The sequence below is a fragment of the Streptomyces sp. NPDC059499 genome (assembly GCF_042749285.1).
Lineage (GTDB): Bacteria > Actinomycetota > Actinomycetes > Streptomycetales > Streptomycetaceae > Streptomyces.
Genome location: NZ_JBHYTT010000009.1, coordinates 1 through 54080 on the forward strand (window position 1 = coordinate 1; position 54080 = coordinate 54080).

A 54080-nucleotide genomic window follows, 5' to 3' on the forward strand; every position below is an offset into this window, starting at 1 on the left:
TTTCGTGTCCGATTCCCGGTCGAAGCGGGTTTCGCTTTCCAGTTCTTCGCTTTCGCGTTTTCCCTTTCCAGCGATTCCAACTTTACCAGACTCTTTTCCGTTCCGTTTCCGGTCCGAATTTGATTCCGGTGGCCTGTGGACTGGCCTTTGCCTTTCGGCGTGTTCACTACGCTAGCCGATTTCCGTGGCGACTCATAATCGAGTCGTGGGACAAATTTCGGCATGCCGAAATCGCACCCGTCAGGGCGAATCGTAGGTAGTGGTTGGCCCTCTCACGATGCTCCGACCCGGTCCGATGGACCGTGCCAACAACAACTGCATCCGTTCAAGCGGCTCGGACTACATTAGGCAACGGGCAGGGGCGAGTCAAGTTGCGCAGCGGCGTGGCGCATGGGGTCTGCAGGGGCTCACCCTGGGGTCGCCGTCGATCCGGAAGCGCCACGGCTGATGGGAACCGTCACCGCCCACCCCTGTACGCGGACCGCTTCGCACCTGGTCACGGAGTGGTGGGGTGCCACGCAGCAAGGACGGGGGGCGGCACGGCCCCTCGACGACATCGCTGCCGTTGAGCGTTCGGTCGACTCCGAGGACCGTGGCCAGGCAGCCGGCCCTTTGGCCAGTTCTCTGTCATTGCGGGCCGAGAACCGACGTTTGCGGGCTGTCTCGGCACCCACGCCGATCTCGCCGGCCCGGTGCAGGACACCGCACCCCTCATCAACCCATGCCTGCGATCCCTACTCAGCAAGGCGCACTGCGGCTCAGGCTCCTGCGGACGGTTTGGCTCTCGGGCTCAGTCGGTACGCCGAGACCGTCGGATCACCGGCGAGGTAGAACCGGTGTTGCCAGTCATGGGCCTTGCTCACGCCTACCCGTGGACCGACCTGGATGAGCGCGGCAGGTACCGGCTCGCCCTCGGACAACACGACCGAGGTACCTGCCAGGAGGTCTATGCCGTTGTGCTCCGCCGTGATGCCGAGTGCCTGGCAGAAGTTTCCCGGACCTCGGGCGAGCCGTGGACTCTCGACCCTCTCCCCTCGTCGCTTGCGTGCCAGCTCTTCCCCCTCGATGACCTTGCCTGCCCGGATGAGGACGGCCGAGGCGGTGCCGTCCGTCCCGGTGACGACGTTGGCGCACCAGTGGAGACCGTGGGACCGGTAGACGTACAGGTGTCCTGCGGGTCCGAACATGACGGCGTTACGGGGTGTCCGGCCCCGGTAGGCATGGGAAGCCGGGTCAGCCGTGCCGGAGTACGCCTCGGTCTCCGTGATGGCGAGGCTCACGGTTCCCTCGGGGGTCCTGCAGGTGAGGACGCTCCCGAGCAGCCTCGGGGCGACCTCTTCGGCAGGATGGGCGAGGACGTCGACGTTCATGCCGACCGCCCTGGCACCCCGCTGTTGCGTGGTGTGGGACCGCGGAGGGCGTGGGAGCCGGGATCGATCCCGCCGGCGGGCATCTCCGCCTCGGTCAGCCGCAGCTCGACGGGGCCGTTCTCACCGGCGCGGACGAGCACGCGGGCCAGGAGGTCGGGGGCCACGTCCAAGGCCGGCCGTTCGAAGAAGTCCCGTGTCAGCGGCGTACGGTCCGTGCCTTCGTTCATGGCGTCCGAGGGTACTGGGATCGCGGCTCCGGGAACCGGCTACGGTCGTCACGCGTATCTAGGGGTCAGGACCAAGGAGGAGAATCATGGGCTTCAAGCGACTGCTCGCGAGCATGGGTGCCGGCGGTGCTTCGGTGGAAACCGAGCTGACCGAACTCAACGTCGTCCCCGGCGGGGTTGTTCAGGGCGAGGTGCGGATCCAGGGCGGTTCCGTCGACCAGCAGATCGAGGGACTTTCGGTCGGTCTGCAGGCCCGGGTCGAGGTCGAGGGCGCGGACCAGGAGACCAAGCAGGACATCGAGTTCACCAAGCTGCGTCTCGGCGGTGCCTTCGAGGTCAAGGCGGGCGCCGTCCACGTCGTGCCGTTCGGGCTCGAGATTCCGTGGGAGACCCCGATCACGACGTTCGCCGGGCAGCACCTGCGCGGCATGAACATCGGAGTGACCACGGAGCTGGAGATCGCCCGCGCCCTGGACTCGGGTGACCTGGACCCGATCAACGTGCACCCTCTGCCTGCGCAGCAGGCCATCCTGGACGCCTTCGCGCAGCTCGGCTTCGGGTTCCGCAGCGCGGACATGGAGCGCGGCCACATCCGTGGCACGCGCCAGCGTCTGCCCTTCTACCAGGAGATCGAGTTCGTCCCCCCGCAGCAGTACCGCGGGCTCAACCAGGTCGAGCTGACGTTCGTCGCCGACGACCGCGAGATGGACGTCGTGCTGGAAATGGACAAGAAGCCGGGTCTCTTCAGCGAGGGCAGCGACTCCTACCGCGCGTTCAAGGTCGGCCACAACGACTTCCAGGGCACGGACTGGGCCGCGTACCTCAACCAGTGGCTCGCCCAGGTCGGCGGACAGCGCAACTGGCTCTGACGGGCCCTAGGGTCGGTGGGGAGACTTCACAGCCGATCAGGAGAGGTGCTGACGTGACCGAGCCGAAGAGGGCGCCGTTGCCGCACGACTTCCATCCCGAGGTCCCTGCGTTCACCGTGGTGAGCAAGGACCTCGCGCCGGGAGCCGTGCTGGCGGACGCGCAGGTGTTCGCGGCGGGTAACACCTCGCCGCAGTTGCGGTGGGAGGGCTTCCCCGCGGAGACGAAGAGCTTCGCCGTGACGTGTTTCGACCCGGACGCCCCGACGGGCAGCGGGTTCTGGCACTGGGTGGTCTTCGACATCCCGGCCTCGGTCACGGAACTCCCGGCCGGCGCGGGGAGCGGCGCGTTCGAGGGGCTGCCCGCGGGCGCCGTCCAGGCCCGTAACGACTACGGGTCGAAGGACTTCGGAGGTGCCGCACCGCCGGCGGGCGAGAATCACCGCTATGTCTTCACCGTGTACGCGGTGGACAGCGAGAAGCTCGGGCCGGACAGTGACGCCTCGCCTGCCGCGGTGGGATTCAATCTGCGGTTCCACACCCTGGGACGGGCCCAGCTGATCGGTGAGTACACGTCTCCCGAAAGCTGAGGGTTCGCCTCCCGTTTGCCCTGCCCTGGTCTTGGAGAGATCAGGGCAGGGCATTTTTTATTACGTTGTCCATCACGGCTCGCCCGGCCAGAGTTGATCCGGGCCAGCCAGGAGGCGGCCGGCACACGGGAGGTGGGCAGGATGCGGGACACACTGGTGCTCAACGCGAGCTTCGAGCCGCTGTCGACGGTGACACTCAACCGCGCGGTGGTTCTGATCCTGCAGGACAAGGCTGTCGTCGAGCAGTCGCACCCGGGACTCCGTATGCGTGGTGCGGCCGTCGACATCCCGGTGCCCGTGGTGATCAGGCTCTGCCGGTACGTACGGGTGCCGTTCCGAAGACACGCCCCGTGGTCCAGAAGGGGTGTGCTCATACGGGACCAGCACAGGTGCGCGTACTGCGGACGGCGGGCCAGCACCGTCGACCACGTGGTGCCGCGTGCCCAGGGGGGTCAGGACACCTGGCTGAACACCGTGGCCTCGTGTGCCGAGGACAACCACCGCAAGGCGGCGCGGACGCCGGAGCAGGCGGACATGCCGCTGCTCCGTAAGCCGTTCGTGCCCTCGCCCGCGGACGCGATGCTGCTCGCGCTCGGGGCCGGTGACCGGTCGGTGCTGCCGGAGTGGCTGGCGCGGTCCGCCGCGTAGCCCGCGAGGTTCACGGAAGCCCGTCTCCCCCAGGGAGACGGGCTTTCCCGTCAGCGGAGCAGCAGTTGGACGATGGCCGCGGTGCCGACGACGACGATGAGGGCGCGCAGGAAGCCCGGGCTGAGCTTGCGGCCGACCTTGGCGCCTATCTGGCCGCCGATCGCCGACCCCACGGCGATGAGCACGACGGCCGTCCAGTCGAAGTCCGCGACGAAGAGGAAGAAGAGTGCCGCGACGCTGTTGACGACGGCGGCGAGTACGTTCTTGACGGCGTTGAGGCGCTGCATCGTGTCGTCGAGCAGCATGCCCATCAGGGAGAGATAGATGATGCCCTGGGCCGCCGTGAAGTAGCCGCCGTAGACGCTGGCGAGTGTCAGTCCCGTGAACAGGAGCGGCCCGCCGTCGGGGTGGGCCGGGGCCCCGCTGTGTGCGCGGCGGCGCTGGACGGCCTTGCTGATGCGTGGCTGCAGGATGACCAGTACGAGGGCGAGTGCCACCAGGACGGGGACGATCGTCTCGAACGCCGTGGAGGGCAGGGCCAGCAGGAGTGTGGCGCCGGTGAGGCCGCCGATGAGGGCGCCGATGCTCAGCTTGATGATGCGGCGGCGCTGGCCTGCGAGTTCGGCCCGGTAGCCGATGGCGCCGCTGATCGAGCCCGGGATGAGACCGAGGGCGTTGGAGACGGTGGCGGTGACCGGCGGCAGTCCGGTGGCGAGCAGGACGGGGAAGGTGATCAACGTGCCTGAGCCGACGATCGTGTTGATCGTGCCCGCGCCGACTCCGGCCGCGAAGACCGCGAGAATTTCCCAGATGGACAAGGCCATCCCCTTCGATGGTCAGTGACGCCTCCCCGCCATGAAGGTCGAGGGGCCTCACTGATCATGCACGAAGGTCGTTCGCGGTCAGTCGACCGGGGGCTGCTCGCGGCGCTCCGGTCCCGTGCTGAAGCCGGGGGCGCCGCTGCCGAGGTTGCCGAAGGCGCCGCTGAGGCCCTTGAGCGCGTCGCCGATCTCGCTGGGCACGATCCAGAGCTTGTTGGCGTCGCCCTCGGCGATCTTCGGAAGCATCTGGAGGTACTGGTAGGAGAGCAGCTTCTGGTCGGGGTCCCCGGCGTGGATGGCCTCGAAGACCGTACGAATGGCCTGGGACTCGCCTTCGGCGCGCAGGGCGGATGCCTTGGCCTCGCCTTCGGCGCGCAGGATCGCGGACTGCTTCTCGCCCTCGGCGGTGAGGATGGCGGACTGCCTGATGCCTTCCGCGGTGAGGATCGCGGCGCGCTTGTCGCGGTCGGCGCGCATCTGCTTCTCCATCGAGTCCTGGATGGAGGTGGGCGGTTCGATGGCCTTGAGTTCGACGCGGTTGACGCGGATGCCCCACTTGCCGGTGGCTTCGTCGAGGACTCCGCGCAGGGCCGCGTTGATCTCCTCGCGGGACGTCAGGGTCCGTTCGAGGTCCATGCCGCCGATGATGTTGCGGAGGGTGGTGACGGTGAGCTGCTCGATCGCCTGGATGTAGCTGGCGACCTCGTAGGTCGCGGCGCGGGCGTCGGTCACCTGGTAGTAGATGACGGTGTCGATGTTGACCACCAGGTTGTCCTGGGTGATCACCGGCTGGGGCGGGAAGGGAACGACCTGTTCGCGGAGGTCGATCCGGTTGCGGATCGAGTCGATGAACGGGACGACGATGTTCAGCCCGGCGTTGAGGGTGCGGGTGTATCGGCCGAAGCGCTCCACGATGGCGGCACTGGCCTGTGGGATGACCTGGATCGTCTTGATCAGGGCGATGAAGACGAGCACCACCAGAATGATCAGGACGATGATGATCGGTTGCATCGTGTGCCCCGTGCCCTTCGGTTGCCGACGGATCGCGATGATCGAGGTCGAGTGCTCATGACGGTCGTATTCTCATGATGATCGACTTCGAGTTTGGCAGACTGCGGGCTGCCGCGTGACCGGTTCGCTCACATGACGACGGCCGTTGCACCGTCGATCTCGACGACATCGACCTGTTGTCCGGGTTCGAAGCTCTGATCGCTGTCGAGCGTGCGCGCGGACCAGACCTCACCGGCCAGCTTGATGCGGCCGCCACTGCCGTCCACCCGTTCCAGCACGACGGCTTGACGGCCTCTCAGCGCGTCGATGCCGGAGGCGTGGTGGGTCTGGCCGGCGCGGTGCCTGGCGGCGATCGGGCGTACGACCGCGACCAGCGCCACGGACACCAGGACGAAGACCAGTACTTGGGCGACGATGCCACCGCCGAGTGCGGCGACGACCGCCGCGGCCACGGCTCCCACGGCGAACATTCCGAACTCGGGCATCGCGGTCAGGACAAGGGGGATACCCAGTCCCACGGCGCCGATCAACCACCATACCCACGCGTCGATTTCCACGTGTTCATCGTAGGACCGCAGGTGCCCTCGCGGACAGGGCGCCGGGGGACGGCTGTTGGGCGGATCCTCAGGAGAGCGGGAGCCCCTTGGCGGTGTAGCGGTCGCCGGTGTGCTCGACGACGAGCGGCAGGCCGAAGCAGAGGGAGAGGTTGCGGGAGCTGAGCTCGGTCTCCATCGGGCCTGCGGCGAGCACCTTCCCCTGACGGATCATCAGGACGTGGGTGAAGCCGGGCGCGATCTCCTCGACGTGGTGGGTGACCATGATCATGGAGGGGGCGTACTGGTCACGGGCGAGCCGGCCCAGGCGGCGGACCAGGTCCTCGCGGCCGCCGAGGTCGAGGCCCGCGGCGGGCTCGTCGAGCAGGAGCAGCTCGGGGTCGGTCATCATGGCGCGGGCGATCAGGGTCCGCTTGCGCTCTCCCTCGGAGAGGGTGCCGAACTTGCGGTCGAGGTAGTCGGTCATGCCCAGCCGGTCGAGGAAGGCGCGGGCGCGCTCCTCGTCGACGGCCTCGTAGTTCTCGTGCCAGGTCGCGGTCATGCCGTACGCGGCGGTGAGCACCGTCTGCAGCACGGTCTGGCGCTTGGGGAGCTTCTCGGCCATCGCGACACCGGCGATCCCGATGCGGGGCCGGAGCTCGAAGACGTCGGTGCCGACCCCGCCGAGCTCCTCACCGAGGATCCGGGCCTTGCCGGTGCTCGGGAAGAGGTAGCTGGACGCGATGTTGAGCAGCGTGGTCTTGCCGGCACCGTTCGGTCCGAGGATGACCCAGCGCTCCCCCTCCTTGACCGACCAGGAGACGTCGTCCACCAGAGCGCGTCCGTCGCGGACCACGGATACGTCCACCAGCTCCAGTACATCGCTCATGAGCGCGTTGTCTCCCCATGCAGTCTCGAGATCGTCGCGTGCCTGTGGGCACAGCTCCCAGGGAAAACCTACGCCACCCGAAGAGTGCTCCGGCCCCGAGGGCGGTTGCCTAGGCTGTCCCCATGCTTTCGGAACCACGCTCAGGGCGGCTGGCCGCATGGGGAAACGCACTTTTGGCCGGACTTGTGTCACCGGACGACGCTGCGCTCGCGATTGTCGGGGAGGACGCGGTGCACCGCGTCGAGGGCCTGCCGGGTGAGGCGGGGCCGGTCGGGCTCACGCTGGCGCTCGGCCGGCTGAGGGGGCTCGGGGCGACCGGATTCCGGGTCGCGCTGCCGGTGCCCGGGCATCCGCTGGGGCTCAGCGGGCCGCCGGACTTCAACGCGCGGGCACTGGACGCCGAGGAGGCGGTGGTCACCTCAGGAGCGCCGTACGGACTCGTGCCGGAGGTGAGCGAGGCGGGACCGGAGGGGGACGTGCACGTCGAGGTGGTGTGGCGCTGCCTGCCGGTGCGGGAGGCGCCGCCGGCGGATGTGCCGTCGCTGGGCGAGGCGGAGCGGGAGCTGGCGGAGGCCCTGCGGGATGCGACGGCGGTGCTGTCCCGGCTGGATGTGGCAGGTTCCGGGCCGGTGGCCGAGGCCGCGGTGGACGCGTACCGGGCACGGGCGGAGCGGGGCCGTGAGGTGCTGGCTCCGGGATATCCGGCGCGGGCGGTACGGGTGCTGGAACTGGCCCAGCGGGTGGGTCTGCTGATCTCGGTGGCCCATGAGAACGGGCACGGCGGTGCGGTGAGCTCCTCGGAGATCGCGGCCCGGGGTGAGGCGCTGCGGCCGGTGGAACGGGTTGCCCGACGGGCGCAGGTCGCGGCGTACAACGCGTATGTGGAGGAGCGGGGGCGCTAGGCCGGTCCGCCGCGTGCACGTCCAGGGGCATGGTCGCCCGGATCGCGGACCAGGGCCCCTGGGGCGGGCCCGGCGGCGTACCGGTGAGCCCGGACGACAACCGGCGATCAGCCGGACGACAACCGACGATCAGATGGTCCGTCGCGACGTTCCGGTGCTGTCGCAGGTCGGACCAGTTCGAAGCGGCTCCGGATGACACCGTGTTCCGCAGGCGTCTCCCAGCACGTGTAAGGGCGGCCGGGAAGATCGGCCATGTCGATTCCCAGTAGCTCAGCCAGCATGTCGGCACCGGTCCTGGATGTCCGGGAGGGGTCGTCCACAGCTTGGCAGTGCGCAGTCGCGCCGCGCAGGCCGGTAACCACGTACTTCACGCGTCGGCCCGGACCGACCCCCGATTCCTCGTGGTTCTACTCGTGGGCAGCCGTGGCCTGTCCGCAGAGCTCGCAGCGCGCGTTGTCCGGTGAGGCGTTCACGGCAGGATCGTACGGCTCCCTCGAGCACGCCTCGCCACCAGCCGTCCTCACCCGAAACACCCGGGCATCGGCTCACCGGGCGCCCCACCCCACACGCAACCGCCGGACGGGCTCGGTCGGCCCGTCCGGCGGTTGGGTGCGGCAGCGCGGGTCAGCCGTTCAGGCCGAAGTTGCCGAAGGCCGGGTTGAGCAGGCCGATCACGTTGACCGTGTTGCCGACCACGTTCACGGGGACGTGCACGGGGACCTGGACGACGTTGCCCGAGGCGACGCCCGGGGAGCCCACGGCCGTGCCGTGAGCACCGGCGCCGTTGTGGCCCGTGGCGGAGGCAGCCCCGGCACCGGCGGCGATGAGTCCACCGGCGATCATGGTGACGGCAGCGGCCTTCTTCAGGTTCTTCACTTCAGGATCCTCCTCGCATCGCTGCGGCCGATCGCCGCAGCACGCCATGGAGAACGCCTCGGCGCCGCACAGGTTGCGCCGTTCGAGTGACATACACCCGACAGTATGAATCTCGGACCGGAGTGGAACCGTCCGCTTCGCCTCCCCCGGGCCTCGGGACCGTCAGCCCGCCGCCCCGTTCCGGACCGCCCAGAGTGCGGCCTGCGTCCTGTCCGACACATCGAGCTTCATCAGGATGTTCGACACGTGCGTCTTGACGGTCTTCTCCGACAGGACCAGCGCCCGGGCGATCTCCCGGTTGGAGCGGCCGTCGGCGATCAGCCCGAGCACTTCCCGTTCCCGTTCGGTGAGGGTGCTCCCCCTGCCCGTACCGCTGCCGGCGTCCTCCTGGGCCAGGAGCGCGTCGGCGACCTCCGGCTGGAGCAGGACGTGGCCTGCGTGGACCGAGCGGATGGCGCCCGCCAGCGCGTCCGGGTCGACGTCCTTGTACACGTAACCGGACGCGCCCGCGCGCAGGGCGGGAACGACCGTGCGCTGTTCGGTGAAGCTGGTGACGATCAGTACCTTCGCGGGGTTCTCCAGCTCCCTGAGCTTGCGCAGGGCCTCGATCCCGTCCGTACCGGGCATCTTGATGTCCATCAGGACGACATCGGGCCGGAGCTCCTCGGTCCTGGCGACTCCCTCGGCTCCGTCGGAGGCTTCCCCGACGACCTCTATGTCGTCCTGGATCTCGAGGAACGTGCGCAGCCCCCGGCGGACGACCTGGTGGTCGTCGACCAGCAGCACCCTGATGATCTTGTCAGGCACAGGGGACCTCCATCTCGATCGTGGTGCCCTTGCCGGGCTCCGATGCAACGGTGAGCCTTCCCCCGATGCTGCCCGCCCGGTGGCGCATCGAGACGAGGCCCAGATGGCGGCCCGCGTGCCGGACCGCATGGGCGTCGAAGCCGCGGCCGTCGTCGGTGATCCGCAGCACCGTGGCGGAGGTGTGCCGGCCGAGCGTGACGGCGACCTGTCCGGCGCCGGAGTGACGGAGGGCGTTGTGCAGGGCCTCCTGGGCGACCCGGAGCAGGGCCTCCTCGTGCGCGGAGGGCATCGCCCGCACTCCGGCGCTCTCGAAGGTGACCCGGGCACTGTGCGCGCGGTCCAGCACCTGGATCTGGGTACGCAGCGTGGCGACGAGACCGTCCTCGTCCAGGGCGGCGGGGCGCAGCTCCACGACGGCCGCGCGCAGCTCGTCCACGGCTTCCGCGGCCAGGGCCGCGACCTGCTGGAGCTCGCCCTTGGCGCGGGCGGGGTCGCGGTCGACGAGTGCGGCGGCGGCCTGGGCGGTCAGCCGGAGCGAGAAGAGCTTCTGACTGACCGCGTCGTGCAGCTCATGGGCGAGCCGCGAGCGCTCCTCGGCGATCGTGAGCTCGCGACTGCGTTCGTACAGTCTGGCGTTGACGAGCGCGATCGCCGCGTGCTGGGCGAGGATCGCGAGGAGTTCCTCGTCCTCCTCGGTGAAGCCGCAGCTGCCCTCGGGCTTGGGGCAGCGCTTGTTGGCGAGGAAGAGTGCGCCGATGATCTCGTCGCCGTCCTGGATGGGCAGGCCCAGGAAGTCGGACATGTCCGGGTGGGCGGCGGGCCAGCCTTCGAAGCGGGGGTCCTTGCGGACGTCGGCGAGCCGCTCGGGCTTCGCCTCGTGGAGCATCGCGGCGAGGATGCCGTGCTGCCTGGGCAGCGGTCCGATGGCCTTCCACTGCTCGTCGCTGACCCCGTCCACGACGAACTGGGCGAAGCCCCCGTGGTCGTCGGGGACACCCAGGGCCGCGTACTCGGCGTCGAGCAGTTCGCGCGCCGAGGCGACGATCGTCTTGAGGACGTCCCGCATTTCGAGGTGCCGGCTCATGGCGAGCAGCGCGGCACTCACCGCGGCGAGGCCCGACGGTGGGCGATGACTCATGTCCTCACCGTACCGGCGGGCCCTCGGCCGCCGTATCGGGCTGTGGACGGCCGTCGGATAGGGCTCGGGGACTAGGTCGAAGTGCCTTGCGCGGGTGCGGCTCCTGGACGAGGCGGCGGCGGGGTCCGGGTTCCTACGTTGGTGGGGTCGGAGCTTCACGAGGTTCGAGGGGACGGTTGCCATGCCGATCGCGATGATCACGGGTGCGTCGAAGGGGCTGGGGCGTGCGCTGGCGGCGGCGCTGGCGCAGCGGGGCTGGGATCTGGTCCTGGACGCCCGGACGGCCGGGGTGCTGCGGGAGGCGGCGCGGGAGCTGGGCCGTCTGTACGGGACGCGGGTGGTGGCCGTTGCCGGGGATGTCACGGACGGGGCGCACCGCAAGGCCCTGGTGGCCGCCGCCGGGGAGCTGGGCGGGCTGGACGTGCTGGTGAGCAGTGCGAGCGCCCTGGGTGCCGAACCGCTCGTACGGCTGGAGTCGCTGCCCCTGGCCGGGCTGCGGGAGGCGCTGGAGACGAATGTGGTGGCGGCGCTCGGCCTGGTGCAGGAGGCGCTGCCGCTGCTGAGGGCATCGGCGGCCGGGGCGGTGGTGACGGTGAGCTCGGACGCGGCGGCCGAGCCGTATCCGACGTGGGGCGGGTACGGGGCGTCCAAGGCCGCGCTCGACCAGCTGGCCGCGGTGCTGGGCGAGGAGGAACCGGGTCTGCGGGTGTGGGCCGTGGATCCGGGCGACATGCGGACGGACCTCTATACGGCGGCGGTGCCCGGGGACACGGAGCCGCGGCCGGCTCCGGAGAGCGTGGCGCCCGCGTTCGTCCGGCTGCTGGAGCGTCGGCCGACCGGCGGGCGGTATGCGGCCGCCGCCCTGCTGGAGGAGAAGGACGGGGAGCGGCGATGACGGCGCTGGATGCCCTGCGGGTGCCCGAGGAGCTGTCCGCCCGGGTTCCGGCCGAGCAGCGGGGTGCGGGGCGGGACGACGTGCGGCTGCTGGTGTCGCGGGGTACGGCGGTTTCGCACCGGGCGTTCCGTGACCTGCCCGGGGAGCTGCGGGCCGGGGACGTACTCGTGGTGAACACGTCGACGACGCTGGCGGCCGCCGTGAACGGACGCGTCGGCGGTGAGCGCGTCGTCGTGCACTTCTCGACCCTCGGCGAGGACGGCCGCTGGGCGGTGGAGCTGCGCCGCCCGGACGGGAACGGGACCACGCTGCCGCGCCCCGGCGGCCCGGCAGGAGCCGCTGTGCGGCTGCCGGGCGGGAAGGTGCTGGTGCTGGACGAGCCGCTGGGCCCTCCGGCGGGCGCCAGGCTGTGGTGGGCGCGGGTGCCGCGGGACGTACCCGGGCTGCTGGACCGGTACGGGCGGCCGATCCGGTACGCGTACACGGAGCGGGACCAGCCGCTGTCCGCGTACCGGACGGTGTTCGCCGTGCCCTCGCCCGACGGGGCGGGGTCGGCGGAGATGCCGAGTGCGGCGAGGCCGTTCACCCCGGGGCTGGTGGCGGCGCTGGTGAGCCGTGGGGTGCAGTTCGCCCCGCTCTCCCTTCATACGGGGGTGGCGTCGGCCGAGGCGCACGAGCCGCCCTATCCGGAGCGCTTCGCGGTGCCGCGTACGACGGCGTGGCTGGTCAACGCGGCACGGGCGGGTGGCGGCAGGGTCGTGGCCGTGGGGACGACGGCGGTGCGGGCCCTGGAGTCGGCGGCGGGGGCGGACGGAGCGGTGCGGGCCGCCTCGGGCTGGACGGACCTGGTGGTGACGCCGCAGCGGGGCGTGCGGGTGGTGGACGGGCTGCTGACCGGGCTGCACGAGCCGGAGGCCTCGCACCTGCTGATGCTGGAGGCGATAGCCGGGCGGGCCGCGCTGCGGCGCGGTTACGCCCAGGCGCTGCGCCACCGGTACCTCTGGCACGAGTTCGGGGACGTCCATCTCCTCCTGCCCGGATCCGGAAGCTAACACTCCGCATTACAGCAGCAACGTTTCGTGAGCCGGGAGGGGCCCCCATGTGAGCCCAGGCATAGGGCCCACGTCACTTACGAAGATGAATAGTTGGAGCAAAACGGGCAATACTCCGGGCCCCAAACCGGACAAGGAGGTATGAACGACCCCCGGGTCCACTACTCAGCTTCGTACGTCACACCTTTGCCAGGCCGTTTTGCGGTCGCTAAGAATTGCACTCGTCCCCGACGGAGATGCGCACCGCCGCTTCCGTCTGCGTCCTCGCCGAGGACCCCCTGCAATTCGAAGAGGTACGACTGTATGTCCGTGTCCCGCATCTCCAGCCGTAGCCGTCGCCTGAACAAGGCGCAGAAGCTCTCCGTCGCGGGGGTCTCCACCCTGGCCGCCGCCGCTCTCGCTTTCTCCCTCGTCCCGGACAACGCCGCGGCGTCGACCGAGCCGCAGGCCATATCCGGTGCGCCGGTCGCCTTCGCCGGTGCCGCGCAGACCCAGAGCGTCCAGTCCAGCATCCTCGAGCAGCACTCCACCGCCGCGCAGCTGGTGAAGGCCGCCGACTCCGCCAAGGCCGCCGAGAAGAAGGCAGCCGCCAAGAACGAGGCGAAGGCCAAGGCCGTCGCCGAGGCCAAGAAGGACGCCGCAGCCAAGAAGAAGGCTGTCACCAAGGCCAAGGCCGACGCGAAGAAGCGCGCCGCCAAGAAGGCCAGCCGTGCCGCCGACCGCAAGCCGGTCTACGCCAACAACCTGGACGGCTGGATTCGCGAGGCTCTCGCGATCATGGACAAGAAGGACATCCCCGGCACGTACGAGGGTCTGCACCGCAACATCATCCGCGAGTCCAGCGGTAACCCGCGCGCCATCAACGACTGGGACATCAACGCCATCAACGGCGTCCCGTCGAAGGGCCTGCTGCAGGTCATCAAGCCGACGTTCGACTTCTACCACGTGGCCGGCACCAAGCACGACCAGTACGACCCGGTCGCCAACATCACCGCTGCGGCCAACTACGCCGCGGACAAGTACGGCTCGATCGACAACGTCGACAGCGCGTACTGAGCCACGCACCGAGTCAGGCCTGGCATTTGAGGGCCCGCCGGTCCGCAGCGTCGCGTGACCGGCCGGCACATGCCGAAGGGCGGCACCCCACGGGGTTGCCGCCCTCGGGCGTTTCCGGGCCCGGTCGGGCCGGACGCGTTACTTGCGCATCACCTCGGGCTCGTGGCGCCGCAGCATCCGCGAGACCGCGAAGAAGAGGATGACGCTCATGAAGAGCATCACCGCGATGTTGATCCCCCACTGGCCGGCCGCGTGCTCCCAGAGCGGGTCCAGGTCGGTCGGGTTCTCGGGGTCCCACGGCGGCATGAGATGGGCCAGGTCCAGCGTGGTACCGGCCGCGGCCACGGCCCAGCGCGACGGCATCAGCCAGGCGAACTGCTCCAGGCCCGGGGAACCGTAGACCTGGAAGAGCACTCCGGTGAAGACGACCTGGACGATGGCGAACATGACGAGCAGCGGCATGGTCTTCTCGGCGGTCTTCACCAGCGCGGAGATCATCAGGCCGAACATCATCGACGTGAAGCCGAGCACGATGATCGACACGCAGATCTCCACGGCGGGCGGCATGAACAGGCCCTCGTCCGGAAGCTTCCGGGTGGAGAAGCCGATCCCGCAGATGATCACGCCCTGGAAGGCGGTGATCACACCCAGGACGATCACCTTGGACAGCAGATAGGCGGAACGGGACAGACCGGTGGCCCGCTCCCGCTCGTAGATCACCCGTTCCTTGATCAGCTCTCGTACGGAGTTGGCCGCGGCGGCGAAGCACATGCCGACCGCGAGGATCAGCATGATCGTCCCGGCCTTGCCGTTGAACCGGGAGGGCGGCTCGGGCTCCGCCAGGCCGAACTCCGCGGGGATGACCACGCTCACCACGCCGAGCACCGCCGGCAGGAGCACCATCAGGAGCAGGAAGCCCTTGTCGGACGCGATCACCGAGATGTAGCGGCGCATCAGCGTCCACAGCTGGGCCACCCAGCCGGAGGGCTTGGGGGGCCGGATCGACTGCGGCGGCGGCATGTGCACGGGCTGCGCGGCGACGGCGTCGATGTCCGCCGCGTACATCTGGTAGTGCTGCGAACCGCGCCAGCGGCCCGCCCAGTCGTAGTCGCGGTAGTTCTCGAACGCGGAGAAGACGTCGGCCCAGGTGCTGTAGCCGAAGAAGTTCAGCGCCTCCTCGGGCGGGCCGAAGTAGGCCACGGATCCGCCGGGGGCCATCACCAGGAGCTTGTCGCAGATCGCCAGCTCGGCCACGGAGTGCGTGACGACGAGGACCGTACGGCCGTCGTCGGCGAGCCCGCGCAGCAGCTGCATGACGTCGCGGTCCATGCCCGGGTCGAGGCCCGAGGTCGGCTCGTCGAGGAAGATCAGCGACGGCTTCGTCAGCAGCTCCAGGGCGACCGAGACGCGCTTGCGCTGGCCGCCGGAGAGCGAGGTGATCTTCTTGTCCTTGTGGATGTCGAGCTTGAGCTCGGCGAGGACCTCGTGGATCCGGGCGGTGCGCTCGGCCTCGGTGGTGTCCGCGGGGAAGCGCAGCTTGGCCGCGTACCGCAGGGCCCGGGTGACCGTGAGCTCCTTGTGCAGGATGTCGTCCTGCGGGACCAGTCCGATGCGCTGCCGCAGCTCGGCGAACTGCTTGTACAGGTTCCGGTTGTCGTAGAGGACGTCACCCCGGTTGGCGGGCCGGTAGCCGGTGAGCGCCTTGAGCAGGGTGGACTTACCGGATCCGGACGGGCCGATGACGGCGATCAGGGACTTCTCCGGGACGCCGAACGAGACGTCCTTGAGGATGTCCTTCCCCCCGTCGACCGTCACCGTGAGGTGGCGGGCGGAGAAGGAGACCTCACCGGTGTCGACGAACTCTTCCAGCCGGTCCCCGACCAGCCGGAAGGTCGAGTGACCGACGCCGACGATGTCGTTCGGGCCGATGAGCGCGGAGCCGGACTTGCTGAGCGGCTGGCCGTTGACGTACGTGCCGTTGTGGGATCCGAGGTCGCGGATCTCGAAGCGGCCGTCGGGCGTCGCACGGAATTCGGCGTGGAGGCGCGAGACCTGGAGGTCGGAGACGACCAGCTCGTTCTCCAGCGCACGGCCGATGCGCATGACCCGGCCGAGGTCCAGCTGGTGGAACGTGGTCGGGCTCCGGTCCCCGTACACCGGCGGGGCCCCCGCGACACCGCCGGGCCCGCCCGCCCCGGGACCCTGCTGATGCGGGACCTGCGGCTGCTGGGCCTGCTGCCAGGCCTGCTGCTGTTGCTGTGCGGGGTCGGGCCAGCCGGCCGCACCCTGCGGGGGCTGCTGGGGCTGCACGGGCGCGGGCGCCTGCTGCGCCGCCGCGGCCTGACCGCTGTGGACACCGGCGGCCGCGGCAGCGCCGGTCAGGCTCAGCCGCGGCCCGTCCGTCGCGTTGCCCAGGTGCACCGACGAGCCGGGGCCGATCTCCATCTTCTGGATCCGATGGCCCTGCACATAGGTGCCGTTGGTGCTGCCGTGGTCCTCGATGACCCAGCTGCGACCACCCCAGCTGATCGTGGCATGCCGCCAGGAGACCCTGGCGTCGTCGATCATCAGGTCGCCCTGCGGATCGCGTCCGAGGGTGTACGACCTGGACGGATCGAGCGTCCAGGTCCTTCCATTCAATTCCAGTACGAGTTCCGGCACTCCGCGCCCCACTAGTTGTCCCCCGAGTTACCCCCGTTGCAGGGAGTCTAGGGATGCTGAACATCGTGGGGAACTATTCCAGGAGCAGTCCCCGAACGGAAAGCCGGGCGGGTGAAGACAGCGCGTAGGCCTGTGCGGCACCCGGGCCGACACGGGAGATATCGGACCGGAGGGTGGCAACCGGGGCGTCCGGCGCAGACATGGCAGGTGCGGCCACTCGGGCCAGGGGTGCTGTCCGCCACTCGGGACGGGCTTCGGGGGCCGTGCGCCGGACCTATACGGTGGAACCACCATGAGCGCACCTCAGTCTCCCCGGTCTCCTGAGCCCCCTGAGCCCCTTCGGGGCACAGACGAACCCACTCTTCTCGTCAAGATCTTCGGGAAGGACCGTCCCGGCATCACCGCCGGGCTCTTCGACACCCTGGCCGCCTACTCCGTCGACGTCGTGGACATCGAGCAGGTGGTCACCCGCGGCCGCATCGTCCTGTGCGCGCTGGTCACCTCGCCGGTCTCGGGCGGTACGACCGAGGGCGACCTCCGGGCGACCGTCCACAGCTGGGCGGAGTCGCTGAAGCTGCAGGCCGAGATCATCTCCGGTACGGGTGACAACCGGCCCCGTGGCGACGGCCGTTCCCATGTGACCGTGCTGGGACACCCGCTGACCGCCGAGTCGACGGCGGCCATAGCTGCGCGGATCACGTCGACCGGCGGCAACATCGACCGGATCTTCCGGCTGGCGAAGTACCCGGTCACCGCAGTGGAGTTCGCGGTGTCCGGCACCGGGACGGAGGAGCTGCGGACCGCGCTGGCGATCGAGGCGGCCGGAATCGGCGTCGACATCGCCGTCGTGTCGGCCGGGCTCAGCCGCCGGGCGCAGCGGCTCGTCGTCATGGATGTGGACTCGACGCTCATCCAGGACGAGGTCATCGAGCTCTTCGCGGCCCATGCGGGCTGCGAGGACAAGGTCGCCGAGGTGACCGAGCAGGCGATGCGGGGCGAGCTCGACTTCGAGCAGTCGCTGCACGCACGTGTGGCGCTGCTGGCCGGGCTCGACGAGTCGGTGGTGGACAAGGTGCGGACCGAGGTCCGGCTGACTCCGGGTGCCCGCACCCTGATCCGTACGCTGAAGCGGCTCGGTTACCAAGTCGGCGTGGTCTCGGGCGGATTCACGCAGGTCACGGACGACCTCAAGGAACGCCTCGGGCTCGACTTCGCCTCCGCCAACACGCTGGAGGTCGTCGACGGGAAGCTCACGGGCCGGGTCGTGGGCGACATCGTGGACCGTGCGGGCAAGGCCCGGCTGCTGCGCAGCTTCGCCGAGCAGGCCGGGGTGCCGTTGGCGCAGACGGTCGCGATCGGGGACGGCGCGAACGATCTGGACATGCTGAACACGGCCGGTCTCGGCGTCGCGTTCAACGCCAAGCCGGTCGTGCGCGAGGCGGCGCACACTGCGGTGAACGTCCCGTTCCTGGACACGGTCCTGTATCTGCTCGGTATCACCCGCGAGGAGGTGGAGGCGGCCGACGGTCTCGTCGACTGATCCCTCCGGACGCGTACGTACGAAGGGGCCCCGGCACATCGACAGTGCCGGGGCCCCTTCGTGCGTCCTGCTCAGTCGTTCGGCGTCCAGTACTCGACGAGCTTGCCCACGCCCTGCTCCAGGCCCTTCCAGGATCCGGAGAACTCGACGACGGCGTAAGCGGCCGTCGGGAAGCCGTCTCTGGTCATCCGGGCGAGGGTCTCCCCCTCGGCCTGGCCGGACAGCGCGTCCGCGGCTCCGTGCATGCCGGGATTGTGGCCGATGACGAGCAGATTCCGCACGTCGTCCGGAGTCTCGTTGAACAGGGCAATCAGTTCTCCGAGGGAGGCCTCGTACAGCCTCTCCTCGTACACGGTCCTGGGGCGCTGCGGGAATTCGTGGACCGCGAGCTTCCAGGTCTCGCGCGTCCTGGTGGCGGTCGAACACAGAGCCAGATCGAAGACGGTGCCGGAATCGGCGAGCTTGCGGCCGGCGACGGGGGCGTCTTTCCGTCCCCGTTCGGCCAGGGGCCGCTCATGGTCGGCCGCTTGCGACCATTCCGCTTTTGCGTGCCTGAGAAGGACGATCCTGCGAGGTGTATCGGCGCTCATACACCTCAGCTTCGCACGAAATGCGTGTCCGGGCGCAGGGTGTTGACGTGCTACCCCGTAGAGGGTGAATGACGCCGGGTGACCTGTGCGTGTCCTGTCCGGAAGCGGTCAGGCGGCGAGCAGCTCCAGGATGCGCCCGAGCAGCTGTCCGATCGCGGGATCCCCGGTGGCGGCGTGCGCCTGGCCCGGTCCCACGATCAGCAGGAGGAGGGCGGCGAAGGCGACGGCGGGCAGCGCGACGGCCCACCACGGCAGCCGGACCTCGACGCTGTCCGGGGCCGGGCGGTGGGTCCGGGGGTGCATACGGGCCGACATGTCCGCCTCCGTGGGTCCTCGGCACTGAATACCTAGAACCTACGGATCGCGGGGAGGCGGTCCCATCCGGTGACCCACCCACTCGACCCTGAACCTGGCCCCCTAAGGGATAGGGGGGCTAGCACCACCCTCGCTCGCGCGAGCTGCTCAGGAGGGCGAGGCGATCGTGGCGATGACGCTGATGACGACCCCGATGAGAAGCATCGCCCCGAGGACGAGGAGAAACTTCTTCTGGCCGTTCTGAGGATTCGGATCGAGCACTGGCATGGGTCCAGTCTCGCATCTCAGCATTCGTCCTCGATCGTCCGGTCCCGTCCTGCCAGCACACCCGCCACCATCTGCGGCACCATGAGCCCCGCCATCAGGGCGATCGGCAGGCCCCAGCCGCCGCTGTGCTGGTAGAGCACGCCGACGAGCAGCGGGCCCGGGATCGAGAGCAGGTAGCCGGTGGACTGCGCGAAGGCGGAGAGCCTGACCACGCCCGCACCGGTGCGCGAGCGCATGCCGATCATGGTGAGCGCGAGCGGGAAGGCGCAGTTGGCGATGCCGAGCAGCAGTGCCCAGAGCCAGGCGCCGCCTGCGGGAGCGAGGTAGAGCCCCGCGTAGCCGACGAGGCCGCAGCCACCCAGGACGAGGACGATCGGGCCCTGGTTCTTCAGACGGGCGGCCGCCCGGGGGATCACGAAGGCGAGGGGTACGCCCATGGCCATGGTCACGGCCAGCAGGACACCGGCGGTGCCTGCCGGGATCCCCGCGTCGCGGAAGATCTGCGGCATCCAGCCCATCGTGATGTACGCGGCCGTGGCCTGGAGGCCGAAGAAGCAGGCGAGCGCCCAGGAGGTGCGGCTGCGGGTGATCCTGAGGGCGGGGGCCTGCTGCCCGTGCTTGCCGGCCGGTTCCCCGTGGGCGCTGCCGCGGTCCCGCACGAGGGCCGTCCAGGGCAGGATCGCCGCGGCGGCGAGGGCGGCCCAGACAGCCAGCCCGGTCTTCCAACTGCCGCCCAGCGCGTCGGTCATGGGCACGGTGACGGCTGCCGCGAGCGCGGTGCCGAGGGCGAGGGCCATCGAGTAGAGGCCGGTCATGCTGCCGACGCGGTCCGGGAACCAGCGCTTGACGATGACGGGCATCAGGACGTTGCTGACGGCGATGCCCATCAGTGCGAGGGCACTGGCGGCGAGGAACCCCGCGGTGCTGCCGACGAAGGGGCGGATCAGCAGGCCCGCCGTGATGGCGACCATGCCCGCGCAGACGACGGCGCCAGGCCCGAACCGGCGGGCGAGCCGCGGCGCCATGAAGCCGAAGAGCGCGAAGCAGAGCGGCGGTACGGAGGTGAGGACCCCGGCGACGCTGCCGCTCATGTGCAGCCCGTCCCGCACTTCTTCCAGGAGCGGGCCGAGGCTGGTGATGGCGGGCCGCAGATTGAGCGCGGCGAGGATGAGGCCGACGACGACGAGGCGCAGCAGCCACGGGGCGGGGCCCGGTGCCGAGCCCGGTTCCGGTGCCGAGCCCGGTCCGGGTCCCCGACCGGGGATGGCGGCCCGGGAGGCGGGGGCGCTCGTGATGGTTGCGCTCCGGTTGGCGGTGGGGCTCAGGGGCCGGGTTTCGTCGTCGGGCATGAGGCCCATCATAGAATCATGGGATGATTGGTTGTCCACTCCGGGCCTCTCCCTCCTGAGAGAATTCCGGCACCCGCCCCACAGGCACGACCAGACCCCGTTCCAAGGACCCCGAGCAAGGAGCACCATGGCGCTGACGTCTCCGCGGCGTTCGGCTCTCGCCGACCAGGTGATTGCCCAGCTGAGAAATCAGATCACTTCGGGTGAGTGGCCCGTGGGCTCACGGATTCCCACCGAGACCGAGCTGGTCGAGCAGCTGGGGGTCGCCCGCAACACCGTGCGCGAAGCGGTGCGCGCGCTGGCGCACAACGGCCTCCTGGACATCCGGCAGGGGTCGGGGACCTACGTCGTCGCCACCAGCGAGCTCGCCGGCGTGATGCACCGCCGCTTCGCCGACGCGGACCCGCGCCACGTCGCCGAGCTGCGCTCCACGCTGGAGTCCTCGGCGGCCCGGCTGGCCGCCGCACGGCGCACGGAGCGGGATCTGCGCCAGCTGGACGCGCTGATGGCGCGGCGCGAGGCGACCTGGGCCGCCGGGGACGCGGAGGCCTTCGTCGCCGCCGACGCGACGCTGCACCTGGCCGTGGTCGCCGCCTCGCACAACGACGTACTGACCGAGCTCTACGCCGACCTGAACGGCCTGCTCCGCGACTATCTGCGCGACGACGTGGGCTCGGAGCTGCGCCCCGAGGAGCACATGGACCACGCACGGCTGGTCGAGGCGATCCGGGCGGGAGACGCGGAGACGGCCGCCGCCGAGGCCGCCAGTCATGCGCTGAACTGCCTGAGGGACCGGGTCTGAGGTTCCGGGGCACTCCGGCCGTCGGGCTCCGCAGGCCCAAGGCTCCGGGACTCCGGGACTCCGGGACTCCGGGACTCCGGGACTCTCAGGGCCTGTGACTGACCCAGGCCGAGCCGACCTCTTTCCAGCACCGGTCCTCGAGGCGCACGGTACGTCCCGGCTGGACCACGACAGCCTCTCCGTCCACATCGACGTCCCACCAGCGGCTGCACTCGGTGTGGAGCTGGACGTGGTCGGTGATGGAGTCCGGGTTGTGGCAGTAGGCGACGACCCGGGAGCCGTCGACCGACGTTCGGCATTCGGCGCCCGAGGGTTCCGGGGCCGGTGCGAGGGGTGCGGCGGCCCGGGACCCGGCCCGGTTCGCCGCGTTCACGGCGACCGGCGCCAGAAGACCGGCGACGGCAGCCGCCGCGGCTATGAGGGCCCAGGTTCGGCGACGTGTGGAGCGCAGCACAGCGATCTCCTCCCCACAGCCTGACCAAAAGTCCGGTTCCTCCACATTCTGCGGTGGATCGACCATCTTTTCGACCTGAGACGCACGACGGCCGCGTACCGCCCCTCGCGAGGGGCGGTACGCGGCCGTGAGCGGTCTGCGGGACTCAGGCGCCCATCATGTGCACGCCACCGTCGACGTGGATGATCTCGCCCGTCGTCTTCGGGAAGAAGTCCGAGAGCAGCGCGACGACACCGCGGCCGGCCGGCTCGGGGTCGGCCATGTCCCACGCCAGCGGGGAGCGGTGGTTCCAGACGTCCGCGAGCTCGGTGAAGCCCGGGATGGACTTGGCCGCCATGGAAGCGAGCGGTCCCGCCGAGATCAGGTTGCAGCGGATGCTGTCCGTGCCCAGATCACGGGCGAGGTAGCGGGAGGTGGCCTCCAGCGCGGCCTTGGCCGGGCCCATCCAGTCGTACTGGGGCCAGGCGAACTGCGCGTCGAAGGTGAGGCCGACGATCGAGCCGCCGTCGCTCATCAGGGGCTTGCAGGCCATGGCGAGGGACTTCAGCGAGAACGCCGAGACGTGCATCGCGGTGGCGACCGACTCGAACGGGGTGTTCAGGAAGTTGCCGCCGAGCGCGTCCTGCGGCGCGAAGCCGATGGAGTGGACGACGCCGTCCAGCGAACCGAGCTCCTCCTTGACCAGGCCCGCGAGCCGGTCCAGGTGCTCGACGTTGGTCACGTCCAGCTCGATGACCTTGGCCGGCTTGGGCAGCTTCTTGGCGATGCGCTCGGTCAGTGTCGGCCGGGGGAACGCCGTCAGGATGACCTCGGCGCCCTGCTCCTGTGCCACCTTCGCGGTGTGGAACGCGATGGACGACTCCATCAGCACACCCGTGATGAGGATGCGCTTGCCGTCGAGAATTCCGCTCATGGTGATCAGTGACCCATGCCCAATCCGCCGTCAACGGGAATGACGGCTCCAGTGATGTACGACGCGTCGTCGGACGCGAGGAAGCGCACCGCGGCGGCGATCTCAGCGGGCTGCGCGTAGCGGCCGAGCGGCACCTGGGACACGATGCCCTTGCGCTGCTCATCGGTGAGCGCCTGCGTCATGTCGGTGTCGACAAACCCGGGTGCGACGACGTTGAACGTGATGTTCCGCGAGCCGAGCTCACGGGCCAGCGACCGGGCGAAGCCGACCAGGCCCGCCTTGGACGCCGCGTAGTTGGCCTGTCCGGCCGAGCCGAGGAGGCCGACGACGGAGGAGATGAGGACGACGCGGCCCTTCTTCGCGCGCAGCATCGCGCGGTTGGCCCGCTTGACGACCCGGAAGGTGCCGGTGAGATTGGTGTCGAGTACCGACGTGAAGTCGTCCTCGGACATCCGCATCAGCAACTGGTCCTTGGTGATACCGGCGTTGGCGACCAGTACCTCCACGGGACCGTGCTTCTCCTCGATCTCCTTGTAGGCCTGCTCCACCTGCTCGGTGTCGGTGATGTCGCACCGGACCGCCAGGCAGCCCGCGTCGGTGAGCGCCTGGGGCGGCTCGCCGGAGCGGTAGGTGATCGCGACCTTGTCGCCGTTGTCGGCGAAGGCGCGGGCGATGGCGAGGCCGATGCCCCGGTTTCCTCCGGTGACGAGAACCGAGCGGCTCAACGGATCACCCTTTCCTTGGCGGTCTGGTACATCGAAAACCTATCGGTACCGTGCCGGATAACGGGAATCGTCCTGTGACAGCGCCGCAGTGCCGCGACTGTTGGATCCCTACAGAACGGACCTCCGGGGAGCCGGACACGTAAAAACCGGCGCACCAGGGCCCCGGGACCCCCCATGATTCACTGCGGAGAGATTTTCCAGAGGTGGAGAAGGGGAGGCCCGCGTGGCCCACGAGGTAGATCAGTCGTTCCTGGCCCTGCCACTGCGTGCGCTCGCCGACGCGGCGCTCGCCCGCGCGCGTGCGCTCGGCGCGGTCCACGCCGACTTCCGGTTCGAGCGGGTACGGGGCGCCACCTGGCGGCTGCGGGACGCCCGGCCCTCCGGGACCTCGGACACCACCGACCTCGGGTACGCGGTGCGGGTGGTGCACGGCGGTGCGTGGGGGTTCGCGTCCGGGGTGGACCTGACGATGGACGCCGCGGCGAAGGTGGCCTCGCAGGCCGTCGCCATGGCGAAGCTGTCGGCGAAGGTGATCGCGTCGGCCGGGTCCGACGAGCGTGTCGAGCTGGCGGACGAGCCGGTGCACGGTGAGCGGAGCTGGGTCTCGGCGTACGAGATCGACCCCTTCTCCGTACCGGACGAGGAGAAGGCCGCGCTGCTCGCGGAGTGGAGCTCGCGGCTGCTGGCGGCGGACGGGGTCGCGCATGTGGACGCCTCCCTGATGACCGTCCACGAGAACAAGTTCTACGCGGACACGGCGGGGACCGTCACCACGCAGCAGCGCGTGCGCGTGCATCCCCAGCTGACCGCGGTGGCCGTGGACTCCACGACCGGCGAGTTCGACTCGATGCGGACCATCGCACCACCGGCGGGCCGGGGTTGGGAGTACCTCACCGGCACCGGCTGGGACTGGGACGCCGAACTGGAGCGGATCCCGGGGCTGCTGGCCGAGAAGATGCGGGCGCCGAGCGTCGAGGCGGGGACGTACGACCTGGTCGTCGACCCGTCCAACCTGTGGCTGACCATCCACGAGTCGATCGGCCACGCCACCGAGCTGGACCGGGCGCTGGGCTACGAGGCGGCGTACGCCGGTACGTCGTTCGCCACGTTCGACCAGCTGGGGAAGCTGACGTACGGCTCCCCCGTGATGAACGTGACGGGCGACCGCACCGCCGAGCACGGGCTCGCCACGATCGGGTACGACGACGAGGGCGTCGAGGCGCAGTCGTGGGACCTGGTCAAGGACGGGACGCTGGTGGGCTACCAGACGGACCGGCGGATCGCGAAGCTGACCGGTCTCGGCCGGTCCAACGGGTGTGCGTACGCGGACTCGCCGGGCCACGTCCCCGTACAGCGCATGGCGAACGTGTCGCTGCGGCCGGATCCGGGCGGGCTCTCCACGGAGGACCTGATCGGCGGGGTCGAGCGCGGGATCTACGTGGTCGGCGACCGGTCCTGGTCGATCGACATGCAGCGCTACAACTTCCAGTTCACCGGGCAGCGGTTCTTCCGCATCGAGAACGGCAGGCTGGCCGGTCAGCTGCGGGACGTGGCGTACCAGGCGACGACCACGGACTTCTGGGGCTCGATGGAGAAGGTCGGCGGACCGCAGACCTACGTCCTGGGCGGCGCGTTCAACTGCGGCAAGGCCCAGCCGGGCCAGGTCGCGGCCGTCTCGCACGGCTGCCCCTCCGCCCTCTTCCGAGGCGTGAACATCCTCAACACGACGCAGGAGGCCGGGCGATGAGCCGCGTCAGCAAGCCGTACGAGATCGTCGAGCGCGCTCTCGAGCTGTCCACCACCGATGGCTGCGTGGTCATCGCGGACGAGAACTCCTCCGCCAACCTGCGCTGGGCGGGCAACGCGCTCACCACGAACGGGGTGACGCGCGGCCGGACCCTGACCGTGATCGCGACCGTGGACGGCGCCCGGGGGACGGCGTCCGGCGTGGTGTCGCGCTCCGCCGTCACCGCCGACGACCTGGAACCGCTCGTACGGGCAGCCGAGGCCGCCGCGCGCGGGGCCGGGCCCGCGGAGGACGCGCAGCCGCTCGTCTCCGGGGTGCCGGTGTCCGCCTCCTTCACGGACGCCCCCGCCGAGACGGGCTCCGACGTCTTCGCCGCCTTCGCCCCGGCGCTCGGTGACGCCTTCGCCCGCGCCCGCTCCGGCGGCCGTGAGCTGTACGGCTTCGCCAACCACGAGATGACCTCGACCTACCTGGGTTCGTCGACGGGGCTGCGGCTGCGCCACGACCAGCCGAACGGGACGCTGGAGCTGAACGCCAAGTCGCCCGACCGGACCCGGTCCGCCTGGGCGGGACGGGCGACCCGGGACTTCACGGACGTCGACCCGGCGGTCCTGGACGCGGAGCTCGCGCAGCGGCTGGGCTGGGCCGAGCGCCGGATCGAGCTGCCGGCCGGCCGGTACGAGACGCTGCTGCCGCCGACCGCGGTGGCCGACCTGCTGATCTACCAGTTCTGGTCGTCGAGCGCCCGGGACGCCGCGGAGGGCCGGACGGTCTTCTCCAGGCCGGGAGGCGGTACGCGGCTCGGCGAGAAGCTCTCCGCCCTGCCGCTGACCCTGCGCAGCGACCCGCACGAGCCGGGCCTGGAGTCCGCACCGTTCGTGATCGCCCACGCGTCCGGCGACGACGCCTCCGTCTTCGACAACGGCCTGCCGCTGGCGCCCACGGACTGGGTCAGGGAGGGCAAGCTGGAGCGGCTGACCACGACGCGGCACTCCGCGGGGCTCACGGACCTGCCGCTGGCCCCGGCCGTGGACAACCTGGTGCTGGACGGCGGCGGGAAGCGTTCGCTGGAGGAGATGGTGGCCGCCACGACCGGCCGGGCCCTGCTGCTGACCTGCATGTGGTACATCCGGGAGGTGGATCCGGCGACGCTGCTGCTGACCGGCCTGACCCGTGACGGGGTCTATCTGGTGGAGGACGGGGAGGTCCTCGGCGAGGTGAACAACTTCCGGTTCAACGAGTCGCCGGTCGATCTGCTGTCCCGGGCGTCGGAGGCGGGCCGCACGGAGAAGACGCTGCCGCGCGAGTGGGGCGACTACTTCACCCGGGCCGCCATGCCCGCGCTGCGGATCCCCGATTTCCACATGAGCTCGGTCAGCCGGGGCGTCTGACCGTCCTAGACTGAACCGCGTATTCCATCGACCCATCTCGACCCTTCGAGGAGCGAAAAGACCGTGACGGACATCGTCGACGAGCTGAAGTGGCGTGGGCTGTTCGCCCAGTCCACTGACGAGGACGCACTGCGCAAGGCTCTCGCGGACGGCCCGGTCACGTTCTATTGCGGGTTCGACCCCACCGCGGCGAGTCTGCACGTCGGTCACCTGGTGCAGGTGCTCACCATGCGCCGGCTCCAGCAGGCCGGGCTGAAGCCGCTCGCCCTGGTCGGCGGGGCCACCGGCCAGATCGGTGACCCGCGGCCGACCGCGGAGCGCACGCTGAACGACCCGGAGACCATTGCCGCGTGGGTCCAGCGGCTGCGCGGGCAGATCGAGCCCTTCCTCGCCTTCGAGGGTCCGAACGCCGCGACGATGGTGAACAACCTGGACTGGACCGCGGGCATGTCCGCGATCGAGTTCCTGCGGGACATCGGCAAGCACTTCCGGGTCAACAAGATGCTCACCAAGGACTCGGTCGCCCGTCGGCTGGAGTCCCAGGAGGGCATCAGCTACACGGAGTTCAGCTACCAGCTGCTGCAGGGCATGGACTTCCTGGAGCTGTACCGGCGCTACGGCTGCACCCTCCAGCAGGGCGGCAGCGACCAGTGGGGCAACCTCACGGCGGGGATCGACCTGATCCACCGCGTGGAGCCGGCCGCCTCCGTGCACGCATTGGCGACCCCGCTGATGGTGAAGGCGGACGGCACCAAGTTCGGCAAGTCCGAGAGCGGGGCCGTCTGGCTCGACCCGGAGATGACGACGCCGTACGCCTTCTACCAGTTCTGGCTGAATGTGGACGACCGGGACATCTCCACGTACATGCGCATCCTCAGCTTCAAGAGCCGTGAGGAGCTCGAGGAGCTGGAGCAGCTCACCGAGGAGCGCCCGCAGGCCCGTTCGGCCCAGCGTGCGCTGGCCGAGGAGCTGACGACGCTGGTGCACGGCGGCGCGCAGTGCGCGGCCGTCATCGCGGCTTCGAAGGCGCTGTTCGGCCAGGGCGATCTCGGCGAGCTGGACGGGGCGACGCTGGGCGCCGCCCTGTCCGAGGTGCCGCACGCCGAGGTCACCGAGCTCGGTCCGGTGGTGGATCTCCTGGTCGAGGTCGGTCTGGCGCCGAGCAAGTCGGCCGCCCGCCGCACGGTCAAGGAGGGCGGTGCCTACGTGAACAACGTGAAGGTCACCGACGGCGAGGCCGCCCCGGCCCGCGAGGAGCTGCTGCACGGGCGCTGGCTGGTGCTGCGCCGCGGCAAGAAGAACCTGGCGGCCGTCGAGGTCACGGCCGGCTGATCCGGCCGACGGCACTCACGGCACAGCACTGCGGCCGGTCACGCGTGACGCGTGGCCGGCCGCAGTGCTGCGGTGCTTGGTCAGGTCCGCTGTTTGCCGCGGCTGCTCCTGATCGACTGCCAGAGCATGTCGCCGACTCCGACGACGGCCACGGCACCGATCAGCTGCAGCAGGTGGCGCATCCAGTCGATGCCCTTGGTCTCGTTGACACCGATCCAGGTCGCGACGGCGTTGCCCAGGATGCTTCCGAGGATGCCGAACACGGTCGTCAGCCAGAGGGGGATGTCCTGTTTGCCCGGCAGGATCGCCCGGGCGATCAGGCCCAGTACCAGACCCACGATGATTGCCCACAACCAGCTCATATCGCCTCCTCGTGCGGCGCGGTGTGCGCACGTTCGGCCAGTCTCGGCCCGTCGGACGTACGCCGCATGCCGGACGGGTCCGTACGTGGTGCGGCGGTACGGATCAGGACGGACTGGACATGCCCCGGTCTCGAACCCGGCGGATGCCGGGCGTACCGTAGGAGCGGCCCGGTCCGGGACGGCCCGGCACAGCGATCTGGTGGTGGAACATGGCGCGGAAGCGGAGCGGCACGGAGGTCTTCCGGATCACCGGAGCCCGCCAGGGGCTTGCCGACGACGTACGTGGCAGGCAGCGGCGCTACATCATCTCGATGTCCGTGCGGACCGTCTCGGTGGTGCTCGCGGCAACACTGTGGAACGTCGAGAGGCATGTGGCCGTGGTGGCCCTCGCCCTGGGCGTCCTGCTCCCCTATGTCGCGGTGGTCATCGCCAACGCCGGTCGTGAGAACGCCCCTTCACTTCCCTCGACGTTCGTGCCCGCACCCGTGCGTCCCGCTCTCGGCACCGCCCCTGCGGCGGGTCCTCCGGAGCCGGCCCCGGAGGCCGGGCAGGCGGGCAGCACCGGAAACGCGCGCGAGAACGAGTGAGCCGGCGGGCCGGGAAAGCTCAATAAAAGCTCAGATCAATCATGAAGTTCCGGTGCACCACACCCTGGTCCCCGTGACATACTTCGTACGCGCTCCGCATCCCCCGTCGGAGCGACGGACCGACGCCGGGCAGCTCCCCCCGTGGCTGCTCGGCGTCGCCATTTCTCCGGCGGGGATGCGTCGATGTAGCCCATGGCCTCGATCTTTCGCGTGAGCCCGTCAGCCTGCTGACGGGCTCTTCTTCGTCTACTGCGGCGGGTGGCGATCCGGACGATCTCCAGCGAGATCGCCGATCACCGCAGGTCAGGACAGCCTGAGAAAGCTCAGGAAAAGCTCAGATCAATCATGAAGTTCCGGTGCACCCCACCCGTTTGGCCATGAGACAGTTGCGGCCCGGTTGGCGCCAACCCCTGAACGCCACAGCGAAGAAGGGGTCAACTCACATGACACACGGACCGCGTAGGCATCCGCTCGACGGGCTCACGGATCGCCGGAACTGGTTGATCATCGTCATCGTCGTCGTCGCAGCCGCACCATGGATCGGTGAGCAGACTGCCGCTGCCGCGCTCGGCCTGCTTGCGGCGGCGCTCCCCGCGACCACTCGGACCCGGGGTGGGCGCACCGCCTGACCAGCGTTGACGGCAAGTGCTCGGCCGGAAGTGCGGGCCGAGCACTTCGCACGTCAGCCGTGGCCCCACGGGCCGTCTCGACCATGAAGCCGCGAGGCTAGGGTTGAGGTCGTGAACCTCCCCGAGACTTCCGCCGAGAGCGCCACCGGTGCGCCTGTCTGTTCCGCCAAGGGCTGCCGCGCCGATGCCGTGTGGGTGCTCGCCTGGAACAACCCGAAGCTGCACACCCCGGAGCGGCGCAAGACCTGGCTGGCCTGTGACGAGCACCGGGAGCACCTCTCCTCCTTCCTCGGGGTACGAGGATTCCTGAAGGATGTCGTGCCCCTCGCGGAGTGGGAGTCCTCAGCCGCCGATCGCTGACATCGGCCGGTCGGGCTGCAGGAAGGCCGGGTCGTCGAGTCCGGAGCCCGCCTTCTTGCCCCACATCGCAAGCTTCCAGATCCTCGCGATCTCCTCGTCCGGGGCGTCCGAGCGCAGGGCGCCGCGCAGGTCCGTCTCCTCGCGGGCGAACAGGCAGGTGCGGACCTGGCCGTCGGCGGTGAGCCTGGTGCGGTCGCAGGCCCGGCAGAACGGCCTGGTCACGGAGGCGATGACACCGACGCTGTGCGGGCCGCCGTCCACGGTCCAGCGCTCGGCGGGGGCGGATCCGCGCGCGTCCTCACCCTCGGCGGTGAGGGTGAAGCGGGTGCGCAGCGACTCCAGGATGTCACCGGCCGTGATCATTCCGTCGCGCTTCCAGCCGTGCTGGGCATCGAGGGGCATCTGCTCGATGAAGCGGAGCTCGTAGTCGTGCTCGACGGCCCAGGCAAGGAGCTCGGGGGCCTCGTCGTCGTTGAGTCCGGGCATCAGGACCGTGTTGACCTTGACCGGGGTGAGTCCGGCGTCGCGCGCGGACTCGAGTCCGTCCAGCACGTCCCGGTGCCGGTCACGGCGGGTGAGGGTCTTGAAGACGTCGGGGCGCAGGGTGTCCAGGGAGACGTTGACCCGGTCCAGGCCGGCGGCCTTCAGGGCCGCGGCGGTGCGCTTGAGTCCGATGCCGTTGGTCGTGAGCGACATCCTGGGGCGGGGTTCCAGGGCGGCGCACTGTTCGACGATGGAGACGAGTCCGGGGCGCAGCAGCGGCTCGCCGCCGGTGAAGCGGACCTCTCGGATGCCGAGGTCGGTGACGGCGATGCGGATGAGCCTGACGATCTCGTCGTCGCTCAGCAGCTCCTGCTTGGCCAACCACTGCAGGCCTTCCTCGGGCATGCAGTAGGTGCAGCGCAGGTTGCACTTGTCGGTCAGCGATACACGCAGGTCCGTGGCGACCCTGCCGTAGGTGTCGATGAGCACTGTGGGCCCCCTCCCCCGGTGATGTCCGCAGTTGCGGCCTGACTCCTCCGAGACTACGCGAGACCTGTGACATCGCGGGTGCCCGATTGACACGAGCTGCGGCGGGGCCCCGTCGTAGGTCTCTACGACGGGGCCCCGCCGGGGTGCGGCGTGTGTCAGTGAGCGCCGACGCCAGTGAGGGACTTGACCTCGAGTTCGGCGTACTTGCCCGCGTCCGGCTCCTCCTTGGAGAGGAGCGAGCCGATCCAGCCGAGCAGGAAGCCCAGCGGGATGGAGACGAGGCCCGGGTTCTCCAGGGGGAACCAGGCGAAGTCGACCTCCGGGAACATCGAGGTGGCCTTCCCGGAGACGACCGGGGAGAACAGCACCAGGAAGACGGAGGAGAAGAGTCCGCCGTAGATGGACCACAGCGCGCCCTGGGTCGTGAACCGCTTCCAGAAGAGGCTGTAGAGGATGGTCGGCAGGTTGGCCGACGCGGCGACGGCGAAGGCCAGGGCGACGAGCCCCGCCACGTTCAGGTCGCGGGCCATCGCGCCGAGCGCGATGGAGACGACGCCGATGGCGACGGTGGCCCACTTCGCGGCGCGCATCTCCTCCTTCTCCGTGGCCTTCCCCTTGCGGATGACGTTGGCGTAGATGTCGTGGGCGAAGGAGGACGAGGACGCGAGGGTGAGGCCCGCGACGACGGCGAGGATCGTGGCGAAGGCGACGGCCGAGATCACGGCGAGCATGATCGCGCCGCCCGTGGTGCCGACCCCGCCGAGGTATTCGGCGAGCTGGGGTGCCGCCGCGTTGCCCGCCGGGTTCTTCGCCTTGATCTCCTCCGGTCCGATCAGTGCCGCGGCACCGAAGCCGAGGGCGATCGTCATCAGGTAGAAGGAGCCGATGATGCCGATGGCCCAGTTGACGGACTTCCGGGCGGCCTTGGAGGTCGGCACCGTGTAGAAGCGGATCAGGATGTGCGGCAGGCCCGCGGTGCCCAGGACCAGCGCGATGCCGAGGGAGATGAAGTCCAGCTTGGTGATCGCGTCCGCGCCGTACTTGAGGCCGGGCTCGAGGAACGCCTTCGCGTCGCCCTGCTGTCCGGCGAGACTCTTCTCGGCCGCGGTGCCCAGCAGGTCGGAGATGTTGAAGTTGAACTTCCACAGCACCATGAACGTCATCAGCAGGGCGCCCGCGATGAGCAGCACGGCCTTGACCATCTGCACCCAGGTGGTGCCCTTCATGCCGCCGATGGTGACGTAGAGGATCATGAGCACGCCGACCAGCGCCACGATGACGATCTTGCCCGTGTCACTGGTGATGCCGAGCAGCAGCGAGACGAGGACGCCCGCGCCCGCCATCTGCGCCAGCAGGTAGAAGATCGACACGACGATGGTGGAGGCGCCCGCGGCCGTACGGACCGGCCGCTGCCGCATCCGGTACGCGAGGACGTCGCCCATGGTGTAGCGGCCGGAGTTGCGCAGCGGTTCCGCGACGAGCAGCAGGGCCACGAGCCAGGCGACGAGGAAGCCGATGGAGTAGAGGAAGCCGTCGTACCCGAAGAGCGCGATGGCACCGGCGATGCCGAGGAAGGACGCCGCGGACATGTAGTCGCCGGAGACGGCGAGGCCGTTCTGGAAGGCCGTGAACTGGCGTCCGCCCGCGTAGAAGTCGGAGGCGCTCTTGGTCTGCCGGCCCGCCCAGACGGTGATGGCCAGGGTCGCGGCGACGAAGACCGCGAAGAGGCTGATGATCAGCGGCCGGTGCTCGGTCGTGGACGAGGCGGCGAGCTGGATCGCGGACTGCGAGTGGTATACGGCGCTCATGCGTCGGCCTCCATACGGGACTTGATGGCCTCCGCCTTGGGGTCGAGCTTCGCCGAGGCGTGGCGCGAGTAGAGCCAGGCGATGAGGAACGTGGTGGCGAACTGGGCGAGGCCGAAGACGAAGGCCACGTTGAAGTTGGCGACGACGACGGTTCCCATGAAGTCGCCGGCGTAGCTGGACAGCAGCACGTACAGCAGGTACCAGGCGATGAAGCCGACGGTCAGCGGAAAGGCGAAGGAGCGCTGTGAGCGGCGCAGTTCGGCGAACTCCGCGCTCTTCTGCACCTCGAGGAATGCCTCGGTCGTGGGCTGGGCGGGACTGGTGTCCTTCGTGCCCGGGGGCGGCGGTGCATCGGTAGCCACGGATTCTCCTCGCGACGCGGGTGCGGTGGTCTGGGCAGTGGTTTTCACAGGGAGTCCTCTGTGTGGTGGGGGTTGGCGTGCGACTCCCTGACAACGGCACGGAGAGCACGGCGAAGCGGTTCACCGCAGATTCGCCGTTCTCGGACCCACCTCCGCGGATGCGCCTCCCCGAGATCACACCTCGAACTCACTTGCCCTTATTCATTGATGCGGCGGCATGATCGGCGATAACTTCACTCGTTATGTACCCGGCCGGACACGCCGTGTGTCCGGCCGCAGGCACGGATGATGTGGAGAACCCATGGCTCATCTGGCATCCAGACGGACACGCGCACTCACGCTGCCCGTCGGACTGGCCCTCACGGCCTCGCTCGGTTTCCTCCCGGGAACCGCGACGGCCGCTCCGGCCCAGGAGCCGACCGCGGCGGTGTCGACCGACGGCCCGAAGCTGTCGTACGTCGTGAACACGCGGGCCGGTCACGGCACCGTCAAGCAGGTGAAGAAGGCGATAGCCAAGGCCGGCGGCACAGTCGTGGCGTCGTACGACAGGATCGGCGTCATCGTCGTCCACTCGCAGAACCCGGACTTCGGCCCGACGATCCGCAAGGCCAAGGGCGTTCAGTCGGCGGGGTCCACGCGCACCAGCCCGATCGTCCCGCAGGCCACCAAGGACATCGGGGTCGAGCAGCCGCTCACGGCCGGACAGACCGCGGCAGCCGCGGCGGACGCCAAGGCCGGTCAGGACCCGCTGGAGCCCCTGCAGTGGTCCCTGCCCGCCATCAAGGCGGACAAGGCGCAGGAGAAGTCGCTCGGCAGCAAGAGGGTAACGGTCGCCGTCATCGACACGGGTGTGGACGACACGCACCCGGACCTGGCGCCCAACTTCGACCGCGCCGCATCGGTGAACTGTGTGTCCGGCGCGCCGGACACGACGGACGGCGCCTGGCGGCCCGCCGCCGGTGAGAGCCCCCACGGCACGCACGTCGCGGGCACCATAGCCGCGGCGAAGAACGGTGCCGGTGTCACCGGCGTGGCGCCCGGTGTGAAGGTCTCCGGCATCAAGGTGTCCACGCCGGCCGGCTTCTTCTACACGGAGGCCGTCGTCTGCGGCTTCATGTGGGCCGCCGACCACGGTGTCGACGTGACGAACAACAGCTATTACACCGACCCGTGGATGTTCAACTGCACGAACGATCCGGACCAGGGCGCCCTGGTCGACGCGATCACCCGGGCGACCCGCTACGCGGAGAGCAAGGGCACCGTCAACGTCGCGGCCTCGGGCAACTCCCGGTTCGACCTGGCGTCCGACGCGATCGAGGACGCGAGCAGCCCGAACGACACCGAGCCGGTCACCCGGACCATCGACCCGAGCCTCTGCCCCGACATCCCGACGCAGCTCCCGGGCGTCGTGACGGTCTCGGCAACCGGTGCCAAGGGCCTCAAGTCCTCTTACTCCAACTACGGTCTCGGCGTCATCGACGTGGCTGCACCGGGCGGCGACTCGACGGTCTACCAGACGCCCGACGCCCCTGCCACCAGCGGCCTGATCCTGTCCACGCTGCCCGGCGGCGGGTTCGGCTACATGGCCGGTACGTCCATGGCGTCCCCGCATGTCGCGGGCGTCGCGGCCCTGATCAAGTCGACCCACCCGTACGCCTCGGCGCGCACGGTGAAGGCACTGCTGACGCACCAGGCGGACGCCACGGCCTGTGGCGCCCCGTACGACATCAACGGTGACGGAACGATCGACGCGGTCTGCGAGGGCGGCACGAACTACAACGGCTTCTACGGAGCCGGTGTCGTGGACGCGCTCGACGCGGTCCGCAGGTAACACCTGCGGCAGGGCGTGAGGAGGGGCCGGGGACGCTGTCCCCGGCCCCTTCCGCCGCTTCGGGAGGCGGTTACGGCTTGATGAGCACCTTGAGGGCGGTGCGCTCGTCCATCGCCTTGTAGCCGCCGGGGACCCCCTCCAGTCCGACGCTCACGTCGAAGACGGGAGAGGGGTCGATCGTGCCGTCCAGCACGTCGGGGAGCAGTTCCGGGATGTACGTGCGCACGGGGGCCACGCCGCCGCGCAGCGCGATGTTCCGGTCGAACATGACACCGAGGTCGAGTCCGGTGCCGCTGCCGTGCGGGACGCCGACGTACCCGATGGAGCCGCCGTCGCGGACGATGCCGATGGCCGTGCGCATCGACTGCTCGGTGCCGACCGCCTCGATCACCCCGTGGGTGCCCTCGCCGCGGGTCAGTTCACGCACGGCGGCGACGGCGGCCTCGCCGCGCTCGGCGACGACGTCCGTGGCGCCGAAGGCGCGGGCGATGTCGGTACGGGCCTCGTGGCGGCCCAGCGCGATGATCCGCTCGGCCCCGAGCCGCTTGGCGGCCATGACGCCGCACAGGCCGACCGCACCGTCACCGACGACCGCGACGGTGCTGCCGGGCTTCACCGCCGCGCCGATCGCGGCGTGGTGCCCGGTGCCGAGGACGTCGGAGAGTGCCAGGAGCGCGGTGAGCAGCCGGTCGTCGGAGGCGGCTGCCGCCGGGAGCTTGACGAGGGTTCCGTCGGCGAACGGGACCCGCACGGCCTCGCCCTGGCCGCCGTCGGACCCGACCGATCCCCAGAATCCGCCCTGGGCGCAGGACGTGGTGAGGCCCTCCGCGCAGTAGGCGCACGTGCCGTCGGACCAGACGAACGGGGCGACGACGAGGTCGCCGACGGCGAAGCCGTTGACCGCGGAGCCCGCTGCCTCGACGATGCCGAGGAACTCGTGGCCGATGCGCTGGCCGGGCTGCCGGGCCGATTCGCCGCGGTAGGCCCACAGGTCGCTGCCGCAGATGCAGGCCCGCAGGACCCGCAGGACCACGTCGGTCGGCTGCTGGACCGTCGGGTCGGGCACCTCCTCGACGCGGATGTCGTGGGGGGCATGGATCACGGTGGCGCGCATGCGTGGGGGTCCTCGCTGGTCTCAGATGCTGATACTCCCCTCACGGTACGCCCCACGGGCCGGGCCGGTGGAATCACCTCGGCCGGCGAGCGCTCCCGTGGTGAGCAGGTACTGCGCGGCCAGATAGGTCAGCATGATCCAGAAGTCGTGGACGGGCAGCTGCGGCCAGTCGGCGATGCCGGTCGCGATGAGTGCGTCGGAGAACAGGAAGAGCGCGCCGCCGAGTGCCGCGTACCGGCCGAGGATGCCGGCCCGCCAGGCCATGGTGGTGAGGAGCAGGCTGTAGCCGGTCAGCGGGATCCGCAGGTCCGCGGGCAGGCCGGGCCAGAGCAGGACGAGAAAGGTCACGAGGACGGCGGCGTACACGAGACCGGCCGGCCTGGAGGCCCCGGCGCGCCCGAAGAGCCACAGGTAGCAGAGGTGGCCCGCGGCGAAGGAGCCCATTCCGGCGAGGAAGGCCGCCTCCGCGTCGGGCATCAGCAGCACGTCCCCGCCCCAGCCGAGGAGCAGCGCGGCGATGAGCAGCCGGGGGCCTCCCCGGGCGGCGGCGTAGGCGGCGAGCAGGGGCATCAGCAGCGGCTTGGTGACCAGGTGGACGGTGTCGATGCCGGCGAGGAGCCCGGCCAGGTGGAGGGCGGCGGCGGCGAGGAAGGCCGCGAGCAGCGGGCGGACGAGGCGGGGTGCGCCGGTGCGCGGGCTCATCCGGTGCGCTCCGCGGAGGTGCGCGGCTGTACGGGGGCCGCTGCGGGCGCCCTGCCCGCGGGCTGCCAGCCCGGGCCGCGGAAGACCCGGCCCGCCCGCTCGCTCCAGGTGTCCGCCGCCCGTACGTCACGGGCTATGGCCGCGTACTCATGGGTCGCGACGCGGAGCGGGTTGTTGGTGGCGATGTTCTTGGTAAGGCCGAAGACGGGACGTTCGGTCTCCGCGGTGAAGGAGCCGAAGAGCCGGTCCCAGATGATCAGGATCCCGCCGAAGTTCCGGTCGAGGTAGCCGCCCTGGGAGGCGTGGTGCACCCGGTGGTGCGAGGGCGTGTTGAGTACGTACTCGAAGGGGCGGGGCAGTCTGTCGATCCGTTCGGTGTGCACCCAGAACTGGTAGACGAGATTCGCCGAGGAGCAGAAGGCGAGTGCCGCCGGGTGGACGCCGCAGGCGATGAGCGGGACGTAGAACGGCCAGACGGTCAGCGAGGTCCAGGGCTGGCGCAGCGCGGTGGTGAGGTTGAACTTCCGGCTGGAGTGGTGGACCACGTGGCAGGCCCAGAGGATCCGTATGACGTGGTGGCCGCGGTGGGACCAGTAGTAGAAGAAGTCCTGCGCGAGCAGCATCAGCAGGATCGTCCACCACAGGACGGGAACGCGCAGCGGGGTCAGTTCGTACACCGCGGCGTAGATCGCGACGATGGGGATCTTCCACAGCAGGTCGAAGGCCAGGCTGCCGAGGCCCATGGTGACGCTGGTGGCGGCGTCCTTGGCGTCGTACCCGGCGGCGTCCTCGTCCGGGTGAACCCGGTGGATCACCATTTCGAGGACGGTGAGCAGGACGAAGGCCGGGATCGACCACAGCACGACATCGGGCAGGTTCGGCTCCATGCGAGCACCGTAGAGCGGCCGGACGGCCGGGGGCTAGACGTTGTTACCCACAAGTATGCGAGACCGGATGTCAGCAGCTGTTGGCAGGTTCCACCAAGGGCCGCCCCGCCTCACACCCCCGCGGCCCCCAGCAACGCCCCCGCGCCGTAGGTCACCGCCATCGCCACCGCTCCCCCGCCCATGTTCCGCAGCACCGCACGCCCCACCGCCGCGTCACCGAGCCGCGCGCTCCACCAGCCGGTGAGCGCCAGGGCCGCGAGTACCGACACCACCGTGACCGCGAGCCGCACCGAGGGAGGCGGCAGCACGATCGCCAGCAGGGGCAGCAGCGCACCCACCGTGAACGCCAGGAAACTCGCGCCCGCCGCGTGCCACGGGTTGGTCAGCTCGTCCGGGTCGATGCCCAGCTCGACCTCCGCGTGGGCGCGCAGCGCATCGCGCTCCGTGAGCTGGACGGCCGCCTCGCGGGCCACCTCCGCGCTCAGTCCCTTCTCCTCCAACAGGCCGGTCAGTTCGACGAGTTCGGCCTCCGGGGTCTCCTCCAGCTCGCGCTTCTCCGTCGCCAGCGCCGCCTTCTCGGAATCGCGCTGGGTGGACACCGATACGTACTCGCCGGCCGCCATCGACATGGACCCGGCGAGCAGCCCGGCCAGACCCGCCGTCAGCAGGGCGGCCCTGTCGTCCGTCGCCCCGGCGACGCCGACGACGAGGCCCGCGGTGGAGACCACACCGTCGTTGGCGCCGAGGACCGCGGCCCGGAGCCAGTTGAGTCGGGCACCAAGTCCGTTTTGATGGGGTTCGTCGTGTGTCTGCGTCTGTGTGTCCGTCACCTCGGGAGGGTCTCACCGCAGGGTCGCCCGCCGCACCCCGACCCGCCCGCCCGCCGGCTCGGCCAACTGCTCGGCACCCGCTCCGGGTTCGCGGTCCGCGGGCGCCCGAATAGGGCACTGTCGGTCGCGGCCCGTATTCTCTGTGACCATGCTCGACGACCGCCAGACCGCAACGCCGTGGCCGACCGCCTACCCCCAGGGGTACGCGGTCGTCGACGTGGAGACCACGGGACTCGCCCGTGACGACCGGATAGTGTCCGCGGCCGTCTACCGCCTGAACGCCCTGGGCGACGTCGAGGACCACTGGTACACGCTGGTGAACCCCCAGAGGGATCCCGGGCCCGTCTGGATCCATGGCCTGACCAGCGCCGTCCTGGAGGGCGCACCGCTCTTCCCCGAGGTGGCCGCGCAGCTGTCCGAGCGCCTCGCCGGCCGGGTGCTCGTCGCGCACAACGCGGCGTTCGACTGGTCGATGCTCGCCCGGGAGTACGCGCGCGCGGCGGTCGTCGCGCCCGTCGAGCAGCGGCTGTGCACCATCGCGCTCTCCAAGGAGCTCCGGCTTCCCCTCCCCAACCACAAGCTGGAGTCGCTCGCCGCGCACTTCGGCGTGGTGCAGCAGCGGGCGCACCACGCGCTGGACGATGCCCGGGTGCTGGCCGAGGCCTTCCGGCCGAGTCTGCACGCGGCCGCCCGGGACGGGATGCGGCTGCCCCTGCTGGAGTGCCGGCCGCTGACCGAGTGGTCCGACTCCCCGGTCACCCCGCGCATCGGCTACCAGGCGTCGCACGGCCAGGGCAGCTGGCGGCCCTCACGCAAGCGCCCCGCGTGCCCGTACCCGAATCCAGGGCGGTACGAGTCGGACAAACCCCTCATGCAGGGGATGCGGGTGGCGTTCTCCGGAGACACCTCGATCGACCGCGAGCTGCTGGAGGACCGCGCCGTGGAAGCGGGCCTGCACGTGGCGACCAGCGTCTCCCGGCTCACCAGTCTGCTCGTCAGCAACGATCCGGACGCGGCGACGTCGAAGACGGTGAAGGCGAAGTCGTTCGGCACGCCGATCCTGGAGGAGAGCGCCTTCACCCATCTGCTGCGGGACGTGGCACCGGCGCGGTCGCGGGTCGTGCCGCCGCCGTCATCGGAGTGAACCGGGCGCGACTCGCCCGCCGCCCGCTCGCCCGCCGCCGCCCTCTCGTCCGACCCTGTGGCGCATGGCACGTTGCGAGGTTTGCGGAAACGACTACGGGATGTCCTTCGAGGTGCACGCGCAGGGCGCGGTGCATGTCTTCGACTGCTTCTCCTGCGCCATCCACCGCATGGCGCCCATCTGTGAGCACTGCCGGGTCCAGGTGATCGGCCAGGGCGTCGAGGTCGACGGCCACTGGTACTGCGGCGGACACTGCGCCCGGGCCGAGGGAAGGGCGGGCATCGTGGACAAAGTGTGACGCTCCGCCCCGGCGCCCCGGGGACCCCTGCGTGCTGCACCCCATGACCCCGGTTGTACGGTCATGGGGTGTACCGCTTCCTGTTGACCCGGCAGTGGGTGATTCTCACCCTCCTCGTCCTCGTCCTGATTCCCACGATGGTCGAGCTCGGTTTCTGGCAGCTGCACCGGCATCAGCACCGCGTCGCGCAGAATGCGCTGATCTCACAGAACCTCGAGGCGAAGCCGGTCCCGGTCTCCCGCCTCACCTCCCCGGGACACACCGTTCCCCGTTCCGACTACTGGCGCGCGGTGACCGCCACCGGCACGTTCGACACCGCGCACGAGGTGGTCGTACGGCGCCGTACCTCGAAGGACGAGCGCATCGGTGTCCACGTCCTGACCCCGCTGGACCTCAAGGGCGGCGGCACCGTGCTGGTCAACCGCGGGTGGGTTCCCTCCGCCGACACCCAGCAGGCCTTCCCCGAGGTCCCGGCCCCGCCCCGGGGCGAGGTCACCGTCACCGGCAGGCTGAAGGCCGACGAGACGACGGGCGCCAGTGGCATCAAGGACCTGGCAGGTCTGCCCGACCGCCAGGTGATGCTCATCAACAGCGCCCAGCAGTCGCAGCTCCTCGGCAGGCCCGTCCTGGGCGGATATCTCGAACTGACCGCCCCCGAAACGGCTGACGGCACCCCCGAGATGATCCCCGCCCCCGACGACGGCTCCATCGGCTCGCACATGGCCTATGCCGTCCAGTGGTGGCTCTTCGCCGCCGGCCTGCCCGTCGGCTGGGTGATTCTCGTACGGCGCGAGAAGCACGACCGCGAACAGGCGGCGCGGGAGAGCGAGACGGCCGGGGAGCCCGCACCCGTCTCCGTGTAGCCCGTGCCGGTCTTCGTGCAGCCCGTGCGTGTGTCCGTGTACCGCCTCGCGCCGGTGTGTTGGGCCCGGCCGGGCTGCTTAACGGGGCCCAGGTTCGGGAAGACGCCAGAGCGTGACCCCACGTATCGAGGACTACGCACTCATCGGCGATCTGCAGACCGCCGCCCTGGTCGGCAGGAACGGTTCTGTCGACTGGCTGTGCCTGCCCCGCTTCGACTCGGGTGCCTGCTTCGCCGCCCTTCTCGGCGACGAGGACAACGGCCACTGGCGCATCGCCCCCCAGGGCACGAACGGCGCGGACACCTGCACCCGGCGCGCGTACGTGGCCGACTCCCTGGTGCTGGAGACGTTCTGGGAGACCAGAACCGGCACGGTGAAGGTCATCGACTTCATGCCGCAGCGCGACAAGGCGCCCGACGTCATGCGCATCGTCGAGGGGGTCAGCGGCAGTGTCGACATGAGCTCCGTCCTGAGACTGCGCTTCGACTTCGGCTCCGTGGTGCCGTGGATGCGCCGCTCGCACGGCCACCGGGTGGCCGTCGCGGGGCCCGACTCCGTCTGGCTGCGCAGCGAGCCGCCGGTCAAGACCTGGGGCCAGCAGTTCAGCACCTGCTCCTCGTTCACCGTCGCCGAGGGGGAGAAGGTGGCGTTCGTCCTCACCTGGCATCCCTCGCACGCCCCGCGTCCGAAGCTGATCGATCCGTACAAGGCGCTGAAGCACACCCTCACCGACTGGGCGAAGTGGTCGGCGCGCTGTACGTACCAGGGCAGGCACCGGGAAGCCGTGCTCCGCTCCCTGATCACCCTGAAGGCGCTCACCTACGCGCCCACCGGCGGAATCGTCGCGGCCCTCACGACGTCGCTGCCGGAGGAGATCGGCGGCGTACGGAACTGGGACTACCGCTACTGCTGGCTGCGGGACTCCACCCTCACGCTGGCCGCCATGGTCGCGGCCGGCTACCTGGAGGAGGCCGCCGCCTGGCGGGACTGGCTGCTGCGGGCCGTCGCCGGCGACCCGGCGGACCTGCAGATCATGTACGGCCTCGCGGGCGAGCGCAGACTCCCCGAGACCGAGCTGCCGTGGCTGAGCGGCTACGAGCATTCCCGGCCGGTCCGGACGGGCAACGCGGCGGTCCGGCAGCGGCAGCTCGATGTGTACGGCGAGGTCATCGACTCGCTCAGGGTGGCCCACGAGGCCGGACTCGACAGCAAGCCGCACGCCTGGAACCTGCAGCTCAGTCTGCTCGGCTTCCTGGAATCCACCTGGCGCGAACCGGACGAGGGCCTGTGGGAGGTCCGGGGGCAGCGCCGCCACTTCGTGCACTCCAAGGTGATGGCCTGGGTGGCCGCCGACCGGGCGGTGCGCACGCTGGAGGAGGACCCCGGGCTGCCGGGCGACGCGGACCGCTGGCGGGCGATGCGGGACGCCGTGCACGCGGAGGTCTGCGAGAAGGGCTACGACCCCGTACGCAATACGTTCACGCAGTACTACGGCTCGCAGGAGCTCGACGCCTCCACGCTGCTCATCGTCCGGACCGGTTTCCTGCCGCCCGACGACCCCCGGGTCATCGGCACGGTCGATGCCGTACGGGCCGGGCTCGCCCGGGACGGTCTGATCCGCCGCTACAGCACCGACGGCGTTTCCGTGGACGGTCTGCCCGGCGACGAAGGGGCTTTCATCGCCTGCTCGTTCTGGCTGGTGGACGCGTTGCTGCGGATCGGCAGGAAGGACGACGCCGAGGAACTGTTCGGACGGCTGCTGGAGCTGCGCAACGACGTGGGGCTGCTGGCCGAGGAGTACGACACGGTGGCCGGGCGCCAGCTCGGCAACTACCCGCAGGCGTTCAGCCATATCGGGCTGGTGAACAGCGCGGTCGACCTCGCCCGGCAGGACACGGCAGGATAGGGCCATGGATCTTGGACTGAAGGACCGCGTCTACATCGTCACCGGTGCGACCCGGGGGCTGGGCCGTGCGACCGCGCACGAACTGGTCGCCGACGGGGCGAAGGTGATCATCTCCGGCCGGGACGAGAAGGGGGTCGCGGCGGCCGCCGAGGACCTGGGGTCCGGCGCCCTCGGCGTCGTCGCCGACAACGCCGACCCGACGGCCGCGCAGCGCCTGGTGGACGCCGCGAAGGAACGCTTCGGCAGGCTGGACGGCATCCTCATCAGCGTCGGCGGACCCGCACCGGGCTTCGCCGCCGACAACACGGACGATCAGTGGCAGACCGCGTTCGAGTCGGTCTTCCTCGGTGCCGTACGGCTGGCCCGTACGGCGGCTGCCGCACTGGGCGAGGGCGGTGTCATCGGCTTCGTACTGTCCGCGTCGGTGCACGAGCCGATCGCCGGGCTCACCATCTCCAACGGCCTGCGCCCCGGCCTCGCCGGCTTCGCCAAGTCCCTCGCGAACGAGCTGGGCCCGCAGGGGATCCGGGTCGTCGGGGTGCTGCCGTCCCGCATCGAAACGGACCGGGTGCGCGAGCTGGACGCCCTGTCGGGTGACGCGGAGGCGGCCCGCAGGGCACACGAGGCGCGCATCCCGCTGCGCCGCTACGGCACGCCGGAGGAGTTCGGGAAGACCTCGGCCTTCCTGCTCTCCCCTGCCGCCTCGTATCTGACGGGCATCATGGTGCCCGTCGACGGCGGCGCCCGGCACGGCTTCTGACGGACCGAGCGGACAGCGCCGTCAGCTCACCCGCTCCGCACGGTGCTTGACGGCCTTGAGCCGTACCTCGGCGGGCAGCTCGTCCAGGCCCGCCGAGGTGCGCGCGTGGGCCAGCGCCTCGTCGGCGAGACCTCGCAGTGCCTGATCCGGGGCGGCGTGCGGCTCCAGCAGCAACCGCACGCGGGCCTGCGGAGCGGTGCGCCGGCCGGTCAGCACGACCTTGGCGTCGGAGACGCCGTCCAGGGTGCGTGCCTCGTTGCCGAGCACGCCCTCCAGGGCCCTGCCCCGCAGGAGCGCGCCCTGGCCGTCGCCGCTGTCGACGAGTACCTCGGCGAGACGGCCGCGGCGGAGCTGGGCGAGCAGCCACCACAGGGCGAGGACCACCAGGACGGCCAGGCCCGCGATGACGGCGGGCCACCACCAGCCCTCGTCCCGCCAGCGGTACCGGTCGTCCCGGCTGAGCAGCACATCGTCCTTGCCGTCGAAGGGCCACCAGGACGGCACGGACACACCGAGCCCCGTCGCCAGGACCGCCCCGCCCACGACGAGGAGGACCAGCCCGGCCAGAGCGAGCAGCACCCGGTTGACGGTTCCGATCACTCGGTTCACCCCTTCCTCGCCGCCCTGCGGACGTGAACGGACAGGCGCGGCGGTTTGGCCAGGCCCAGTTCCTTGATTCCCGCGCCCAGCGCGGTGTCCAGGTCGTTGCGGACGTCGTCGAGTTCACGGAAGTGCGACACGGCGCGGACGGCCACCTTGCCGCGTCCCGTCCTGACCCGTACGGACTGCACACCGGACACCTCCACGGCACGGTCGCGCAGGACCAGGCCGGCGGCCTTCCGGTCGAGTGCGGCCCGGACTCCGGGGTGGTCGCGGCGCATCGGCAGCAGCGCGCGCAGTCCGGGTGTGACGGCCAGCCAGAGCAGCCACAGGCCGATGGCCGCTGCCGCCGCGGAACCCGCCAGCACCCAGACGTCGTCGAGGTGACGGGTCGCCAGTTCGTCGGCGAGCGAGCGCCGCCACCGCATGGCCGGATGACCGGTCCGTACCGCCGCGATGTCGTAGAGCAGGAGCCCCGCGCCGCCGAGGACCACCAGACCGACGAGCGTAGCGGGGATCCGGCGCTCGGACCGGAACCGGCCGGTATGGCCGCCGGGCCGGTCGGGAACGGGATCGTAGGAGGAGCCGGACGCGGACTGGTCCATGTCGAGTACGCCCGTGGGTGCCGCGGACTCCGCGGTGGGCAGGCGCTGTGTGCTGTTCTCCGGGTCCTGGGGTTCGCTCATCGGATGCTCCCCTCCGGCATCGCGCCCGCTCCCGCGGGATGCAGCCGCTCGACCTGCACGGCGACTTCGGGCACTTCCATGCCCGCCAGTGCTTCTACCCGCTCGGTGACACGGCGACGCACCGCACCGCACTGGCGGCCGATGTCACTGGGGTATCCGAGCTCGAGGCTGACCCGGACCCGGGCGGTGTCCCGGAGCACGGTGACCGTGGCGCTCGGAGGCGCGCCGTCCTTGGGGGGCGCGCCGATTGCCTCCTTCGCCGCCTGCGCGGCGATCTTCGCGACGACCCGGTCGGCGATCCGGGTCTCCCCACGCTCCGCGGCGGCGACCCGGTCCGTCACCGCCGTCACCGTCGCCGGTCGCCGCGATCGCGACTACGGAAGAAGTCGCCGGGTTCAAGGTCGCCGTCCAGGAACCGACCGGCGATGAAGCCGACCGCACCCAGGGCGGCCACCAGCAGAAAGGCCCCGAACCCACCGAAGTATCCGGCGAAACCGAGCGCCATGCCGGCCAACAGGCCGGCCACAGCCATGCTCATCGTGCGCTCCTCAACTGCCTCATGGGGAAGGGAGGTCTACTGCAGACGTGGCTCGGGCTCGGGCTCGTCCTCCTCGTCGGGCAGTTTGACATCACTGACCGCGATGTTGACCTCGACCACTTCGAGACCGGTCATCCGCTCGACGGCGGCGACGACGTTCTCACGCACATCGCGGGCCACGTCGGCGATCGACACCCCGTAGTCGACGACGATCTCCAGGTCGAGAGCGGTCTGGGACTCGCCGACCTCCGCCTTGACGCCGCGGGTCACGGACTTGCCTCCGCCCGGCACCCGGTCGCGTACCGCTCCGAAGGTCCGGGAGAAGCCGCTGCCCATCGCGTGGACGCCCACGACATCGCGCGCGGCCATCCCGGCGATCTTCTCGACCACACCGTCGGCGATCGTCGTGCGACCGCGGGTGGCGGGGGCTCCCCCACCGCGCTTGGTGAGCGGATTCTTCCTGCCGTCGTCCCCGCCGGACACACCGCCGGGGTTGTCGGGCCGGTTCCGCTGTGGGGTCTCGGTCATCGCCGCTCTTCCCTTCGGGGCAGGATTGGACTTCGTCGCCCACATTAAGTGCGCTTGCCCCGTCCCGCGCCGTGGATGCGGCAGGCTGGGGCGATGACAACGGCTGACAGCCCGCACCGGGCCGACGGATGGACCGCTGCGGTACGGCAACGGCTGGACCTCGGCCGGTTACTCCCTCTGGGCGGCCCCGCCGACGGGACCTGGATCGCGGAACGGGCGGCGGCGGCCGTGCTGCGGGAGGCCGCGAACGGCTCGGGGGCGGTGCTGGGGCGGCTCAGGATCGACGGGTCGGACGCGGACAGCACGGCGGACAGCGCGCCGGAGCCGGTGGTCCCCCCTCCGCCCGGTGCGCTGCCGCCGGGACCGCTGCGGATCGAGGCGGACTTCGCCACGACGGCGCAGCGGCCGCTGCACGTCACCGCGGACGCGCTGCGTTCCGCGCTGCTCACTGCGGCGTCCGCACGGCTGGGTCTGGACGTCGCCGAGGTGGACCTTCGGGTGACCGGGCTGCTGGACGAGGAGCCCGGGCCCGCCGCGGTTCCGCGGGCCGAGGTGCACGGGACCGAGGCGGACGGGGTGGCGGGGATCGCGGCCGCCGGGGTACCCGGCGTCTTCTCGCTGACGCGGGTGCTGGGCAGCGCGGTGCACACGGGTGCGGGTCATGTCCGGGTGGAGCTGGCGACGGCCGGGGACCATCGTGCGCTCGATGTGGCGCGGGCCGTGCGCGAGGCGGTGGCCTATGCCGTGGAGGACCGGCCGTCCGTCGCCGTGCTGGTCACGGCCGTGGTGGAGCACGGCTGACCCCGCCCCGAACGGGGACGGGGTCAGGGTGGGAGCGTTCAGTCGGTGACGCCGGCGAGGTCGCGCAGCCGGCGGCCCTGTGCGGCACGCTCGGCGGTGCGCTGCTCCTCGTACGTACGGGAGACCGCGCCGCTCAGCAGGGCCTTGGTCTCGACAACCGCGTCGCGCGGGGCGGCGAGCAGTGCGGCGGCCAGGTCGCGGGCTGCCGCGTCCAGCTGGTCGGCGGGGACCACGAGGTTGGCGAGGCCGGTGCGCTCGGCCTCCTCGGCGTGCACGAAGCGGCCGGTGGCGCAGATCTCGAGCGCGCGGGCGTACCCCACGAGGTTCACCAGGGGGTGGGTGCCCGTGAGGTCGGGAACGAGACCGAGGCCGGTCTCGCGCATGGCGAACTGCACGTCCTCGGCGGCGATCCGGAGGTCGCAGGCGAGGGCGAGCTGGAAGCCGGCGCCGATCGCATGGCCCTGGACGGCCGCGATCGACACGATGTCGTTGCGGCGCCACCAGGTGAACCCCTCCTGGTACTCGGCGATGGTCGCGTCGAGGTCGGCCTCGGAGCCACGCGCCATGTCGAGGAAGGACGGCTCACCGTCGAACCCCTCGGGGGTGAACGCCTGCCGGTCGAGTCCCGCGGAGAAGGACTTGCCCTCGCCACGCAGCACGACGACCCGCACGTTGCCGGGCAGTACCCGTCCGGCCTCTGCCAACGCCCGCCACAGAGCGGGAGACTGAGCGTTGCGCTTGGCCGGGTTGGTGAGCGTCACCGTGGCAACCGCGTCATCGACGGTGAGCCGTACGCCGTCCTTGTCGAGCACAGAGTCGAGCGAGGTCATGGGGCGCCTCCGGATCGGGTGCAGTCAGCACTTACTGGCAAGTACTGAACAGTAACCACCCGGACGACCTGACGATCGGCCGGGTGGCCACCCGGTGTTCCGGCGAGCCCCGGGGGCCGGCACATGCCGTCCCCGGACCGCTGCCCGCCGTCAGGCCGTAGCGGCCTTCTTGCCTCGTGTCGCTCCGCCGCGTCCCCGCAGCGTCACTCCGGACTCGCTGAGCATCCGGTGGACGAACCCGTAGGAGCGGCCGGTTTCCTCGGCCAGCGCCCGGATGCTCGCACCGGAGTCGTACTTCTTCTTCAGGTCTGCCGCGAGCTTGTCGCGCGCGGCGCCGGTTACCCGGCTGCCCTTCTTCAGAGTCTCGGCCACCCGTGCCTCCTCAAGGAAGTGCGCTCTGGACTCTCATGATCACCCCTCCTGGGCTTCCTGGCCACCCATTCGGCAAGGTCCGTCCGACCGGTTTCCGGGTCCTGAAGCGGGGAGACACAAGTGGAATCAAGCATTCCGAGGGGTTACGGAGGCCTACGGGGCGGCTGTTCGAAAGAACGGCCAGGTCAGGGCCGTACGGGGTGAGTCGCCCCAAATGGGTGCCCCTGCCAGGCATCTGCCGGGCGCCGCGCCGGGGTACGAGACCCGCTCACCCAGATGATGGATCACACGTAGGCCGAATGATCCAGACGCGGTGGATCGCCGGAATCGCGGCGGGACCGGGCCGGGACGACCGGCCCCCCGGGGTCAGGCCAGGGCGACCAGGTCCCGGTAGTCCGCACCCCAGAGGTCCTCGACCCCGTCGGGCAGCAGGATGATCCGCTCCGGCTGGAGCGCCTCGACGGCGCCCTCGTCGTGGGTGACGAGCACGACCGCGCCCTTGTACGTGCGCAGCGCGCCGAGGATCTCCTCGCGGCTGGCCGGGTCGAGGTTGTTCGTCGGCTCGTCGAGGAGCAGCACGTTGGCGGACGAGACGACCAGGGTCGCCAGGGCGAGCCGGGTCTTCTCACCGCCGGAGAGAACTCCCGCGGGCTTGTCGACGTCGTCGCCGGAGAAGAGGAAGGAGCCGAGCGTCTTGCGGACCGCGACGAGGTCGAGGTCGGGCGCCGCGGAGCGCATGTTCTCCAGGACGGTCCGGTCCGGGTCGAGGGTCTCGTGCTCCTGGGCGTAGTACCCGAGCTTGAGCCCGTGGCCCTCGATGATGTCGCCGGTGTCAGGCTTCTCGGCACCGCCGAGGAGGCGCAGCAGCGTGGTCTTGCCCGCACCGTTGAGGCCGAGGATGACGACGCGGGAGCCCTTGTCGATGGCGAGGTCGACGTCCGTGAAGATCTCGAGCGACCCGTACGACTTGGAGAGGCCCTCCGCCATCAGCGGGGTCTTGCCGCAGGGCGAGGGGTCGGGGAAGCGCAGCTTGGCGACCTTGTCGGAGACCCGGACGGCCTCCAGGCCCGAGAGCAGCCGGTCGGCTCGCTTGGCCATGTTCTGCGCGGCGACGGTCTTGGTGGCCTTGGCGCGCATCTTGTCGGCCTGCGCGTTGAGGGTCGCGGCCTTCTTCTCGGCGTTCTGGCGCTCGCGCTTGCGGCGCTTCTCGTCCGCCTCGCGCTGCTGCTGGTAGAGCTTCCAGCCCATGTTGTAGACGTCGATCTGCGCGCGGTTGGCGTCGAGGTAGAAGACCTTGTTGACCACCGTCTCGACGAGATCGACATCGTGGGAGATCACGATGAAGCCGCCGCGGTAGGTCTTGAGGTAGTCGCGCAGCCAGACGATCGAGTCCGCGTCCAGGTGGTTGGTGGGCTCGTCGAGGAGCAGGGTGTCGGCGTCCGAGAACAGGATGCGGGCGAGCTCGACTCGGCGGCGCTGACCACCGGAGAGCGTGTGCAGGGGCTGACCGAGCACCCGGTCGGGCAGGCTGAGCGCGGCGGCGATGGTGGCGGCCTCGGCCTCGGCGGCGTATCCGCCCTTGGTGAGGAACTCCGTCTCCAGGCGCTCGTACTTCTTCATCGCCTTTTCGCGGGTGGCGCCCTGGCCGGTCGACATCCGCTGCTCGTTCTCCCGCATCTTGCGCAGGATCTCGTCGAGTCCGCGGGCGGAGAGGATACGGTCGCGGGCCAGGACCTCGAGGTCGCCGGTGCGCGGGTCCTGCGGCAGGTAGCCGACCTCACCGGAGCGCGTGATGGTGCCGCCGGCCGGGGTTCCTTCACCGGCGAGGCACTTGGTGAGGGTGGTCTTGCCCGCTCCGTTACGGCCGACCAGGCCGATGCGGTCGCCCTTGGCGATACGGAAGGAGGCGGACTCGATGAGGATGCGGGCGCCGGCGCGCAGCTCGATGCCGGAAGCGGTGATCACGGAAAAACTCCAGGGCGGTATGGACGGCGGAGGGACGGTAACGGACTCACGACTCGACGCCGTCTAATGCACAAGGAGAATTGCCATGGAGCTCATTCTACTGGCGGTGTCCACCTGCTTTTCCGCGTGCTTCCGGCCTGCCACCCCGTGACCACGGCGTGTCACATAAAGGGGCATCCCTTACCGAACTGTCCGATACTCGGCGCAGGGCTGTAAGGGTGCCGTGCCGCAGCCGGAGCAGAGGGTGGTGCGCCCCATGCAGTTCGACGACGACGCCGACCTGGACACATCCGAGGTCCAGGATGTGCGCGGCAGCCGGATCCCGGGCGGCAGGGCCACCATGGGCGGCGGCATCATCGGCATCATCGCGCTGGTCCTGGGGCTCTTCTTCGGCGTCGGCCCGGACCAGCTCGGACTCTCCTCGGGCGACCCCGACACGACCGCGACCGCGTCGTCCGCCGCCCAGGTCCAGCAGAGCTGCCTGACGGGCGAGGACGCGAACACCAAGGACGACTGCCGGACCGTGGCGGTGGTCAACAGCGTGCAGGACTACTGGCGCCAGGAATTCGCCCGGAGCGGCGAGACGTACACGCCTGCGCGGACCGTCCTGTTCAGCGACCGGATCGGCACCGCGTGCGGGTCGGCCACCTCGGCGGTCGGGCCGTTCTACTGCCCGGGTGACCGGCAGGTCTATCTGGACCTGGGATTCTTCGACGAGCTGCGCACGACGTTCGGATCGAGCGGCGGGCCGTTCGCCGAGGCGTATGTCGTCGCCCACGAGTACGGCCACCACGTGCAGAACCAGCTGGGCACGCTGAGCAGGGCGCAGGACGGGCGGCAGGGCGCCGACAGCAATTCCGTGAAGGTGGAGCTGCAGGCGGACTGCTACGCCGGGGTGTGGGCGAACCACGCGACCACCACCCCCGCCGAGTCGGGGCGCCCTTTGATCACCGAGCTGACGGAGGCGGACATCCGGGACGGCCTGGACGCCGCGGCGGCGGTCGGTGACGACCGGATCCAGGAGAGGTTCCAGGGGAGCGTGAATCCGGAGTCGTGGACGCACGGCTCGTCGGAGCAGCGCCGGCAGTGGTTCACGACGGGATTCCGTACCGGGGACCCGAGCCGCTGCGACACGTTCCGCTGAACCGCCGCACTGTCGGTGCCGGGTGGAACACTGAGACGCAGATCACAGCAAACCGGTGGGAACAGCTTGGGAGAAGGTGAGCTCGATGGCAGGCGCGGGCGGTGTACCGACGATCTATCCGACGGTTCTGTACGACGACGCGAAGGCCGCGATCAGGACGCTGACCCAGGCCCTGGGCTTCACGGAGGAAGCGGTGTACGAGGGGAAGGACGGCAGCGTCCTGCATGCCGAGCTGTCCTGCGGCAACGGCAGGGTGATGCTCGGCTCCAAGGGGGGCGAAGGCGTGTTCGCCAAGGCGATGGCGGGGGCGGGACCCGCGGGGGTGTACGTCGTCGTGGACGAGGTGGACGAGCACCACGCGCGGGCCGTGGAGCACGGCGTGGAGATCCTGATGCCGCCCACCGACCAGGACTACGGCTCGCGTGACTACATGGCGCGGGACGCGGAGGGCAACGTCTGGAGCTTCGGGACGTACGCCCCGGGTTCGGCGGGCTGACCGCCTCCCCCGGGACTTCGCGTTCCGCGCTCAGGCGCCGCCGGTGTGCACCTGGAAGGCCGCCCGGCGTACGGCCTTGGCGAGTGCCGGGTCGGGGTGGGCGGCGGCCAGGGCGACCAGTACCTGCACGGTGCGCGGGTGTCCGACCGCGCGGACCTCGTCGAGCAGGGCCGGGACCGTGCCCTGGACGGCGGAGTCGAGATGGCGGACCAGGAGTCCGGTCTCGCCGTGGTCCGCGACCGCCGCGGCGGTGTCGATCCAGAGCCAGGTGGCTTCCTCGCGGCTGAGGACGTCCTGGGCGTCGTCCGGGTCGGCACCCTCGTACTCGGCGAGCCAGAGCAGGGCGTACGGACGCAGTGGCGGTTCGCTGACGACGGTGCGCACCACGGGCTCCGCGGGAGCGCCGACGACGCGCAGCGCCTCGAAGGCGAGGCCGCGCAGCAGTGCGTCCTCGCCGCGGGCGACGGCGAGCAGTTCGGTCACCGCGCTGCCGACGGTCCGGGCGGCGAGCCAGGCCCGGTATTCGACGCGGGCGGGCCCGGGGGTGAGCCGGGCGCAGCCGAGCAGCATGTCGGCGGCGGACTGCTCGATGTTCCCGGCCGGGCTCTGGGCGGCGACGCAGATCTGTTCGAGCTTGACCCAGACCGCCCAGTTGCCGAGGGGGGTGAGTGTGGCCTGTCCGGCGCCGAGCGTCAGCGCGCCGACGGCGGCGAGGCCTTCGAGGGCCCAGTCGAGCAGGAGCGCGTTCAGGTCCTCGGGCTGCCCGGTCGCGGTGCTGCCGGGGGTGGGCTGCTGCGGCGGCCCGTACGGCACCTCGCACCGCTCCTCGTGGAGTTCCGCGACGCGCTGGCCGAGGAGGTCGAGGAGGGCGGGCACGGTGACGGGGCCGGCGGAGAGCTGCAGGAGCGAGAGCACCTGGGGCACCGCCTCGACGGCTTCGGCGACGGCGGTCGCCTCGATTCCTTCGGGTGCGGCGTGGACGAGCGACCAGGCGTCGAAGAGCGCCACCCAGCCGCGGAGCACGGCAGAGTCGTCCCGGTCCCAGGCGCGCAGCCTCCAGCCGGGGCGGGCGGTGTCGCCGTGGAGTTCGATCAGTCCGGCCAGCCTGGCCCGGTCCCAGCCGGTCTGTATCTGGGCGGGGGACAGTTCCAGCGCCGCCGCGGCCCGTTCCAGGGCCTGGGTGGCGAGCGGAGCGGCCCCCGGGCCCGCCGCGTCGGCGGCCCAGTGGGCGATCCGGACGGCGTGGGCGAGCACGGCCCTGGCCTGGCGTGCCAGTTCCGCAGGGGGCGGTGTGCCCTCGGGTGGGCGGGGGGCCGGCCTGGTGCGCCGGGTGGTCACGGCCTTGCGGGCGGTGGCAAGGGGTCGCGGGCGGACAAGTCGCAGCCTGGAGTCGCGCGGGGTACGGGACGTCACGGGAGCAGTCTTGCCTCTGACGGCCCGAAAGCCCAAACGGAAGCCGGATCCCATGGGTACGGGAAGGATTCGGGCCCGGTCACCAACCGGGCCGTTCCATCCCATCAGCTCACATCAGGGGCGTGAGGAAGCGTCTGAGGGCCTCTTCGTAACGTGCCGGACCGGCATTCCACATCGCCGCATGCGGAGCCTGCGCCACGGAGTGCAGGGTGACCAGGTCGGGACGCAGTGCGGCCAGTCGCCGGGACGGCTGCCAGGGCGCCAGGGTGTCGTCGGGGCCGTGGAAGATCAGCGTGGGGGCGTGCAGGGCGGTCGGTACGGAGGTCTCCAGGAGCGGGGCGCCGCGCAGTCCGGTCTGGCCCTGGGCGGCCCGGACGGCGAGGGGCAGGAGTGCGGCGGGGATGCCGTGGGCGACGGCCAGGGCGCGGAGTGTGACCTTCCAGTCCAGCACCGGGGAGTCCAGGACGAGACCGCTGATGCGGTCGCGGAGTGCGGAGTTGACGGCGGTGTGCAGGGCCATCGTGGCGCCGGTGGACCAGCCGTGGACGACGACGCGTTCGGCCCCGTAGCGCACGGCGTACCGGATGGCCGCGTCCAGGTCGCGCCACTCGGACTCGCCGAGGTGGCCGAGCCCGTCCGGGGAGCGGGGTGCGCCGGTGTCACCCCGGTAGGCGAGGTCGAGCACCGGGAACTGCTGCTCCTGCAGGAATCCCGTCACGTTCAGGGGGTGTTCGCGGGTGGTCCCGAGACCGTGCACGGTGATCACCCAGGTGTCGCGGGCGCCGGGGAGGAACCACGCGGGCAGGGCGCCCAGCTCGCCGGGGATCTCCACCTCCTTGTACGCGAGGCCGAGTGCGCCGAGCGGGTCGCCGCTGTGGAGCTCGGGGGTGAGGCGGACCTTGGCACCCGGTTCCAGGCTGCCGCTGGTGACGCGTTCCAGCCTGCGTACGACGGTGTCGGCGGAGTCGTGCAACGCCTGCTCGACGACCGGGCCGACGATCGCCCGGACGTCGCGGCCCACCAGCCCGTACGTGCCGGGGCGCAGCGCGGCGAAGGAGCGGGTCAGGGTGACCTGCCCGGGCGCCGTGTCGTGCACGGTGAGTCTGCGGTCCCCGGGGAAGGGGCGTGGTGACGGGGCCCCGAGGGCGGCGTCGCTGGCGTACCGGCCGGCCGCGACCGCTGCCGCTCCGACGCCGAGGATCGTGGAGACGGCTGCTGCCGTCGCTGTTGCCGGGCGCACGGCTCCAGTGTCCTGGGCCGCGCCGCGGTCGGCCAGCGGGACGGGGCCGTCCGGTGCCGGGCCCGGGCTCAGCCGGGCTGGCCGTACCCCTTCAGGGCGTCCTGGACGTCACGCAACTGGGCGCGGGAGAGCAGGGACGGGTGGTGGCCGGGCACGGAGCTCGCGGTGAGCCAGAGCCTGCACATCCATTCGAGCTGGGCGGTGCGGTCGTAGGCCTCGTCGAGGGTGTCCCCGTAGGTGACCGTTCCGTGGTTCTGCAGCAGGCAGCCGGTGCGGTCGCGCAGG

The 54080-nt window shown here is 70.5% G+C and carries 59 protein-coding genes and 2 pseudogenes (1 of these 61 running past the window's edge); 24 read left to right on the forward strand and 37 right to left on the reverse strand.

Annotated elements, in window-relative coordinates:
• Positions 1-366 precede the first annotated feature (366 nt).
• From ACFW9O_RS21130 to ACFW9O_RS21140, 3 genes and pseudogenes are all read right to left on the reverse strand, one after another.
• Positions 367-704: pseudogene (locus ACFW9O_RS21130) on the reverse strand (DNA-3-methyladenine glycosylase); the annotation flags it as partial.
• Between the two features lie 54 nt (positions 705-758).
• Entirely contained in the window at positions 759-1370 is a 612-nt protein-coding gene (locus ACFW9O_RS21135; RefSeq protein ID WP_384611302.1) for a DNA-3-methyladenine glycosylase, read from the reverse strand.
• A gap of 20 nt (positions 1371-1390) precedes the next feature.
• Positions 1391-1597, reverse strand: a pseudogene (locus ACFW9O_RS21140) (DNA-3-methyladenine glycosylase); the annotation flags it as partial.
• Positions 1598-1683: 86 nt separating this feature from the next.
• Between ACFW9O_RS21140 and ACFW9O_RS21145 the strand changes: the two are divergent.
• The 3 genes from ACFW9O_RS21145 to ACFW9O_RS21155 all read left to right on the forward strand — a co-directional run bounded on the left by ACFW9O_RS21145 (position 1684) and on the right by ACFW9O_RS21155 (position 3701).
• Positions 1684-2466 (forward strand): sporulation protein, encoded by a 783-nt coding sequence (locus ACFW9O_RS21145; RefSeq protein WP_329212542.1) that lies wholly within the window; start codon positions 1684-1686, stop codon positions 2464-2466.
• Positions 2467-2519: 53 nt separating this feature from the next.
• Positions 2520-3053: a YbhB/YbcL family Raf kinase inhibitor-like protein gene (locus ACFW9O_RS21150; RefSeq protein ID WP_384611304.1), complete on the forward strand. Its 534-nt coding sequence runs from the start codon at positions 2520-2522 to the stop codon at positions 3051-3053.
• Between the two features lie 141 nt (positions 3054-3194).
• Positions 3195-3701 carry an HNH endonuclease gene (locus ACFW9O_RS21155; RefSeq protein ID WP_329212538.1) on the forward strand — a complete coding sequence of 169 codons (507 nt, stop codon included), beginning with the start codon at positions 3195-3197 and terminating at the stop codon, positions 3699-3701.
• A 50-nt stretch (positions 3702-3751) separates the two neighbouring features.
• Here ACFW9O_RS21155 and ACFW9O_RS21160 read toward each other — a convergent pair whose 3' ends face one another.
• From ACFW9O_RS21160 to ACFW9O_RS21175, 4 genes are all read right to left on the reverse strand, one after another.
• Positions 3752-4519: a sulfite exporter TauE/SafE family protein gene (locus ACFW9O_RS21160; RefSeq protein WP_351177476.1), complete on the reverse strand. Its 768-nt coding sequence runs from the start codon at positions 4517-4519 to the stop codon at positions 3752-3754.
• Positions 4520-4603: 84 nt separating this feature from the next.
• Positions 4604-5533, reverse strand: a complete 930-nt coding sequence (locus ACFW9O_RS21165) for an SPFH domain-containing protein (protein WP_329212534.1) — start codon at positions 5531-5533, stop codon at positions 4604-4606.
• A 128-nt stretch (positions 5534-5661) separates the two neighbouring features.
• The gene (locus ACFW9O_RS21170) at positions 5662-6090 is read right to left on the reverse strand and encodes an NfeD family protein (protein ID WP_351177480.1); all 429 of its coding nucleotides are present in this window, start codon (positions 6088-6090) and stop codon (positions 5662-5664) included.
• Between the two features lie 67 nt (positions 6091-6157).
• Positions 6158-6955, reverse strand: a complete 798-nt coding sequence (locus ACFW9O_RS21175; RefSeq protein ID WP_351177483.1) for an ABC transporter ATP-binding protein — start codon at positions 6953-6955, stop codon at positions 6158-6160.
• A 122-nt stretch (positions 6956-7077) separates the two neighbouring features.
• Between ACFW9O_RS21175 and ACFW9O_RS21180 the strand changes: the two genes are divergently transcribed.
• Positions 7078-7857 (forward strand): hypothetical protein, encoded by a 780-nt coding sequence (locus ACFW9O_RS21180; protein ID WP_384611306.1) that lies wholly within the window; start codon positions 7078-7080, stop codon positions 7855-7857.
• A gap of 624 nt (positions 7858-8481) precedes the next feature.
• Here ACFW9O_RS21180 and ACFW9O_RS21185 read toward each other — a convergent pair.
• The 3 genes from ACFW9O_RS21185 to ACFW9O_RS21195 form a co-directional block, all read right to left on the reverse strand.
• Positions 8482-8733 (reverse strand): chaplin family protein, encoded by a 252-nt coding sequence (locus ACFW9O_RS21185; RefSeq protein WP_384611642.1) that lies wholly within the window; start codon positions 8731-8733, stop codon positions 8482-8484.
• 162 nt (positions 8734-8895) lie between these two features.
• Entirely contained in the window at positions 8896-9540 is a 645-nt protein-coding gene (locus ACFW9O_RS21190) for a response regulator (protein ID WP_384611307.1), read from the reverse strand.
• Positions 9533-10678, reverse strand: coding sequence for a GAF domain-containing sensor histidine kinase (locus ACFW9O_RS21195; protein ID WP_384611309.1), 1146 nt, complete (start codon positions 10676-10678; stop codon positions 9533-9535). Before ACFW9O_RS21195 ends, ACFW9O_RS21190 begins: the two co-directional genes overlap by 8 nt.
• Positions 10679-10859: 181 nt before the next feature.
• Here ACFW9O_RS21195 and ACFW9O_RS21200 point away from each other — a divergent pair, with 181 nt between their 5' ends.
• The 3 genes from ACFW9O_RS21200 to ACFW9O_RS21210 all read left to right on the forward strand — a co-directional run bounded on the left by ACFW9O_RS21200 (position 10860) and on the right by ACFW9O_RS21210 (position 13681).
• On the forward strand, positions 10860-11573 hold the full coding sequence (locus ACFW9O_RS21200) for an SDR family NAD(P)-dependent oxidoreductase (protein ID WP_384611311.1): 714 nt from the start codon (positions 10860-10862) through the stop codon (positions 11571-11573).
• Complete coding sequence (locus tag ACFW9O_RS21205) at positions 11570-12625, forward strand: S-adenosylmethionine:tRNA ribosyltransferase-isomerase (protein ID WP_384611313.1); 1056 nt, start codon at positions 11570-11572, stop codon at positions 12623-12625. The genes ACFW9O_RS21200 and ACFW9O_RS21205 overlap by 4 nt, the downstream gene beginning before the upstream one ends.
• 303 nt (positions 12626-12928) lie before the next feature.
• Entirely contained in the window at positions 12929-13681 is a 753-nt protein-coding gene (locus ACFW9O_RS21210) for a transglycosylase SLT domain-containing protein (RefSeq protein ID WP_384611314.1), read from the forward strand.
• A gap of 138 nt (positions 13682-13819) precedes the next feature.
• Here ACFW9O_RS21210 and ACFW9O_RS21215 read toward each other — a convergent pair whose 3' ends face one another.
• Entirely contained in the window at positions 13820-16354 is a 2535-nt protein-coding gene (locus ACFW9O_RS21215; RefSeq protein ID WP_384611315.1) for an FHA domain-containing protein, read from the reverse strand.
• A gap of 280 nt (positions 16355-16634) precedes the next feature.
• Here ACFW9O_RS21215 and serB point away from each other — a divergent pair, with 280 nt between their 5' ends.
• Positions 16635-17882 carry a phosphoserine phosphatase SerB gene (gene serB, locus ACFW9O_RS21220; RefSeq protein ID WP_384611317.1) on the forward strand — a complete coding sequence of 416 codons (1248 nt, stop codon included), beginning with the start codon at positions 16635-16637 and terminating at the stop codon, positions 17880-17882.
• Positions 17883-17953: 71 nt separating this feature from the next.
• Here the strand turns inward: serB and ACFW9O_RS21225 are convergent, their stop codons facing one another.
• From ACFW9O_RS21225 to ACFW9O_RS21240, 4 genes are all read right to left on the reverse strand, one after another.
• A complete protein-coding gene (locus tag ACFW9O_RS21225) occupies positions 17954-18472 on the reverse strand; it encodes a SixA phosphatase family protein (protein ID WP_384611318.1) in 519 nt (172 codons plus the stop codon).
• A gap of 108 nt (positions 18473-18580) precedes the next feature.
• On the reverse strand, positions 18581-18787 hold the full coding sequence (locus ACFW9O_RS21230) for a hypothetical protein (RefSeq protein ID WP_384611320.1): 207 nt from the start codon (positions 18785-18787) through the stop codon (positions 18581-18583).
• 147 nt (positions 18788-18934) lie between these two features.
• The gene (locus ACFW9O_RS21235; protein WP_329212505.1) at positions 18935-19054 is read right to left on the reverse strand and encodes an SGM_5486 family transporter-associated protein; all 120 of its coding nucleotides are present in this window, start codon (positions 19052-19054) and stop codon (positions 18935-18937) included.
• Between the two features lie 17 nt (positions 19055-19071).
• A complete protein-coding gene (locus ACFW9O_RS21240) occupies positions 19072-20403 on the reverse strand; it encodes a CynX/NimT family MFS transporter (RefSeq protein WP_384611322.1) in 1332 nt (443 codons plus the stop codon).
• A gap of 127 nt (positions 20404-20530) precedes the next feature.
• Here ACFW9O_RS21240 and ACFW9O_RS21245 point away from each other — a divergent pair, with 127 nt between their 5' ends.
• Complete coding sequence (locus ACFW9O_RS21245) at positions 20531-21205, forward strand: FadR/GntR family transcriptional regulator (RefSeq protein WP_384611324.1); 675 nt, start codon at positions 20531-20533, stop codon at positions 21203-21205.
• A gap of 85 nt (positions 21206-21290) precedes the next feature.
• On the opposite strand, the gene ACFW9O_RS21250 is transcribed toward ACFW9O_RS21245, so the two are convergent.
• From ACFW9O_RS21250 to fabG, 3 genes are all read right to left on the reverse strand, one after another.
• Positions 21291-21656, reverse strand: a complete 366-nt coding sequence (locus tag ACFW9O_RS21250; RefSeq protein WP_384611644.1) for a hypothetical protein — start codon at positions 21654-21656, stop codon at positions 21291-21293.
• 148 nt (positions 21657-21804) lie between these two features.
• Positions 21805-22572: an enoyl-ACP reductase FabI gene (fabI, locus tag ACFW9O_RS21255; RefSeq protein ID WP_351181239.1), complete on the reverse strand. Its 768-nt coding sequence runs from the start codon at positions 22570-22572 to the stop codon at positions 21805-21807.
• A gap of 5 nt (positions 22573-22577) precedes the next feature.
• Positions 22578-23297 (reverse strand): 3-oxoacyl-[acyl-carrier-protein] reductase, encoded by a 720-nt coding sequence (gene fabG / locus ACFW9O_RS21260; RefSeq protein WP_329212497.1) that lies wholly within the window; start codon positions 23295-23297, stop codon positions 22578-22580.
• A 223-nt stretch (positions 23298-23520) separates the two neighbouring features.
• Between fabG and ACFW9O_RS21265 the strand changes: the two genes are divergently transcribed.
• The 3 genes from ACFW9O_RS21265 to tyrS all read left to right on the forward strand — a co-directional run bounded on the left by ACFW9O_RS21265 (position 23521) and on the right by tyrS (position 27767).
• The gene (locus ACFW9O_RS21265; RefSeq protein WP_384611327.1) at positions 23521-25044 is read left to right on the forward strand and encodes a TldD/PmbA family protein; all 1524 of its coding nucleotides are present in this window, start codon (positions 23521-23523) and stop codon (positions 25042-25044) included.
• Positions 25041-26435: a metallopeptidase TldD-related protein gene (locus ACFW9O_RS21270; protein ID WP_351181233.1), complete on the forward strand. Its 1395-nt coding sequence runs from the start codon at positions 25041-25043 to the stop codon at positions 26433-26435. Before ACFW9O_RS21265 ends, ACFW9O_RS21270 begins: the two co-directional genes overlap by 4 nt.
• A gap of 63 nt (positions 26436-26498) precedes the next feature.
• Positions 26499-27767, forward strand: a complete 1269-nt coding sequence (gene tyrS / locus ACFW9O_RS21275; protein WP_384611329.1) for a tyrosine--tRNA ligase — start codon at positions 26499-26501, stop codon at positions 27765-27767.
• Positions 27768-27847: 80 nt separating this feature from the next.
• Here the strand turns inward: tyrS and ACFW9O_RS21280 are convergent, their stop codons facing one another.
• Complete coding sequence (locus ACFW9O_RS21280) at positions 27848-28129, reverse strand: GlsB/YeaQ/YmgE family stress response membrane protein (RefSeq protein ID WP_351181227.1); 282 nt, start codon at positions 28127-28129, stop codon at positions 27848-27850.
• A gap of 209 nt (positions 28130-28338) precedes the next feature.
• Between ACFW9O_RS21280 and ACFW9O_RS21285 the strand changes: the two genes are divergently transcribed.
• The 3 genes from ACFW9O_RS21285 (at position 28339) to ACFW9O_RS21295 (ending at position 29705) form a co-directional block, all read left to right on the forward strand.
• Positions 28339-28716, forward strand: a complete 378-nt coding sequence (locus tag ACFW9O_RS21285) for a DUF3099 domain-containing protein (protein WP_351181224.1) — start codon at positions 28339-28341, stop codon at positions 28714-28716.
• A gap of 443 nt (positions 28717-29159) precedes the next feature.
• The gene (locus tag ACFW9O_RS21290) at positions 29160-29345 is read left to right on the forward strand and encodes a hypothetical protein (RefSeq protein WP_384611331.1); all 186 of its coding nucleotides are present in this window, start codon (positions 29160-29162) and stop codon (positions 29343-29345) included.
• A 111-nt stretch (positions 29346-29456) separates the two neighbouring features.
• Positions 29457-29705, forward strand: a complete 249-nt coding sequence (locus ACFW9O_RS21295; RefSeq protein ID WP_351181222.1) for a hypothetical protein — start codon at positions 29457-29459, stop codon at positions 29703-29705.
• Here ACFW9O_RS21295 and moaA read toward each other — a convergent pair.
• The 3 genes from moaA to ACFW9O_RS21310 form a co-directional block, all read right to left on the reverse strand.
• The gene (gene moaA, locus ACFW9O_RS21300) at positions 29688-30677 is read right to left on the reverse strand and encodes a GTP 3',8-cyclase MoaA (protein ID WP_384611333.1); all 990 of its coding nucleotides are present in this window, start codon (positions 30675-30677) and stop codon (positions 29688-29690) included. The genes ACFW9O_RS21295 and moaA overlap by 18 nt on opposite strands.
• A gap of 155 nt (positions 30678-30832) precedes the next feature.
• The gene (locus ACFW9O_RS21305) at positions 30833-32485 is read right to left on the reverse strand and encodes a cation acetate symporter (protein ID WP_384611335.1); all 1653 of its coding nucleotides are present in this window, start codon (positions 32483-32485) and stop codon (positions 30833-30835) included.
• Positions 32482-32847 (reverse strand): DUF485 domain-containing protein, encoded by a 366-nt coding sequence (locus tag ACFW9O_RS21310; RefSeq protein WP_329212480.1) that lies wholly within the window; start codon positions 32845-32847, stop codon positions 32482-32484. Before ACFW9O_RS21310 ends, ACFW9O_RS21305 begins: the two co-directional genes overlap by 4 nt.
• A 301-nt stretch (positions 32848-33148) precedes the next feature.
• Here ACFW9O_RS21310 and ACFW9O_RS21315 point away from each other — a divergent pair, with 301 nt between their 5' ends.
• Positions 33149-34678 carry a S8 family serine peptidase gene (locus tag ACFW9O_RS21315; RefSeq protein WP_384611337.1) on the forward strand — a complete coding sequence of 510 codons (1530 nt, stop codon included), beginning with the start codon at positions 33149-33151 and terminating at the stop codon, positions 34676-34678.
• A 70-nt stretch (positions 34679-34748) separates the two neighbouring features.
• Here the strand turns inward: ACFW9O_RS21315 and ACFW9O_RS21320 are convergent, their stop codons facing one another.
• From ACFW9O_RS21320 to ACFW9O_RS21335, 4 genes are all read right to left on the reverse strand, one after another.
• Entirely contained in the window at positions 34749-35792 is a 1044-nt protein-coding gene (locus ACFW9O_RS21320) for a zinc-dependent alcohol dehydrogenase family protein (RefSeq protein WP_384611339.1), read from the reverse strand.
• Positions 35793-35813: 21 nt separating this feature from the next.
• Positions 35814-36494: a lysoplasmalogenase gene (locus tag ACFW9O_RS21325; protein ID WP_384611341.1), complete on the reverse strand. Its 681-nt coding sequence runs from the start codon at positions 36492-36494 to the stop codon at positions 35814-35816.
• On the reverse strand, positions 36491-37381 hold the full coding sequence (locus ACFW9O_RS21330) for a sterol desaturase family protein (RefSeq protein ID WP_351168726.1): 891 nt from the start codon (positions 37379-37381) through the stop codon (positions 36491-36493). Before ACFW9O_RS21330 ends, ACFW9O_RS21325 begins: the two co-directional genes overlap by 4 nt.
• A gap of 110 nt (positions 37382-37491) precedes the next feature.
• On the reverse strand, positions 37492-38211 hold the full coding sequence (locus ACFW9O_RS21335) for a VIT family protein (protein ID WP_384611343.1): 720 nt from the start codon (positions 38209-38211) through the stop codon (positions 37492-37494).
• 142 nt (positions 38212-38353) lie between these two features.
• Here ACFW9O_RS21335 and ACFW9O_RS21340 point away from each other — a divergent pair, with 142 nt between their 5' ends.
• From ACFW9O_RS21340 to ACFW9O_RS21360, 5 genes are all read left to right on the forward strand, one after another.
• Complete coding sequence (locus ACFW9O_RS21340) at positions 38354-39355, forward strand: DEDDh family exonuclease (RefSeq protein ID WP_384611345.1); 1002 nt, start codon at positions 38354-38356, stop codon at positions 39353-39355.
• 64 nt (positions 39356-39419) lie between these two features.
• The gene (locus ACFW9O_RS21345) at positions 39420-39653 is read left to right on the forward strand and encodes a hypothetical protein (protein WP_073747930.1); all 234 of its coding nucleotides are present in this window, start codon (positions 39420-39422) and stop codon (positions 39651-39653) included.
• Positions 39654-39721: 68 nt separating this feature from the next.
• Entirely contained in the window at positions 39722-40516 is a 795-nt protein-coding gene (locus ACFW9O_RS21350; RefSeq protein ID WP_384611347.1) for an SURF1 family protein, read from the forward strand.
• Positions 40517-40628: 112 nt separating this feature from the next.
• Positions 40629-42422, forward strand: a complete 1794-nt coding sequence (locus tag ACFW9O_RS21355; protein ID WP_384611349.1) for a glycoside hydrolase family 15 protein — start codon at positions 40629-40631, stop codon at positions 42420-42422.
• 4 nt (positions 42423-42426) lie between these two features.
• Positions 42427-43182: an SDR family oxidoreductase gene (locus tag ACFW9O_RS21360; RefSeq protein ID WP_384611351.1), complete on the forward strand. Its 756-nt coding sequence runs from the start codon at positions 42427-42429 to the stop codon at positions 43180-43182.
• A gap of 21 nt (positions 43183-43203) precedes the next feature.
• Here the strand turns inward: ACFW9O_RS21360 and amaP are convergent, their stop codons facing one another.
• The 5 genes from amaP to ACFW9O_RS21385 are packed head-to-tail and all read right to left on the reverse strand — an operon-like array spanning position 43204 to position 45534.
• Positions 43204-43782: an alkaline shock response membrane anchor protein AmaP gene (amaP, locus tag ACFW9O_RS21365; RefSeq protein WP_384611353.1), complete on the reverse strand. Its 579-nt coding sequence runs from the start codon at positions 43780-43782 to the stop codon at positions 43204-43206.
• A gap of 5 nt (positions 43783-43787) precedes the next feature.
• On the reverse strand, positions 43788-44468 hold the full coding sequence (locus ACFW9O_RS21370; protein WP_384611355.1) for a DUF6286 domain-containing protein: 681 nt from the start codon (positions 44466-44468) through the stop codon (positions 43788-43790).
• Positions 44465-44818: an Asp23/Gls24 family envelope stress response protein gene (locus tag ACFW9O_RS21375; protein ID WP_384611357.1), complete on the reverse strand. Its 354-nt coding sequence runs from the start codon at positions 44816-44818 to the stop codon at positions 44465-44467. The genes ACFW9O_RS21370 and ACFW9O_RS21375 overlap by 4 nt, the downstream gene beginning before the upstream one ends.
• The gene (locus ACFW9O_RS21380; protein ID WP_329212455.1) at positions 44815-45006 is read right to left on the reverse strand and encodes a hypothetical protein; all 192 of its coding nucleotides are present in this window, start codon (positions 45004-45006) and stop codon (positions 44815-44817) included. Before ACFW9O_RS21380 ends, ACFW9O_RS21375 begins: the two co-directional genes overlap by 4 nt.
• A 36-nt stretch (positions 45007-45042) precedes the next feature.
• On the reverse strand, positions 45043-45534 hold the full coding sequence (locus ACFW9O_RS21385; RefSeq protein WP_384611358.1) for an Asp23/Gls24 family envelope stress response protein: 492 nt from the start codon (positions 45532-45534) through the stop codon (positions 45043-45045).
• 93 nt (positions 45535-45627) lie between these two features.
• Here ACFW9O_RS21385 and ACFW9O_RS21390 point away from each other — a divergent pair, with 93 nt between their 5' ends.
• Positions 45628-46335, forward strand: a complete 708-nt coding sequence (locus ACFW9O_RS21390; RefSeq protein WP_384611360.1) for a hypothetical protein — start codon at positions 45628-45630, stop codon at positions 46333-46335.
• A 38-nt stretch (positions 46336-46373) separates the two neighbouring features.
• Here ACFW9O_RS21390 and ACFW9O_RS21395 read toward each other — a convergent pair whose 3' ends face one another.
• The 3 genes from ACFW9O_RS21395 to ACFW9O_RS21405 form a co-directional block, all read right to left on the reverse strand.
• On the reverse strand, positions 46374-47165 hold the full coding sequence (locus ACFW9O_RS21395; RefSeq protein ID WP_329212449.1) for an enoyl-CoA hydratase/isomerase family protein: 792 nt from the start codon (positions 47163-47165) through the stop codon (positions 46374-46376).
• Positions 47166-47315: 150 nt separating this feature from the next.
• Positions 47316-47537 carry a helix-turn-helix domain-containing protein gene (locus tag ACFW9O_RS21400; protein WP_018518904.1) on the reverse strand — a complete coding sequence of 74 codons (222 nt, stop codon included), beginning with the start codon at positions 47535-47537 and terminating at the stop codon, positions 47316-47318.
• A gap of 366 nt (positions 47538-47903) precedes the next feature.
• Positions 47904-49502 carry an ABC-F family ATP-binding cassette domain-containing protein gene (locus ACFW9O_RS21405; RefSeq protein ID WP_384611363.1) on the reverse strand — a complete coding sequence of 533 codons (1599 nt, stop codon included), beginning with the start codon at positions 49500-49502 and terminating at the stop codon, positions 47904-47906.
• Between the two features lie 256 nt (positions 49503-49758).
• Between ACFW9O_RS21405 and ACFW9O_RS21410 the strand changes: the two genes are divergently transcribed.
• Together ACFW9O_RS21410 and ACFW9O_RS21415 are read left to right on the forward strand one after the other, a co-directional pair.
• Positions 49759-50646, forward strand: a complete 888-nt coding sequence (locus tag ACFW9O_RS21410; protein ID WP_384611365.1) for a neutral zinc metallopeptidase — start codon at positions 49759-49761, stop codon at positions 50644-50646.
• An 85-nt stretch (positions 50647-50731) separates the two neighbouring features.
• Positions 50732-51142 carry a VOC family protein gene (locus ACFW9O_RS21415; protein ID WP_351168696.1) on the forward strand — a complete coding sequence of 137 codons (411 nt, stop codon included), beginning with the start codon at positions 50732-50734 and terminating at the stop codon, positions 51140-51142.
• Positions 51143-51172: 30 nt separating this feature from the next.
• Here the strand turns inward: ACFW9O_RS21415 and ACFW9O_RS21420 are convergent, their stop codons facing one another.
• The 3 genes from ACFW9O_RS21420 to ACFW9O_RS21430 all read right to left on the reverse strand — a co-directional run.
• Positions 51173-52480, reverse strand: coding sequence for a hypothetical protein (locus ACFW9O_RS21420; RefSeq protein WP_384611646.1), 1308 nt, complete (start codon positions 52478-52480; stop codon positions 51173-51175).
• 184 nt (positions 52481-52664) lie between these two features.
• Entirely contained in the window at positions 52665-53795 is a 1131-nt protein-coding gene (locus ACFW9O_RS21425; RefSeq protein ID WP_384611367.1) for an alpha/beta hydrolase, read from the reverse strand.
• Between the two features lie 68 nt (positions 53796-53863).
• Positions 53864-54080, reverse strand: partial view of a class II aldolase/adducin family protein gene (locus tag ACFW9O_RS21430; protein ID WP_384611369.1) — the final stretch only. The gene runs 446 nt beyond the window's last position; the window shows 217 of its 663 coding nt (coding positions 447-663); the start codon falls outside the window, past its right edge — the gene reads right to left on this strand; the stop codon is at positions 53864-53866.

Coding starts and splice junctions, on each gene's coding strand:
- ACFW9O_RS21145 (WP_329212542.1), top strand. CDS start 1,684: ATGGGCTTCAAGCGACTGCTCGCGAGCATGGGTGCCGGCGGTGCTTCG.
- ACFW9O_RS21290 (WP_384611331.1), top strand. CDS start 29,160: ATGACACACGGACCGCGTAGGCATCCGCTCGACGGGCTCACGGATCGC.
- ACFW9O_RS21230 (WP_384611320.1), bottom strand. CDS start 18,787: ATGTCGGCCCGTATGCACCCCCGGACCCACCGCCCGGCCCCGGACAGC.
- ACFW9O_RS21210 (WP_384611314.1), top strand. CDS start 12,929: ATGTCCGTGTCCCGCATCTCCAGCCGTAGCCGTCGCCTGAACAAGGCG.
- ACFW9O_RS21325 (WP_384611341.1), bottom strand. CDS start 36,494: ATGAGCCCGCGCACCGGCGCACCCCGCCTCGTCCGCCCGCTGCTCGCG.
- ACFW9O_RS21320 (WP_384611339.1), bottom strand. CDS start 35,792: ATGCGCGCCACCGTGATCCATGCCCCCCACGACATCCGCGTCGAGGAG.
- ACFW9O_RS21410 (WP_384611365.1), top strand. CDS start 49,759: ATGCAGTTCGACGACGACGCCGACCTGGACACATCCGAGGTCCAGGAT.
- serB (WP_384611317.1), top strand. CDS start 16,635: ATGAGCGCACCTCAGTCTCCCCGGTCTCCTGAGCCCCCTGAGCCCCTT.
- ACFW9O_RS21390 (WP_384611360.1), top strand. CDS start 45,628: ATGACAACGGCTGACAGCCCGCACCGGGCCGACGGATGGACCGCTGCG.
- ACFW9O_RS21280 (WP_351181227.1), bottom strand. CDS start 28,129: ATGAGCTGGTTGTGGGCAATCATCGTGGGTCTGGTACTGGGCCTGATC.
- ACFW9O_RS21200 (WP_384611311.1), top strand. CDS start 10,860: ATGCCGATCGCGATGATCACGGGTGCGTCGAAGGGGCTGGGGCGTGCG.
- ACFW9O_RS21235 (WP_329212505.1), bottom strand. CDS start 19,054: ATGCCAGTGCTCGATCCGAATCCTCAGAACGGCCAGAAGAAGTTTCTC.
- ACFW9O_RS21345 (WP_073747930.1), top strand. CDS start 39,420: ATGGCACGTTGCGAGGTTTGCGGAAACGACTACGGGATGTCCTTCGAG.
- ACFW9O_RS21285 (WP_351181224.1), top strand. CDS start 28,339: ATGGCGCGGAAGCGGAGCGGCACGGAGGTCTTCCGGATCACCGGAGCC.
- ACFW9O_RS21205 (WP_384611313.1), top strand. CDS start 11,570: ATGACGGCGCTGGATGCCCTGCGGGTGCCCGAGGAGCTGTCCGCCCGG.
- ACFW9O_RS21165 (WP_329212534.1), bottom strand. CDS start 5,533: ATGCAACCGATCATCATCGTCCTGATCATTCTGGTGGTGCTCGTCTTC.
- ACFW9O_RS21395 (WP_329212449.1), bottom strand. CDS start 47,165: ATGACCTCGCTCGACTCTGTGCTCGACAAGGACGGCGTACGGCTCACC.
- ACFW9O_RS21385 (WP_384611358.1), bottom strand. CDS start 45,534: ATGACCGAGACCCCACAGCGGAACCGGCCCGACAACCCCGGCGGTGTG.
- ACFW9O_RS21270 (WP_351181233.1), top strand. CDS start 25,041: ATGAGCCGCGTCAGCAAGCCGTACGAGATCGTCGAGCGCGCTCTCGAG.
- ACFW9O_RS21370 (WP_384611355.1), bottom strand. CDS start 44,468: ATGAGCGAACCCCAGGACCCGGAGAACAGCACACAGCGCCTGCCCACC.
- ACFW9O_RS21155 (WP_329212538.1), top strand. CDS start 3,195: ATGCGGGACACACTGGTGCTCAACGCGAGCTTCGAGCCGCTGTCGACG.
- fabI (WP_351181239.1), bottom strand. CDS start 22,572: ATGAGCGGAATTCTCGACGGCAAGCGCATCCTCATCACGGGTGTGCTG.
- ACFW9O_RS21415 (WP_351168696.1), top strand. CDS start 50,732: ATGGCAGGCGCGGGCGGTGTACCGACGATCTATCCGACGGTTCTGTAC.
- ACFW9O_RS21175 (WP_351177483.1), bottom strand. CDS start 6,955: ATGAGCGATGTACTGGAGCTGGTGGACGTATCCGTGGTCCGCGACGGA.
- ACFW9O_RS21360 (WP_384611351.1), top strand. CDS start 42,427: ATGGATCTTGGACTGAAGGACCGCGTCTACATCGTCACCGGTGCGACC.
- ACFW9O_RS21180 (WP_384611306.1), top strand. CDS start 7,078: ATGCTTTCGGAACCACGCTCAGGGCGGCTGGCCGCATGGGGAAACGCA.
- ACFW9O_RS21245 (WP_384611324.1), top strand. CDS start 20,531: ATGGCGCTGACGTCTCCGCGGCGTTCGGCTCTCGCCGACCAGGTGATT.
- ACFW9O_RS21225 (WP_384611318.1), bottom strand. CDS start 18,472: ATGAGCGCCGATACACCTCGCAGGATCGTCCTTCTCAGGCACGCAAAA.
- ACFW9O_RS21240 (WP_384611322.1), bottom strand. CDS start 20,403: ATGCCCGACGACGAAACCCGGCCCCTGAGCCCCACCGCCAACCGGAGC.
- ACFW9O_RS21135 (WP_384611302.1), bottom strand. CDS start 1,370: ATGAACGTCGACGTCCTCGCCCATCCTGCCGAAGAGGTCGCCCCGAGG.
- ACFW9O_RS21305 (WP_384611335.1), bottom strand. CDS start 32,485: ATGAGCGCCGTATACCACTCGCAGTCCGCGATCCAGCTCGCCGCCTCG.
- ACFW9O_RS21330 (WP_351168726.1), bottom strand. CDS start 37,381: ATGGAGCCGAACCTGCCCGATGTCGTGCTGTGGTCGATCCCGGCCTTC.
- ACFW9O_RS21380 (WP_329212455.1), bottom strand. CDS start 45,006: ATGAGCATGGCTGTGGCCGGCCTGTTGGCCGGCATGGCGCTCGGTTTC.
- ACFW9O_RS21195 (WP_384611309.1), bottom strand. CDS start 10,678: ATGAGTCATCGCCCACCGTCGGGCCTCGCCGCGGTGAGTGCCGCGCTG.
- ACFW9O_RS21315 (WP_384611337.1), top strand. CDS start 33,149: ATGGCTCATCTGGCATCCAGACGGACACGCGCACTCACGCTGCCCGTC.